The organism is Loktanella salsilacus (assembly GCF_900114485.1).
GTDB lineage: Bacteria > Pseudomonadota > Alphaproteobacteria > Rhodobacterales > Rhodobacteraceae > Loktanella > Loktanella salsilacus.
In genome coordinates this window covers 1-54,418 of record NZ_FOTF01000015.1, presented here as the reverse complement: position 1 = coordinate 54,418, position 54,418 = coordinate 1, and the positions used below count along the sequence as shown (strand labels likewise).

Sequence of the window (54,418 nt, the reverse complement as noted above, 5' to 3'; positions counted from 1 at the left end):
GTCGCCAGTTCCGTTTCAAAATCAAAAGACATATTACCCTTTTGAGAACCAAGAGGCACCTAACGGAATAGTTCGAGACAAACGGTCAGTAGCGCGCATACCTGAACTAGTAATTGTCGAGCTATCACTTGACGTCCAAAACTCATCAACACGCTTCTTTACATAAGCAACAGGATCTGGCCGTTCGGCGATACTAGCATAATTTCGTGCAACTCCAACCAAGACTACCTCTAAGCCCTGCATTGTTAAAACCCGCCTCGATGCGCTTGGTGATATTAAAGCGTTCTCCCCACAAGCATCCATTACAAGTTGAGCAGCAGCGGCTGCATCGCCTGCTATTGCATGTACGCTAAAATCATCAAGCGCCTGAAGGATGGCCCGGTCAAGGAATTCATTTAAATCCTCACGACCAGTCAAATCGTAATAGGTATGGCAGATTAGTCTTGTTGCGTACTCTACGTCCTTCTGCTTCTTTATATCATCATCTGAGAGCTGGCAAATAGCAAGAAATGCTGAACTAGCTGCTAGTTCGACAATTTTCTCAGCATGATCAGGGGACTTCATCACAACAGTACAAGTTCTAACCTCTTGATCATTTGCAACTGAACCGCCCCTATTCAACCTTTGAAAAAGGTCGAATTTTGTAGCAGGATCGCTAGGCTGCTTCAACACCTCTACATTTATACGACAACGCTTTAGAAACAATTGAAGAGTAGGGTCCATTTCATTTTGAGAATCAATATCTAAATTCTCCACATCGGCACTCTTCTTCCAGACCAATCCTTCTAGCCCGTCCAAATACTTCGTGCCTACCAGAGCTGATGGAGGCTGCATTCCACCAGTTACCGCGTCCTTTAATACGCCCAAAAACTTAAAAATTGTAGAAGACCGCTGCAATCCGTCTACCAACTCCCATATTCCATTCGGATTTTCAAAAACGAATATCGAAGGAAGCGGCACACCTATCAGTAGTGATTCTATCAAATTAGATTGTTGCTTCACGCCCCAACGAAACGTCCGCTGAAACGCTGGGTGGATATTTATCTCACCTGCCTCATACATCCCGACAAATTCATTAAGCGAAAAGGAAAGAGAATCTGTATTGACTGATCTTTTGGCCAATGCAACTTGATCTACAAGCGATTTTGTCATGATTAGCTATCCATCTTCAACGCCGAAATAAACGCTTCCTGCGGAATGTTCACGCTACCGAATTGGCGCATCTTCTTCTTACCCGCCTTCTGCTTGTCCAGCAGCTTGCGTTTGCGCGTGGCGTCGCCGCCGTAGCATTTGGCCGTCACGTCTTTGCGCAGGGCGGACAGGGTTTCGCGGGCGATGACTTTGCCGCCGATGGCCGCTTGGATCGGGATTTTGAACATGTGGCGGGGGATCAGCTCTTTTAGCTTTTCGACCATGGCGCGGCCGCGCATTTCGGCCCGGTCGCGGTGAACCATCATCGACAGCGCGTCGACGGGTTCATCGTTCACCAGCAGCGACATCTTGACCAAGTTATCCTCTTGGTAACCGGTCAGGTTGTAGTCAAAGGACGCATAGCCCTTGGTCACGGATTTCAGGCGGTCGTAGAAGTCGAACACCACCTCGTTCAGGGGCAGATCATAGACGACCATCGCGCGGCTGCCCGCATAGGTCAGGTCTAGCTGCACGCCGCGGCGGTCTTGGCACAGCTTCAGCACGTCGCCAAGGTATTCGTCGGGCACAAGGATCGTCGCCTTGATCCGCGGTTCTTCGATATGGTCGACAAAGGTCAGGTCGGGCATGTCGGCGGGGTTGTGCAGGTCCTGCTGCGTCCCGTCCTTCATAAAGATGTGGTAAACCACCGATGGCGCGGTGGTGATCAGGTCGATGTTGTATTCCCGCTCGATCCGGTCGCGGATGACTTCAAGGTGCAGCAGGCCAAGGAAACCGCAGCGGAAACCAAAGCCAAGCGCGGCGGAGGTTTCCATCTCGAAGCTGAAAGAGGCGTCGTTCAGCGCCAGTTTGTCGATGGCGTTGCGCAGATCCTCGAATTCGGACGAATCGACGGGGAACAGGCCACAGAACACGACGGGCTGGGCAGGCTTGAAGCCCGGCAGCGCCTGCGTCGCGCCTTTGCGTTCGCTGGTGATCGTGTCGCCGACGCGGGTGTCGCGGACCTCTTTGATCTGGGCGGTAAAGAAGCCGATTTCGCCGGGGCCAAGCTGGTCCATCGGCAGCATGCCGGGTTTGAACACGCCAAGGCGGTCAATCAGGTGGACGGTGTCGTTGGACATGAACCGCACGCGGTCCTTGAGTTTCAGCACACCGTCGATGATGCGCACCAGCACGACGACGCCCAGATAGCTGTCGTACCAAGAATCGACCAGCATCGCCTTGAGCGGCGCATCGCGGTCGCCCTTGGGCGCCGGCAGGCGGTGAACGACGGCCTCTAGCGTTTCCTTGATGCCGACGCCGGTTTTGGCGCTGACGCGGATCGCTTGGGATGCGTCGATGCCGATGACGTCTTCGATCTGGGCGGCGACGCGGTCACATTCGGACGCTGGCAGGTCGATCTTGTTCAGGACCGGCACGATTTCGTGGTCAGCGTCCAGCGCGTGATACACGTTGGCCAGCGTCTGCGCCTCGACCCCTTGGGTGCTGTCGACGACCAAAAGCGAGCCTTCGACCGCGCGCATGGAGCGGGAGACCTCGTAGGCAAAGTCGACGTGACCGGGGGTGTCGATCAGGTTCAGGACATACATCTCGCCGTTGTCGGCCTTGTAGTCGATCCGCACGGTCTGCGCTTTGATGGTGATACCGCGCTCACGCTCGATATCCATAGAGTCCAGCATCTGTGCCTTCATGTCCCGGTCGGCGACGGTGCCGGTGGACTGGATCAGGCGGTCAGCCAGCGTGGATTTCCCGTGGTCAATGTGTGCCACGATCGAGAAATTGCGGATGTGCGAAAGATCGGTCATGGCGCGGCCCCAAAAGGTCTGAAATTAGCCCCTGTCAATGGCGGGTCAGCCGCGATTTTGCAAGGGCTGTCGGGCACGATGACACGGGCGCGGACATTTGGCCGCGAATAGGGTGGCCGCCCTCTGCCAGCGGGCAAATATCCCGGTGGGCCGCGCCGCTTTTCAAGGGCGCGCGGTGCGTCTAGGGGGCCAGCGCGAAACCGTTCGGGTCCACAGCTTCGCCCCGGTTGGCAATGCCGGACAGGATGTCGCCCGCCGGGATTGTCACGGGTGCGTACAGCAAATCCTGAACCGCGGCCGTGCGTTCGTGCTGGCACAGGTTGTTTGATGTGACAGCCGCCTTAATCGCAGCCATGGGATAGGCCTCTGACATATCCTCGCAGGTGCCATAAAGGGCGTTGGCGCACACTGCTTCGAAGACGCGCGACAGCCGGATGACGGGGCAAAGCTGCGCCGCATCGCGGGTGATGGCGGGGGCGGCATCGCCGGTCGCACCCGATAGCCAATCCTCCGTTTGCAGCGCACGCAGTGTCATGATCATGACCTGTTGCAGAATGCCAGCATCGTGCTGGCTGTAGTAGATCGCATTTTCGAAATAGGGGACGAACGGCGCGTCGTCATCGCTGTCCACGAACATATACTGTCCGGTTTCAAACCAGACCGCGGCGTCAAACGGATGCGCCAGGGTCAGCCGTTTGCGCAAGATGCGCCGGGTGCCGTCCGTTAACACAGGATGACCCGCCTTGCCGGGACGGGTGGACCAGGCCTGATTGAGCAAAAAGTCGATAACGCCGGCGTTAAAGGGATCGTGCCGCAACCCATCGCGCCTTCGCGACAAGGCCAGCCAGTCGATTGTCCGTAGTGCGTTGTCGATATTTGGCGTCACGTCAAAGGACTGTGCAAACTGGCTCGCTGTCCACCAATCGTCATTCCCGCGCCGCAGCAAATAGGCCTCCAGCACGGCGCGGTCCGCAGGGCTTCGCCGTTCAAGCGCCAGTTGCCGCCGCAGGCCGCCAAGATTGACGTGACCCGTTGTCTCGGCCAACTTCCGGGCCGCCTCAATTTCCGGCCCTGTGCGGGCATTCCAACCGACGATCCGGGCGATACAAACGTCGGTGGTAAACCCCGGCTCTGTTGGAATCAGGTCAGCAAAGGCGTCGCAGTAGCGTTTGATCTCTGGCAGGCCCGCCCCACCCCACTTCTCCTCTGCGCTGCTCAGCGCACGTTGCAGCGTGCCCAAATTGGGCGCGAACTGCATCACATCAGCCGTCAAGGCAAACTTCGCAGCGTCATCCAGAGGGTGCGTCACATTTTGCAACGACAGCAAAGTGTCCGCTGCGGGAACATAGTCAGGCGCGATGTCATACGCTTGCAGCGCCATCTGCGTCGCCGCCTCGCCCAGATCGTGAAAAGCCTGCAGCGCGTCAGGGTGGGTCCGATTGCTAAATTCATGGCCGCGCGCCCTAAATGCCGCATCAAAATAGCCGTTTGCCCGCAAGGTCAGCGCATAGGGCGACGCAGGATAGGCTGTCAGCCACTGCGATTGAAAAGCGATCAAATCAGGATGGGTAGTGTTCAGAACGCTGACCAAGCTGCGCAGGTCATCCAGTGGCAGCACACCTGCGCTGTGATCCTTGTGCGCCTGTGCAAACGCGGCTTCGACCGCATCGACATCGCCTGCATAAGCATCGCGGCGCACCTGCTCGGCTGCCGGGTCCGCCTGCGCACCGCCCGCGACAAGACACAGCGCCAGAATGAACTTTGAAATCCGCAACATGTCCCACCTATGCCTTTTACGACTGAGTGAGCGGCGAATGCGGTATTTTCTTGGCGGCGTCATGGTCATTGCGAATTGCAATGCAGGCGTTTTTCCGCCAATATGGCGATACGGCAGTAAGGACGATGACACTGGGCAAACCGGGCGCGTCAGATAAGACAGGCACATTTCATGCGTATTATTTTTCTGGGCCTCGCCCTCGTGACACTTAACTCTTGCGGCGCTGGCGTGCGCGGCGAGATGGGCAAAGCTTGCATGGCCTCTGGCCGGTCTGCGGCGAATTCGGCCTTGTGTTCGTGCGTCCAAAAGACAGCAAACGGCACCCTGACCAACCGCGACCAGAAACTGGCTTCGACCTTTTTCGAAGACCCGCAAAAGGCGCAGGATATCCGCCAGTCGGACTCCAGCACGCACGAAGCCTTCTGGACCCGTTACCGCAAATTTACCGGCCAGGCCGAGCGTAGCTGCCGCTAACGCCCCCCTTCTTCTGGTCAAAAATACCTCGGAGGTGTGGAGGCAGAGCCTCCACCTTGACCCTGCAAGGGGCAAGCTGTCTGACCCTGGCCAGCCAAGACATATGCTGGACACAGACCGCAGGCCCGATATGTAGGGTGCATGCGGTTCGATATTCCCCTTCTGACTGAGCAAATCCGCGCCGGCGACCGGCGCGCCCTCGCCCGTGCGATCACTTTGGTCGAAAGCGGTCGGGACGATCATCGTAGCCTTGCCTTGGATCTGCTGGACCAGCTTGGCACGGACAGGCAGGCGCTGCGGATTGGTCTGTCGGGCACGCCGGGTGTTGGCAAATCGACGTTCATCGAAACCTTTGGCCTGATGCTGACGGCGCGGGGCTTGCGGGTTGCGGTGTTGGCGGTGGACCCCTCCTCTGCCCGCTCTGGCGGGTCAATCTTGGGTGACAAAACCCGGATGGAGCATCTGAGCCGCGATCCTGCGGCCTTTATCCGCCCGTCCCCCAGCCAGACGCAGCTTGGCGGCGTGGCCCGCCGGACCCGCGATGCCGTACGCCTGTGCGAGGCGGCTGGCTTTGACGTGGTGCTGATCGAAACCGTGGGCGTCGGGCAGTCGGAGACGGTCGTCGCCCAGATGGCGGATCTGTTCGTGCTGCTGCTTGCGCCTGCTGGCGGGGACGAGCTGCAGGGCGTCAAGCGCGGGATCATGGAAATGGCCGACATGATCCTTGTGAACAAAGCAGATGGAGAGCTAAAACCGCAAGCCATGCGCACCTGCGCCGATTACGCGGGCGCGCTGCGCCTGCTGCGCAAGCGGCCACAAGATATGGAAGGCTATCCGCTGGCTATGACCGTGTCGGCGCTGGACAGCACGGGGTTGCAGACCGCGTGGGACCGGATGGAAACGCTGGCGCACTGGCGGCAAGAGACAGGCATCTTTGCCAGCACCCGCGCCGATCAGGCCCGCCACTGGTTTACCGAAGACTTGCGGGCTGAAGTCATGGCGCTACTGACCCGTGACCCTGACCTGCGCGCGCGCATGACGACGCTAGAAGACGCCGTCGCCCGCGGCGAGATGACCCCCGCCGTCGCCGCCCGCGCGGCCCTTGCCCCCTTGCGCGGCGCATGACGGAGCCCGCTAAAATCACGCGCCTGCTGGACGGCGAGCATCTGCGCGCTGATCTGGTCCAGCGCGGCGCGGACCGATTGATGGTGACCTTTGATTATCGGCGGCTGGACCGGGATGGATTCGGTCCCGTGGTGCCGTCAGAGCAGTTTGCCAAGGCGGGATTTGACCAGCTGATGATCGCCACGCGCGACAATGACTGGTTTATAAATGCGGATACGGCGGCGCTCGAATCTGTCTGCCGCGATCTGCGCAAGAATTATACAGCTGCGCAGGCGATCGGCTATTCCATGGGCGGGTTTGGCGCGTTCCGCTTTTCACAGGTGCTGGGCCTGTCGCATGTCGTCGCCGTCTCGCCTCAGGTGTCGATCGCGCCGCAGTTGGTTCCGTTCGAGACCCGCTACCGCCGCGAGGCCCGCCGCTTTGATCCGGCGCTTGGCGATTTGACGGCCATCTTTGACGGCAGCTTGCGCGGCCACATCCTGCTTGATCCGTTCAACCTTGCTGATCTGACCCATGCGCGCATGCTGCAGGTGTTATTTCCCCGCGTGGCGCTGGTGCGCCTGCCTGGCGGCGGCCATCCCTGCACCCGAATCCTGCGCGGCGTGCAGCGGGCCGGCCTAATCCAGGCGCTGGCACTTGACCCCGCGCGCGGGGCGGGCCAAGTGCTATCCACGCACCGCAGCGCCCGCGCCAGCAACCCTGCCTATTGGCGCGGATTGCAGCACGCCAGCGCAGCCCGGCACCCGGTTTGGTCCAGCATTGCACGGCAAAGTGCCGCGAATATGGTGGATGCCGCACAGGACGGGGTTGACGAGGACAGGGATTCTGCGTAGGCGCTGCTAACTGAATTCACGGCCCCCAGTGCGGGGGTGTTTCAACCAATCGGACGGTCCATCAGGACCTGTCCCCTAAGACGGCCCGGACCATAATGGTCCCCGCCAAGCCACGAAGGATGATGCCCATGTCGCGCCGCTGCGATCTGACCGGAAAAGGCCCGATGTCGGGCAACAACGTGTCCCACGCCAAAAACCACACCCGCCGCCGGTTCCTGCCGAACCTGCAGGACGTCACACTGATGTCCGACCTGCTGGGTCGCTCGTTCAAGTTCCGCATCTCGAATGCGGCGCTGCGGACTGTCGATCACCGCGGTGGTCTGGACGCCTTCATGAAAAAAGCCAAGGACGCTGAACTGTCGCCCGACGCGCTGAAGGTCAAAAAAGATATCGCCAAGGCGACTGCTGCTGCCGCTACTGCGTAAGCACCTGCTTTGAAGAGTTGACGAAAGGCCCGGTCGCGCAAGCGCCGGGCCTTTTGCATTGCTGGATGATTTGGGCCTGCGGCGGGGTGTTTGTCATGCCTGCGGCATGAGGCCTCCGGCGGGAGTTTACCGGGCCAGATGAAAAGGGATGCCTGATGACGGACATGCTGCCGATTGACGACGTGCTAGGGGATGTCGTGTCCGCGTTGCGCGGTCATGGCCGTGTCGTGCTGCAGGCGCCGCCGGGGGCGGGCAAGACCAGCCGAGTACCGCTGGCGCTGCTAGAGGCGGGCTTTGCCGGGCAGATCATCATGCTAGAGCCGCGCCGTTTGGCGGTGCGGGCCGCGGCAGAGCGGCTTGCGCAGCAACTGGGCGAAGACGTCGGCGGCCGCGTGGGATACCGCATGCGCGGCGAATCGAGCGTTGGGCCAGACTGCCGTATTCTTGTGGTGACCGAGGGTATCTTGACCCGGATGGTGCAAACGGACCCAGAGCTGCGCGGTGTTGGCACTGTCATCTTTGACGAATTTCACGAACGGTCCTTGCATGCTGATCTGGGGCTTGCCCTTGTTTGGGAAGCACGCGGCGCGTTGCGCCCCGATCTGGCCTTGGTGGTCATGTCGGCAACGCTGGACGCTGCACCCGTTGCGGCAATGCTGGACGGCGCCCCCATCGTGACGTCCGAAGGCCGCGCCTTTCCGGTCGAGGTCCAATATCTGGACCGTGCCTTGCCGCCGCGTGCGCGCCTGGCCGAGGCGGTGGCAGATCATCTGATGCAGATCGTGCCGCAGACCTCTGGCGGTGTTCTCGTGTTTTTGCCCGGAGAGGGTGAAATCCGCGCGGTCGAAGGGGCCTTGAAGGGTCGTTTGCCTGATGGCTGCGCGGTCAGGCCGCTATACGGTGCGCTGCCCTTTGCCGCGCAGCGCGCTGCGATTGCGCCCGTGCAACAAGGGCGCAAGATCGTGCTGTCGACGGCGATCGCCGAAACGGCACTGACGATCCAAGACGTGCGGGTTGTTGTGGATGCGGGCCGGGCGCGGCGGGCGCGATTTGATCCGGGCAGCGGCATGGCGCGGCTTGTGACGGAACGGGTCAGCCGCGCCGAGGCCGACCAACGCGCCGGCCGCGCGGGCCGCGTCGCCCCCGGCACGGCCTATCGCATGTGGACCAAGGGCGAGGACGGGGCCCTGCCCGCCTTTGCACCGCCAGAGATCGTGAGAGCTGACCTGACCGCGCTCGCGCTGGAATTGGCGCTGTGGGGCAGCGATGATCTGGCGTTCTTGACGCCCCCGCCAGAGGTGGCGCTGGCCGAGGCCCGCGCCTTGCTCTGCGATCTTGGTGCCTTGGACGCGCGGGGTGGCATCACCACGCATGGACGCAAGCTGGCGTTGCTGCCTGTGCATCCCCGGCTGGGGCATATGCTCGCGCGGGCTGGCGCGCAGGCGGCCCCCTTAGCAGCGCTACTAGAGGCGCGTGATCCATTGCGCGGAGCGGGCAGTGATTTGGCGCTGCGGGTGGCGGCGATGCGCGGCGATGCAACGGCGGCCACAGTGCATGCCCCTGCCCTTGCGCAGATCCGGGCAGAGGCAAAGCGGCTGGCCAAAGGGTTGCCGCAGGGGCCCGCGCTGAGCCTTGGTCAGATGGCTGCGCTGGCCTATCCCGACCGCGTTGCGCTGCGCCGGGCGGGGGATGATCCGCGCTATTTGCTGTCGGGCGGCAAGGGGGCGATGCTGGATGCGGCTGATCCGCTGGCCGGGCAGCGCATGTTGGTCGTGACCGATACGGACGGCAACCCGCGCGAGGCCAAGATCAGGCAGGCCGCTGTGATCGGGCTGGCGGACCTGCGGGCCGTGCACGCGGATGCCATTGCATGGCATGACGTGTGCCGCTGGGATCGGCGCGACGCACGCGTTGTGACGGAACGGCAGGAACGCTTTGGCGCGCTGGTGCTGGACGCCCGGCGCTGGACTGATGCGCCGCAAGATGCCGTGGCGTTGGCGATGCTGGACGGCGTGCGCCAGCTTGGTCTGCGTCCGGGCAAGGCTGCGCAGCTGTTTCTGGCCCGCGTCGCCCTGGTGCCCGGCCTGCCGGATATGCGCGAAGAGGCGTTGTTGGACACGGTGCAGGACTGGCTGCCGCCACATCTGGGGGGCGTGCGCTCTGCCGCGGATTGGGGGCGGTTTGATCTGCTGGACGCGCTGCGCGGCGTGCTGGACTGGGACCAGATGCAGCGGCTGGACCGGGCGGCACCGGGGCATTTCACGACACCTTTGGGGCGGCGAATCGCGATTGATTACAGCGGGGATGCGCCGCAAATTACGCTGCGCATTCAGGAAATGTTCGGGCAAACCGCGCATCCAATGGTCGGCGACACCCCGCTGCGCGTCGTGCTGTTGTCGCCCGGGCAAAAGCCCGTGCAGGTCACGCAGGACATTCCCGGTTTTTGGGCCAGCAGCTATGCTGACGTGCGCCGCGACATGCGCGGGCGATATCCGCGCCACCCTTGGCCAGAGGATCCGACACAAGCTGATCCTACTTTGCGGGCAAAACCGCGCGGAACATGACAAAAATCACGCAATTGCAAGCGCAGTGACCCTGAAAATGCAGGATGTGTTGCGATTCCGCTGCATTGACCTATGTTATTCATAGATAAAAAACGATTTTCGTATTGAGTACCGAGTATGTCCATAACTGAAAAATTTGAAGACCACGTCATCGTCACGCCAGAACCACGGGTTCAAGTTGCCGCCCTTTGCCACCGCAAAGGGGCAAAAGGCCGCGAGGTATTGCTTGTCACCAGCTCTCGGGGGCGTTGGATTTTGCCCAAAGGTTGGCCGATTGACGGGCTAAGCGACGGCGATGCCGCGCTGCAAGAAGCATGGGAAGAGGCTGGCGTACGCGAGGGACGCGTGACGCCTAAGCCGATTGCCAAATTTGACGGCGTAAAGCGCTTTGACAGCGGCGAAGAAATCCCTGCCCGCGTCCGCGTTTACGGCGTGAAGGTGCGCCAGCTGGTGCGCAAGTTCCCCGAATACAAGCGGCGCGAGCGGCGTTGGGTCAGCTTGGCCAAGGCAGCAAAGCTGCTGACGGAAAAGGGTTATGTGAAGGCGCTGCGCGCCATCTGATCGCGCTGCGCGCGTGCCTTACGCCGCTGGCCAGACCACCGTATCAGCGGTGACAAGGCGCGCAAAATCCGCGCCGAGCGCGGCAAGCGTGACCGACAGCACAATGTCAGGGTCGTGCACAGCGCCGTCCGGGCCCGTGGCGGCAAAGCCGAACACCGCGTCTGTCACCAGATCAACAGCAAATCCCAGATCGGACGCCGCGCGCACGGTTGATGACACGCAATAGTCAATCGCGGCCCCTGCCACGATCAGCCGCGTGATGCCTATGTCCTGCAAAGCGGTGGATAACCCGGTACCGCTGAAACCTGATGATCCGGTTTTGAAAAACACCGGCTCGCCCGGCAAGGGCGCGGCGCAGGGCAGCGGCTGACCGCCCGGCTGGTCTGCGCGAAAAGCGGAGGCTGGATTAGGGTCGTCGTGATGGACATGCATGACCGCCACGCCCCGCGCGCGGGCCTGCGACACAAGGCGGGCGATCGCAGCCTCTGCCCCCGGATTGGACCGGGGCACACCGGCTGCGGTGCGCATGGCAAAGGCGTGTTGCAGGTCGATCAACAGCAGGGCCGTGGCGGTCATTGGGCTACGCCTCTGGCGCGGCCATGTAGTCGCGTTTGCCCAAGACCACACCGCTGTGGCGCAGGATCGCGTAGGCCATGCTCATGTGAAAATAGAACTGGGGCAGCGCGAAATGGGCGTAGTAGTCCTGGCCAGAGAGCGTCATCTCTGACGGGCCAGCCTTAAAGGTGATGGACCGGGTGGCGGCGTCTTTGAAGCCGTCCGGGGTCGCATTGGCCAGTTCGGCCTGCACGGTCGCGATGCGCGCTTTGAGCTGCGCAAAAGTGGTTTCCGTGTCGGGATGGTTTGGCACGGTGGCCCCGGTCAGGCGGGCGTTCATGCGGGTCGCAAAGTCGCAGGTCAGTTGCACTTGGCGCGACAGGGGCAGCATGTCGGGAAACAGCCGCGCGGCCAGCAGGACATCGGGTGCGATCTTGTGATCGGTGCAATGCGCCTCTGCCTTGGTCAGGATCCGCGCGAGGGCGGTGAGGCTGCGTTGCAGCGCAGGAATAACGATAGAATACATGGTGCTGTCCGATCCTGCAGTGCGGCCGGATCAGTCCGCGCCGCGCGCCACATTGGGCGCGGCGCGAACCGAAACGCAACGGTTATTTCAAGCAATACCGCATGACGGCCTTTTGGGCGTGCAGGCGGTTCTCTGCCTCGTCGAAAATGACGGAATGTGGGCCGTCCATCACAGCGCTGGTGACTTCGTCATCCCGGTGCGCCGGCAAGCAATGCATGAACAAGGCGTCCTTGTTTGCCTGCCCCATCAGCGTTTCCGTGACCTGATAACCGCGCAGCTGATTGTGACGCCGTTCACGCGCGGATTGGGGATCGTGCATGCTGACCCAAGTATCGGTGACCACAAGGTCCGCGCCTTGCACGGCCTTTTGCGGGTCACGTTCGATCGTATAGAGCCCATCGAGGGCGCGTTCGGGATCAAGCGGCGGCGGGCCGGAAAATACGAGGTCAAAGTCGAACTGCTTGGCCGCGTGGGCGAAGCTGGCAAAGACGTTGTTGCCATCGCCGGACCAGACGACTTTGCGTCCTTTGATCGGGCCGCGATGTTCCTCGAATGTCATGATATCGGCCATGATCTGGCAAGGGTGGGTGCGGTTGGTAAGCCCGTTGATGACTGGCACGGTGGCGTGTTCGGCCATCTCGTGCAGGGTTGCTTCCTCGAACGTGCGGATCATGATCATGTCGACATAGCGCGACAGCACGCGGGCCGTGTCGGCGATGGTCTCCCCATGGCCCAGCTGCATGTCAGCCCCCGACAGCACCATCGTCTGCCCGCCCATCTGACGCACACCGACGTCAAAGCTGACGCGGGTCCGGGTCGAGGGCTTCTCAAAAATCAACGCGACCATGTGGTTTGCCAAAGGCTGCTCTGTATCAGGGGTGCCTTTGGGCAGGCCGGCGCGGGCGTCTTTCATGCGGCGCGCATCGTCGATGATGGCGCGCAGATCGGCAGTGGGTGTGGTGTGGATGTCGAGGAAATGGGTCATAGTTTGGGCTTTCTTGCGGGCGTTGGACCGGTGGGCTTCACGCCCCCCGGACCCCCCGTGGAGTTTATTTGGCAAGGTGAAATCAGATCGTGGATGCCGCTTTGTCGAGAAGGTCTGCGGCGGCGGCGATGTCGTCGTCGGTCAGGTTAAGGGGGGGCAGCAGGCGGATCACGTTGTCGGCGGCCGGAACGGTCAGGATGCCGGCGTCATAGCCTGCCTTGACGATATCGGTGTTGGTGGCTTTGCACATCAAGCCCAGCATCAGGCCGGAGCCACGCACGCCGGTGAAGACACCCGGATGGGCCGCGGTGAGGCCTTCGAGTTTTTGGCGCAAGAGCGCGGCCTTGCGGTTCACTTCGGCCAGAAAGGCGGGGTCGGCGATGATGTCCATGACGGCATTTCCGACAGCGCAGCCCAGCGGGTTGCCGCCATAGGTCGAGCCGTGCGTGCCAGCGGTCATGCCGTTCGCGGCGCGTTCGGTGGCCAGCACAGCGCCAAGGGGGAAGCCGCCGCCGATGCCTTTTGCGACCATCATGATGTCGGGCGTGATGCCGGACCATTCGTGGGCGAAAAGCTTGCCGGTCCGGCCGACGCCGCACTGCACCTCGTCAAAGATCAGCAGGATGCCGTGTTCGTCCGCCAGATCGCGCAGACCTTTCAGGCATTGGTCGGGCACGGGGCGGATGCCGCCTTCGCCTTGCACAGGCTCGATCATGATCGCGGCGACTGTGGGGGACTTTACCGCCTCGCGCAGCGCGTCATGGTCGCCGAAGTCCAGATGCACGAAACCGGGCAGCAAGGGGCCGAAGCCTTTGGTCATCTTTTCCGACCCGGCGGCTGCGATACCGGCCGAGGAGCGGCCATGGAAGCTGCCGGAGAAGGTGATGATGTCGGTCCGGTCCGGCTGGCCTGCGTCATAGAAATGCTTGCGCGCCATTTTGACCGCAAGCTCGCACGCCTCTGTCCCTGAATTGGTGAAGAAGACTGTGTCGGCGAAGGTGTGTTCTACCAGTTTGTCGGCCAGCGCCTGCTGCGCAGGGATCTGATAAAGGTTGGACACGTGCCACACAGCGCCTGCCTGATCCGTCAGCGCCTTGATCAGGGCGGGGTTGGCGTGGCCGAGGCTGTTCACCGCGATGCCTGCGCCGAAGTCCAGAAAGCGGCGGCCGTCTGTTGTGGTGAGCCACGCGCCCGACCCTTTTTCGAAGGCAAGCGGTGCGCGGTTATAGGTCGGCAGAACGGTCGGGATCATGGGATCGGCCCTTATGACAAACGTGAAGCCCGATTGATGCCCGCAAGGGGACGCCGGGTCAACGATAATGGGGGGGAAGAATGGAACGTGCAAAGACGGACGCTGTTAGCGTCGGCGTCGAACGAAAAGGGGCGCACGGTTATCCATGCGCCCCTGTTAGCTGATGATGTGACTTTAGGGAAGTCTGTTTACGCCTTAAGGCGGTAGCCCTTATCCAGCCAGCGCCAGACGACCGACAGCACGACGACATTGGCGGCCAGCACAACGACCAGCCCGAGCCACGGCGAGCTGTCAGACACCCCGATCATGCCGCGGCGCACACCGTCGATGATGTAAAAGAACGGGTTGGCGTGGGACGCGATGCGCAGCGGCTCTGGCAAGGCGTCGATGCTGTAGAAGGTACCCGACAGGAACGACAGCGGCGTGACCAGGAAGTTCGAGATCGCGGACAACTGGTCGAATTTATTGGCAAAAATGCCTGCGATCATGCCAAGGCCACCCATGAACATGGACCCTAGCAGCACAAAGGTCAGCATCCAGCCGATGTTCTGTATCTGCACGCCAAGGAATATCCACGAACCGGCCGCGATGACCGTTGCCACGATCAGACCGCGCGCGACGGCGCCAAAAAGGTAGCCGAAAAGCAGCTCTGCTGCGGACAGCGGCGGCATCAGGGTGTCGACGATATTGCCGCCGACCTTGGCAGAGGCAAGGCTGGAGGAGGTATTGGCAAAGGCGTTCTGGATCACGGTCATGATCAAAATGCCGGGGGCAAGGAAGGTCATGAACGGCACGCCCATCACATCGCCGCGTTGCGGGCCGATGGCGATGGTAAAGATCATCAGCAGCAGGCCTGCGTTAATCAGGGGGGCCATGACGGTCTGCGACCAGACGTTCATAAAGCGGCGCACTTCGCGCAGGGCCAGCGTGCGGGTGCCTTCCCAGTTCACGCGGCCAAAGCGGCGCACGCCCATCGCTGACTTTGGCGCTGATTTAGCGCCTGACTGTGTGGCTGATTGGTCGGACATTGCGGCTTTCCTTATCTTTAGTGGGGCGGTCCTTCACTTCCGGCGCCCCAATGCTTAGAATAGGGGATCACGAGATTAGACAAGGCCTCATCTTTGAATGGGGTCAGAGCGAAGGAAGCCATATGTCCTGGACAGACGAACGTGTCGAGACCCTGAAGCGGATGTGGGGCGAAGGCCAGTCGGCGAGCCAGATCGCCAAGGAACTGGGCGGCGTTACCCGCAACGCTGTGATCGGCAAGGTCCATCGCTTGGGCCTGTCGAACCGCGCGGGTGCGGCGAGCGCAGAGCCTGCAACCGCAGTCGTCCCCGCCACCGAGGTCGCGCCTGCTGTGATCGATAAGCCGGTATCGGCTTTCGAAGACAAGCCGCACATGCGCACCGAGTCGGCGACCCCGGCCCGCAAGCCCAAGCCCGACCCCGATGCGGTCGAGGTGGAAGAGCTGGACGAGAATGGTATCCCGATTAGCGCAGCGCGCCGGGCGATCATTCCGGCTGGCCAGCCCCTGCCGCCGCAGCCCAGCGCGAACGAAATTTCGCCAGAGGCACTGGCAAAGGTCAACGAGGTGGAAAAAACCGCCAAACGGATCGGCCTGATGGAGCTGACTGAGAAGACTTGCAAATGGCCTGTGGGCGATCCCGCAACGCCTGATTTCTGGTTCTGCGGCCTGCCCAGCCAGCAAGGCAAACCCTACTGCGAGGCGCATGTTGGCGTGGCGTTCCAGCCCATGTCCTCGCGCCGTGACCGTCGCCGGTAAACGGACGATGACCCCGGTGCGCGCCTGATGGCGGCGCACCGGGCCCCTTCCCCCCCCCATATTTTAGGATGTGCCACGTATGACCAATCTGGCTTTGATCACAGGTGCGTCGTCTGGCATCGGCCGCGAATTTGCGCGCATTCATGCGCAGCGCGCCGGCGATATGATTATCGTCGCCCGCCGCAAGGACGAGCTGGATGCGCTAAAGGCAGAGCTGGAAACCGCACACGGCGTCAGCGTGCAGGTCATCGCCGCCGACCTGACCGATGCGGCGGCCGTGCAAGACCTATGTGACAGCCTGCGCGGGCAACCGATTGAGGTATTGATCAACAACGCAGGTTTTGGCGGCCAAGGCAGCCACGTTGACCGAGATCTGGGCAAAGAGCTGTCGATGATCGACCTGAACGTCAAAGCGCTGGTGACCCTGTGCCACGACATCGGCGGCCAGATGGCCAAACGCGGTGCGGGGCGCATCCTGAATGTCGGGTCCACCGCTGGCATGATGCCCGGACCGATGCAGAACGTTTATTTCGCCACCAAAGCCTTTGTCCGCAGCTATTCGCTGGCCTTGGCAGAAGAGCTGCGCGCCAGCGGCGTCACCGTGACCGTGCTGGCCCCCGGCTATGTCGAGACGGAGTTCGCCGATACCGCCGATCTGCGCGGCACGGCGCTGGTCAAAGGCGGCGGTAAGACGCCGCACAGCGTTGCAGCCTTTGGCTATGACAGCATGGTGGCGGGCAAGCTGCATGTGATCAACGAGGGCCTGCTGAGCTTTGCGCTCAATTGGATTATTCCGCTGATGCCGCATCGCCTTGTGCTCGGCATAGCGCGGCGGATGCAGACGAAGGCTTAATCCCAAGCCTTAGTCCTCGTCCTCCCAATCGCTCCCAATCGCCTCGCGGTCGTTTTTCTTTTCGCGGTCGATCATGTCTTCGACCTCGTCCAGCTCTTCTTCTGTCGCCTCTTCGGGGCGGGCTTCTGCGGCCTCAAGCGGGGTCAGCAAAAGCTTGAAATACATCGGAAAGTGGTCCGACCCGATATGCGCTTCGCGTCGCATATCCAGCAGGCGAAACTGGGCGTCGTGGAACAGGTGATCCAGCGGCCAGCGCATCCACGGCATCGTGGCGCTAAAGGTGTTGTAGAACCCGCGCCCAACACGCGGATCAAGCAGGCCAGACACCTCTTGAAAGCGGCGCGTCGTGATGGACCATGCCACGTCGTTCAAATCGCCTGACACAATGGCAGGCAACGGATCATCGCGCGCCTCGATCGCGGTCGAGGATAGCTCTGCGTCGCGCCCTTCGGTGTCTTGCTGCGGGATGGGCGGTTCGGGGTGCACGACGTAAAGCCGGAATGCCAAGCCGTTCGCCAGCGGCACCTTGGCCCGCAGCGATGGCACGCCGTCGACGATTTTCTCTCTGAACTCTGCTTCGTCAAACGGAATACGGCTATAGATCGCCATGCCGTAACCGGTATCCAGCGGATAGGCGTGGCGGTGCCGATAGATGTCGGTCAGGGCGTCCAGCGCGTCGATCCAGTCTTGATCAACCTCTAGCGTCATCAGAATATCAGGCTGCACGCGGCGCGCGACGTTAATCAGCTTGGCGTAGTCGCGGTTCGACTTTTTCACATTCGCCGCCAAAAAGCTGACACTGCGGTCGTCCGCGACGGGTTCATGCTTGCGCGGGCGCAGGGATTGCTTGTGCCAGACCGGCAGGTAGCGGCCGATGTAGAAGGCCTGCGCCAGCACGCAGGGAATCATCAGGCCGACAACCCAGCGCCACCCGGGCGGCGTGAACCACACAGCCACCACGATCAATACGACGGCGATGCCAAGCACCTGTTGGCGCGGGAAATCCGCACCCCGCACCATGCCGTGCGATACCTTGGAAAACGGGATCAGCGTTGCCGCGACGACCACGGCCACCACCAGCCACATTGCGATGAGTAGGAAAGTTGTCATGCAGCGGCGCGCCTTTTAATCCGTGTTGCGACGTATGAACGCACGGAACGGCGTTTCGGTCCATCTTGGGCATCTTTTAAGTGATCCGCGCCCCCTTTCCGCGCGGCGCGCCCCGCGCTAGAAGGGCGGATGACCCAGAACCCGCCAGAACTTCGCCCCGACCTTGCCCGCGCCCGCGTTGTGGACGCCCCTCGCCCCGGCCAGCCGACCATCGGCATGGTGTCCCTTGGCTGCCCAAAGGCGCTGGTGGATAGCGAACGCATCCTGACGCGCCTGCGCGCCGAAGGCTACGCGATCAGCGCCGATTACCACGGCGCAGAGGCGGTGATCGTGAACACCTGCGGCTTCTTGGATAGCGCGAAGGCCGAAAGCCTTGATGCGATCGGCGAGGCGTTGAAGGAAAACGGCAAGGTCATCGTGACCGGCTGTCTGGGCGCAGAGCCGGATTATATCCGCGAACATCACCCCAAGATTTTGGCCGTCACCGGCCCGCAGCAGTACGAACAGGTACTAGACGCCGTGCATCTGGCGGTGCCGCCTAGCCCCGATCCGTTCATCGACCTGCTGCCCGCCCGCGGCGTCAGCCTGACACCGCGGCATTACAGCTACGTTAAGATTTCCGAAGGCTGCAACCACAAGTGCAAGTTCTGCATCATCCCCGACATGCGCGGCAAACTGGCGTCGCGCCCGGCCCATGCGGTGCTGCGCGAGGCGGAAAAGCTGGTGCAGGCAGGGGTCAAGGAACTGCTTGTGATCTCTCAGGACACCAGCGCTTATGGCCTTGATCGCAAGTATGACCTGAACCCGTGGAAAGATGGCGAGGTGCGTAGCCATATCCTTGATCTGACACGGGAACTTGGCAACCTGGGCGCTTGGGTGCGGCTGCACTACGTCTATCCCTACCCCCATGTGCGCGACCTGATCCCGCTGATGGCGGACCCGTCGAACGGCGTGCTGCCCTATCTGGATATCCCGTTCCAGCATTCGCACCCCGACGTGCTGCGCCGCATGGCGCGCCCTGCCGCCGGATCGAAAACGCTGGAAGAGATCGCCGCGTGGCGCGCGATCTGCCCCGACATCACCCTGCGGTCGACCTTTATCGTTGGCTATCCGGGAGAGACAGAGGCTGAGTTCCAACACCTGCTGGACTGGCTGGACGAGGCGCAATTGGACCGCGTCGGCTGTTTCCAATATGAAAACGTTGCAGGCGCGCGGTCAAACGCCCTGCCCGATCACGTCGCGCCCGAAGTCAAACAGGACCGCTGGGACCGCTTTATGGAAAAGGCCCAAGCCATTTCCGCCGCCAAGCTAGAGGCCAAGGTCGGCCGCACGCTGGAAGTCCTTGTCGACGACATCGACGAAGACGGCATCGCCACCTGCCGCACCTGGGCTGACGCGCCAGAGATCGACGGCAACCTGTTCATCGACGAAGGCACCGAAGGGTTGTCTGTTGGCGATGTGGTGAAGGTGACTGTGGATGAGGCTGGGGATTATGATTTGTGGGGGGCTTTGCAAGCCTAGAACCGCTTGCAAGGCACTTGCGCAGGTACCAGCCCGGCTTTGCCGGGCAGCGCCCAGACCTCCCCCATGGGGAGGGCGCTTCTGACGCGCCTGCCGGGAACGATCAGCCGTCCCCCATCTCACCCAAATAAATCCACACCGCGTCCTGAACCCGCCTAAACCGATCTCCGCCCAAGTGGACCCCGCCGAACCAGCGGGTGACGACGATGATGTGGCCCTGCAGCCCTTCGCGTTCCAGCATGCGCAGGATGACGAGGCCGGCACCGGCCTCTCCGTCGTCGTTTTTGACGGGGCCGCCCGGCAATAGGACCGCCCATGTGTTATGGGTGGCTTTGGCGAATTTCTTATTGCGGCACAGGGTTTTGACGAAGGCTTTCGCCTCTTCCACGGACGCCACTGGCCCGCCGGAGACGGCGTATTTCGACCCGCGGTCGGTCAGGGCGTTGGGGATAATCTTCATGCGCCCTTGATGCGGCAGACCGGGGCCTGCCGCAAGTCGCGTCCGGGCTTAGTGGCTGTAGGTGACGCCGGTGGCGACGGCGCTGGCCAGCGATGCCTCTGCCCAGGTGCCGCGTCCGCCGCGCATGCGGATTTCGGTCAGCTGCGCGAGGGCCAGTTCGACGTCGCCCTGTTCCACTAGCGCTTGGCCCATGTAGGACCGCGTCAGCAGGTTGTCCGGGTTCACCGCAAGTGCGGTTTCATAGAACGCCATGCCGCCCGCCATATCGCCAGCTTTGCGCGTGGCAAAGCCGCGGTAGGTGATCGCCATGTCGCTGGACTGGTCCTGCATCGTGTCCAGCACGCGCAAAGCATCGGCGTAGCGGCCATCATAAGCCAGCTCGCGCACGTCGTTCATGCGGGCGCTGTCGTCGTTAGTGGACTGCTCGGGCGTCATGCAGGTCTTGGTGGCCAGATCATAGACCAGCCCTTCGGAGCATTGCTGCGTCGTGGCGGTGGGCTTGGGCGGGGCGGTGTCGGCCGATCCGGCGGCAAAGGCAAAGGTGGGGGCAAGGGTCAGGGCAAGGACGGCAAGGCGCATGGGAGAACTCCGATCAAGGTCTGTCGTTCAGGATGAACTGCGAACGTAGTTTGAACCACGGCGCGGACACGGGAAAAGTTTCACGCCAATGTGACCGCAGGTTATTGATGCGTTGGGCAGCGGGGCGGGTATGGTGCGCGCATGAGCAGATCGAAAACCGCATACCCCGTTTACGCACGGTCCGAACGGATCGCCGATGGCACCATGCATACGCTTGGCGTCGCCTTTGCCCTCTTGGGCGCTATTGCTTTGATCGTCTGGGCTATGATGCGCGGCGCGGGGGATATTCCCGCGCTGGCGGTCTACGGCGCGGCCATGATCGCAACCTTTACCGCATCGGCGTTCTATCACCTGACCCCGTGGGAGGCGCTGCGCCCCGTCCTGCGCCGGATTGATCACGCGGCGATTTATCTGAAAATCGCGGGCACCTTTACGCCGCTGGCAGCGATGATCGCCACGCCATTTGCCTATGCCATCCTTGGCCTGGTCTGGGCGTTGGCGGTCTGGGGCATCGCGCGCAAGCTATTTTTCTGGCAAGAGCCGGGGCGGTTTGGTCCGGCGCTGTATCTGGTGATGGGCTGGCTGGCGGTCTTGCTGATCCCGGCGATGATCCGCACCTTTCCCGTGCCCGCGCTCGCGCTGCTGGCCAGCGGCGGGCTGCTCTATACGGTCGGCGTTGTGTTCTACACGTGGGACGGTTTGAAGTACTCTACCGCGATCTGGCACGGTTTTGTGCTGGCCGCGGCGGTGTGTTTCTTTAGCGGCATCTGGCTGAGCGTCGCAGCGCTGGCCTAAGAATTCGTAAACCCCAGCCGCGCAGCCGTGCGCGTCACGACGCGCAGGCGGTCGGCATTGGCGGGGTGCGTGCCAAGGAATGTATTGCCCGGATCGGGTATGCGGAAAAAGAAATCCGCGCCGCGCAACGGGTTATAGCCCGCTTGCGCCGCGATGATGGTGCCAAGCGTGTCGGCCTCAAGCTCGAAGTCTTTGGAATAGGTCCGCGCGCCGATGGCCGCGCCGAACTCTGCCGCTTTGCGCCCCACGGCCGGGTCGTCGGACAGGCCGACAAGCTGTCCCATGATGGCTGCCCCGATGGTGGCATTGCGGCGCTGGCGGTCCAGGTGACCTTCGATATGGTGGGCGGCCTCATGGGACAGGATAAAGGCGATTTCGTCCGCGTTCCGCGTCTCGGCCAGCAAGGCGACGGTCATGGCGATCAGCGGGCGGCCTGATTTATCAAGCGTTTGGAACGCGTTCGGCTGGGCATTCGGATTCATATCGATCGCGAATTCGAAATCACAGTTCAGCGTGGGCGAGCGGTCACGGCACATCGCCTCTGCCACCGGCTCTATCGCGTCCACTGCTGCAATCAGACTACGGACTGACGCGCGGGCGTCCGGCTCTGCCGCGGCGACAGCGGCGGGCATGGTGTCGGGCATCACGTCTGGAACCACGGGTGCAGGGCTAGCCGTGGTCTGCTGCGGCGCGCGGGCGTCTGGTGACACGGCGCATCCGGCAAGGCTGGCCGCAACAATGATACCGAAAGTCAGGCGAAACATAGGTAGCCTTGCATACGAATGGGTTGCGCCCTGTCTATCAGCCCCGCGCGCCCGCGCCAGCCCCGCCCGGGTGCCGCCGCGCACGATTACGAGAGACGAGCCCCTTTTCGCGCCTGATCTGCCGCGCTAGGCTGGCCCTATGTTTACCATTGAACACGAATTCGACGCGACGGTCGTCACCTTGATCGACGATGCGGCTGCGCACCGGCAAGAGGACGTGACGATCAACGCGTTCGAGGATTGCGTGACCGTGTCCCAATTCGATCCGCGCCTGAATGCGGTGCACACGATTACACTGTCGCTGGCGCAATTGCGTGACCTTGGGGCTGCGCTGGATCTGCCAGAGGGGGCCTATCAGTTGGGGCCAGCCAAGGCGTGATGCGGCAGGGAACGTTAGCGAATGCATGATCACTTGGATGACATGGCGGGATCCGACATGACCCACTCTGGCGGCTGCAACTGCGGCGCGGTGCGCTTTACCGTAGCAGGCCCCCTGCCCGCGCCCAATGCGTGCCACTGCACCCAGTGCCGCAAGCAATCGGGGCACTACTGGGCCTCTGTCGACGTGGATCGCAGCGCGCTACACGTGAGCGGCGCGCCGCACTGGTATGCGTCATCGGAAAAAGTGCGCCGCGGTTTCTGCGGCACCTGCGGGGCGTATCTGTTTTGGGACCCGCTGCAGGGCGACAAGACTGCCGTCGCGATGGGGGCTTTTGATCAACCGACCCAGACCCAGCTAGGCCTACATATTTTTGTTGCGGACAAAGGCGATTATTATGAAATCGCCGACGGCCTGCCGCAGAACCAGCGCTGACGCGTTGCCCTGCGGGGCGCGCGCGCTTATCTGCTGATCAACCGCTGCACAAAGGACCTGCCATGTCTCAGACTAATCAAGCCGCCCTCGATTTCATGCTGACCCGCCGGTCCTATCCAGCGCAGGCGCTGAACGCGCCAGTGCCGGACCGCGATCAGCTGCGCACGATCCTGACCGCTGCATCCCGCAGCCCCGACCATGGCAAGCTAGAGCCGTGGCGCTTTATCGTGCTGGGCCGGGACGCGCTGCAAGCGGTTGCTGACGCGCTGCCCGCTGAGGGGAAGCGGATCGGCATTCCGCAGGACAAGATCGACAAACCGGTGATGACCTATAGCGGGGCGCAATTGGCGGTCGTTGTCGTATGCTCGCCCAAGGACTCCGAAAAGGTACCCCAGACAGAGCAGGTTTATGCCGTCGGCGGCGTCTGCCTTGGCCTTGTGAATGCGGCGCTGGCCAGCGGCTTTGGTGCAACCTGGTTGTCGGGCTGGTTCAGCCACAACCGCGACTTTATCCGCGATCATTTCAAGCTGGCGGACCATGAAACAGTCGCAGGCATCGTGCATATCGGCACCTGCGCCAACACCCCGTCCGACCGCCCGCGCCCTGACATCGACGCTATCACGGATTGGTCTGCCTTGTGATACTAACGGACTTTGCCAAGGCGCTGGGTCAGATGCCTGATCCGCGCTTTCGCCGCGTGCTTTGGCTCGGCATCGGCCTGACCATCGCGCTGCTTGTGGCGATCTATGCGGGGGTGCTGCTGCTGATTGACGTCGCCGCGTCGGGGCCCCTGACCCTGCCATGGATTGGCGAAGTCACGTGGATCGGCGATCTGCTGGGCTGGGGCTCGCTTGGCCTGATGCTGGTACTCTCGGTGTTTTTGATGATCCCCGTCGCCTCGGCCATCACGTCGTTCTTTTTGGACGACGTGGCCGACGCGGTCGAGGCAAAGCACTACCCCGCCCTGCCGCCTGCCCCGCGCACGTCGCTGGCCGATGCGCTGCGCGATACCTTCAGCTTTTTAGGGCTGATGCTGATTGCAAACTTGCTGGCCTTTGTCGCCTACGCGATGTTCCCGCCCTTCGCGCCGCTGATCTTTTACGCGATGAACGGGTTTTTATTGGGCCGAGAGTACTTTCAAGTCGCCGCCATGCGCCGCGAAGGCCGCGCCGGGGCCAAGGCGCTGCGCCGCAAGCATAGCACTACAATCTGGATCGCAGGTGTGCTGATGGCGCTGCCCTTGTCGATCCCGCTGCTGAACCTATTCGTGCCGATCTTGGGTGCGGCGACCTTCACGCACCTCTACCACCGGCTTAATTCCCGACCAGGGGCTGCTGCGCGGACGGCATCCGGTTGAACCAATCCAGATCGCGCACGCTGATCACGCCAGACAGGATGATCGTCGCAAAGATGATCCAAATCCCAATCGCCCAAACCGTCGTGATCTTGGCCTTGCGCTTCAGCTGAGGGTTGGCGGGCGCGGATTTATGCGTGCCCGGCACGACATTGCCGTCCTCGCCCTGCGTGACCATGCGCAGGGGCAGCACGATAAAGAAAATCATCCACCAGATCACGGCGAACATCACAATGGCTGACGTGATACCCATAGTCTTCTACCTTTCGCAGGACGCGCCTGCCTTCTTCTGGTTCTAAATACCTCCGCCGGAGGCATCGGCTTTTCTTGAAAAGCCGAAAAATCAGACTTCTTCGAGTTCGACCAGCGTGCCGTTGAAATCCTTTGGGTGCAGGAACAGGACCGGCTTGCCGTGGGCGCCGATCTTGGGCGTGCCGTCCCCCAGCACCCGCGCGCCGCTGGCGGTCAGGCGGTCTCGCGCGGCCGGCAGATCGTCGACTTCGTAGCAGATGTGGTGAATGCCGCCTGCGGGGTTCTTTTCCAAAAACTTCGCAATGGGGGATGCATCCCCCAGCGGATACAGCAGCTCAATCTTGGTATTGGGCAGCGTGATAAAGATCACGGTGACCCCGTGGTCCGGCTGATCCAGCGCGGGGCCAACGTCAGCCCCCAGCGCACCGCGATATTGCGCAGCCGCGGCCTCTAGGTCCGGCACGGCAATGGCGACATGGTTCAAGCGTCCGATCATGGTGATCCCTCCCTTGGATTTGGCCAACTTATGACCCGCCAGCAAACGAATGCCAATAAAGGCACTTGGTCGCAGGGGTATTAACCCGGTCTTTACGTTGCGGTGGTGTTCTAGGGGTGACTGAAACACGAATGGGGGCCGCAGACCGATGGATAATATTGACGACTTTATGACCACGCGCGCGCCGACTGCGCAACGGCCCCTGCTGGGCCTGACCGTGCTGGTTGTCGAAGACAGCCGTTTTGCCTGCGAAGCGGTCCGTATGCTGTGTTTGCGGTCAGGTGCACGCATCAGGCGGGCCGATACGCTGGCCAGCGCCCGCAAACACCTGTCAATTTACCGCCCTACGGTCGTTATCGTCGATCTGGGTCTGCCGGACGGGTCAGGCCTGGCGCTGATTGAAACGCTGTCACAAGCCCAGCCGCGCATTGATGTGATTCTTGGCACCTCTGGTGACCAAGTGAACGAAGAAGATGTCATCGCTGCCGGGGCCGATGGTTTTATTGCCAAACCCATCGCCAGTTTGGCGCAGTTTCAGGCCGCAATCCTGATTCACATGCCGCCGGATCGTCAGCCTCCGGGTCCGCGCCTGCTGAATGGGGATCAAGTGGAACCGGATATGCTGGCCTACCGTGATGACCTGTCGCATGTGGCGGATGTTTTGCAACACGACGAAAGCCCGCAAACGCTGGACTATGTGACGCAATTTCTGTCGGGTGTCGCCAACAGCGCCCGTGACCGCGATATGCTAGAGGTTGTTCGCCGCCTGATCGCGGAACGTCAGGCCGGGACTGGTGCCCGGCATGAACTGCACGATCTGAACGAAATGGTGCAGACGCGGCTCTCCGCAGCCTCTGGTTTCTAACGCTTCGGAATAGGGCGATGGGCGGCCAAGGCTAAGGGATCATCGCCCAAGGCACATCGCAATTACAAAGCTGGATCGCGGGACGCCAGATGCGGGGCGGTCAAAGCGCCAAGGCTTTGTTTTTGCTGGCCCCTTGGATCGAAATTCGACTTAGCAAGCCAAGCCTGATGCGCGGGCCCGATCCCGCGCCAATCGGCATCCGTCATTGCGAACCAAGCCGTATCGCGGTTGCGACCCTTCACGATCAGGTGGTTGCGAAACAGCCCCTCATAGCTAAAGCCAAGCCGCTGCGCCGCCCGGCGGGATGGCATGTTCAGCGCATTGCATTTCCATACGACACGGCGATAGCCGACATCAAAGCTCCACCCCAGCAGCAGCGAAAACGCCTCTGTCGCGAGGGCGGTGCGTTGCAAGGCCGGGGACAAGTTGACGTTGCCAATCTCGATATCGCCAGCCGCCGCGTTCACGCTCATCAAGCAGGCATAGCCAAGCGGTGCCTTAGAACCGGACGCCCCGATCGCAAAAAGCTCGCAATCGGAACGCGCAGCCCAAACGGCCAGAATGTGCTGCAGACCTTCTGCGGTATCGGGTGCCGCCTCTCCGAGATAGTCAAAGACCCACGGGCTGTCCGCGATTTGGGCAAACAAGGGGGCCGCGTCCTCTGCGCATCGCAAGGGGCGCAGCCAGCCGAATTGCCCCGCAAGGGTGACACCGCGCGGATGGGGCGGCGGCGTGAAATCGGGCAAGGCTATGCCAAGGGGTCGCGCGTCTTTCGTCACAGCAGAAATCCCGGTGCATTGCCAAGGTCCAGCCCCGGGAACACGATTTGCTGCACCTGCGTCGCCGTTAGCCCGAACAGATTCTGCATCACCCACCCCGCCGCGGCCCGCACGTCGCCGGTCGGCATCAGGTCACGCCGTTCGAACAAATCCGCCTCGGCCAAGCCCGGCCAGCGGCCAACCACCTGCCCCCCGCGCAGCGCGCCGCCTGCGTAAATCATCGCGCCGCCCGTGCCGTGGTCGGTGCCGCGGGTGCCGTTTTCCCGCGCGGTACGGCCAAATTCAGTCATGCAGAGCACGGCGGTTTTATCCCAGACCGGGCCTAACCCGTCGCGCAGGGTCAGGATCGTTTGCGACAAACGTTGCAGCGTCTTTGGCAGACTATTGGCCTGCGCCTGGTGCGTGTCCCACCCATTGACCGAGAAGCTGGCGATTCGTGTGTCTTCACGCAGGCGGGCGGCGGCGAATTGCGCCAGATTCGCCTCTGACCCTGGCTTGGCGGGTGCCATCATCATATCAAGGTCGTCGCCTTCGGCGGCCATCGCTTCTGTAGCCAGCGAATCCGCAATCGATACGGCCTGCAAAGCGGCGTCCCGGAACATCGCATCATCATGCAGCGTCAGTTCAAGCAAGCGGCGCATTTGCGGCGACAGATCGAACTTTGCCTCTGGGGCCCAGCGTAGATGCGGTGCCGGACCTTGCAGGATCGCCATGTTTTCCTGCCCCAGCGCATAGGCGGTTTCGGCCGTCATCCCCGGCACGACAGACATCATCCGGTTCAGCCAACCACCAGCACCGCCATTGATTTGCAGGCTTCCCGCCTCGAGGATGTCTTGTCCGTCAAAGTGGCTGCGCCCGTCGCGGTAAGGGGTCGACACCGCGTGCATCACGCCCATTTGCCCCGCCTGCCACAGCGGCATCAGGTCTGACAGGCCCGGATGCAGCCCCCAAAAATCACCAAGTGCCAAGGCCTTGCCGTCGTTCAGCGTGGGCCGCAGCGCGGCATAGTCGGGATCGCCCAGCGGACGCACCGCGTCGAGCCCGTCCATCGCGCCGCGCAGCACGATGATCACAAGCCGGTTGTCCCACGGCCCAGACGCCAGCGCCACCGGCGTCATAAACGGGCTGGCCGCAAGCGAGCAGCCCAAAGCGGCACCGCCAAAAAGGAAACCACGACGATCCATGCTCATATCCTTTGAAACGCAGGAGAGGTCAGCACAAGGGCGACCCCGTCGGCCAGACTTTCGGCAGCGTCGGCTGCAAAAATCAACTCTGGCGGCGCGGTGGGACCGACCGCCGTTTGTACGAATTTACGCGGATCGGGCAGCGTATCGACAAACTCCGCCGGGCTTGCCACCGCCCAACTGATCCGGCCGGCAAGGCCCTGCGGGGTGATCCAAGCCGCCGGCTCTTCGGCCCAGCCGTCCGGGCCGACGGGCTGCTCGAACGGTTGCCCCATCAGGCGCAAAGGGTCAGTCAGGTGACGTTTGAACTGCCCATTACCAAGCGGCATGATGCGGTCCGCCCGCACCCCAAGCGCCCGCAACCCGGCTGCAATAAAGATAAACGGCTGCCGCACCTTCGCGCGCACCGGCGACCACGCGGCCGGGTGCTGCAACATCGCCCCGGTCACCGCCAACAGATCGCCGCCGCTGTCCACAAAGGCCCGCGACATGCCTGCGATCAGATCCGGGTCCGGCGTATCCGACACGAAATGCACCGCAAGCTTGCGCGAGATATGCGCCGCTGTCTCTGGCCGGATCGCGATATCCTCAAGCGCGCTGGTGATCGTCGCAAGCGCCGAATCGGCGCTATAGCGGCGGCCCATGACAACCTCTGCCCCCGGTTCGGCCTGCTGCGCACGGTAGGTGACGCCATGCACAGCATTATAACTAAGCCCTGTCAGCAATTCAGCCATCTGGGTCACGTCAGTCTGATCGTAGCCGCCGCCCACGCCAATCAGGTGCAGTTCCAGCAATTCCCGCGCTAGATTTTCATTCAATCCGCGCCCGCTTTTCAGCCCCTGAGGAGAGCTTGGTCCAAGAGAGCGGGTTTGTTCCAAATAGAGCAGCATCATCGGATGCATGACCACGGCCTTCACCATATCGGCAAAGCGCCCAGCCACATGGGGGCGAATGGCATCGGCGATATAGGGTGTCACCAGATGGCGTTGGTTAAAGCCGCGCCCGATCACGGTGAAATGGTCGGCCCAGAATAGGGTCAGACGCTCGCGCAGCCCATCTTGCGCGGTGACGCAGCGGGCAAGGGTCGACAGGGTGTTATGGCGCGACACGTCTGACAACTCTCGGTTTTTTTGGCGGATCGCTTCTTTTGCGGCGGCCTCTCCGTCCGTGCCCCGGGCCTCTCGGTCTGCTTTGTTCAGTGCGCCGATAAAGGCCAGCGTCGGGGTCGTCGCCTCGAACCCGGCGATCGGCATCAGGGCCGCAGCCTGATCTGGCCCGCCCAGCTTGCCCAGCATGCTTTCCGTGTCCCATGGCGGTTCAATGACCGGCGATAGGCCAGTGCCGAACCGGGTTGCGGCGATGATCGGATCAAAGGTCATAAAGGCGGTCCTGCTTGCGTCGATACGTCCTATCACGTGCAACCCGCGCTGGCCCATCCCCTGCGGCATCACAACCACGGGGGCCTGCACGCCGCGCGAACCTTAAGCCATTGGAACTTTGGACGGCTTTAGCACGTTGATGGCTGAACACTGGCTAAAGGGGCCGGAATTTAACGCAAACGCCACGGATTGTCGCCAAAAGCTGCACATCGTTACGTTTTGCAACATCCAAGCGCGCAGATGTGACGCTGTAGTGCTTGCAAGACAGGCCCCTGATCGCCATTTTACACGCAATGATACGACCGACTGGAGTATGCCATGATTGACCGCCGCCGATTTCTAACCACCTCGCTTTTGGGGGCTGGCGGCTTTGCGCTTCCCACTTTGTTGTCCGCGCAAGACGTTGCCAACCCTGACGCCCCGATCGAGGACGTGCCACCGCCGTTCGATTTTACGCCTAAGCTGGTGCGTCTGGATAATCCGATGCCGCCGGGCGAAATCCACGTCGTGCCTGACGTCTATTCGCTGTACTGGACCCTGCCGAACGGCGAGGCGCTGCGCTATTACGTCGGCGTTGGCCGCGACGCGCTGTATATTTCCGGCACCTTTAACATCGGGGCCAAGAAAGAATGGCCTAGCTGGACGCCGACCAAAGATATGATCGAGCGTGAGCCAGACCATTATGCGAAATACGCCGATGGTATGCCCGGCGGCCCCAACAACCCCCTTGGGGCTCGCGCGCTGTATCTGTTCCAGCCAGAGGTTGGTGATACGTTCCTGCGTATTCATGGCACGAACAAGCCCGACACGATCCGCACCGACGTCTCTAACGGCTGCGCCCGGTTGGTGAACGATCAGGCGATTGACCTGTATGACCGCGTGCCGATTGGCACCACGGTGTATCTGTACGAAAAAGGTCTGCTGCCACGCGCAACCTAAGCAGCTGGCTTAGAACGAAAAAAGACCGCGCCAGAGTGATCCGGCGCGGTCTTTTTATGTCTGCGGCATCGCTAAGCCCGAAGGCTTAGCAATTGCGTTTCAGCTTTCCGGCGGCAACACGCGCAGGCGCAATTCGCGCAGCTGCTCGTTCATTGGCTCGCTGGGCGCACCCATCATCAGGTCTTCGGCGCGCTGGTTCATCGGGAACATGATGACTTCGCGGATGTTCGCCTCATCCGCCAGCAGCATTACGATCCGGTCGATACCAGCGGCGCAACCACCGTGCGGCGGGGCACCGTATTGGAACGCGTTGACCATACCGCCAAAGCGCTTTTCGACCTCATCCGCGCCGTAGCCCGCGATTTCGAACGCCTTGAACATGATCTCTGGGCGGTGGTTCCGGATCGCGCCCGACACCAGTTCGTAACCGTTGCAGGCCAGGTCATACTGAAAGCCCAGCACGTCCAGAGGATCGCCAGACAACGCGTCCATGCCGCCCTGCGGCATCGAAAACGGGTTGTGTTCAAAGTCGATTTTGCCGGTCTCTTCGTCGCGGGCATAGATCGGGAAGTCGACGATCCACGCGAATGCGAAGCGGTCCTTGTCCACCAAGCCCAGCTCTTCGCCGATCACGGTGCGGGCGCGGCCTGCGACGCTTTCAAACGCCTCTGGCTTGCCGCCAAGGAAGAACGCCGCATCGCCAACGCCAAGGCCCAGCTGCTGGCGGATCGCCTCGGTCCGCTCTGGGCCGATGTTCTTGGCCAGCGGACCTGCGGCTTCCATGCCCTCGCCCTGATCGCGCCAGAAAATGTAACCCATACCCGGCAGACCTTGCTGCTGGGCAAAGGCGTTCATGCGGTCACAGAACTTGCGGCTGCCACCCGTTGGCGCAGGGATTGCGCGGATCTGGGTGCCGTCTTGTTCCAGCAGCTTGGCGAAGATGGCAAAGCCAGAGCCTGCGAAATGATCGCTGACAACCTGCATCTTGATCGGGTTGCGCAGGTCAGGCTTGTCGGTGCCGTACCACAGGGCCGCATCGCGGTAGCTGATCTGCTCCCACGTCTGGTCGACCTTACGGCCGCCGCCGAATTCTTCGAACACGCCACCGATGACAGGCTGGATCGTGTCAAACACGTCCTGCTGCTCCACAAAGCTCATCTCTAGGTCAAGCTGATAGAAGTCGGTGGGCGAGCGGTCAGCGCGCGGGTCTTCGTCGCGGAAACACGGCGCGATCTGGAAATACTTGTCGTAGCCCGACACCATGATCAGCTGCTTGAACTGCTGGGGGGCCTGCGGCAGTGCATAGAACTTGCCCGGGTGCAGACGCGACGGCACGAGGAAGTCGCGCGCGCCTTCGGGGCTGGACGCTGTGATGATCGGCGTCTGGAATTCGCGGAAACCCTTGTCCCACATACGCTGACGCATCGACTTTACGACGTTGGACCGCAGCGTCATATTCTTCTGCATCACTTCGCGGCGCAGATCGAGGTAGCGATACTTCAACCGCGTCTCTTCTGGGTATTCCTGATCGCCAAACACTTGCAGCGGCAGCTCTTTTGACGCGCCAAGCACTTCGATCTCGCGGATAAAGACTTCGACTTCGCCAGTGGGCAGCTTGGCGTTCACCAGCTCTGGGCTGCGCGCCTTCACTTCGCCGTCGATGCGAATGCAGTATTCGGCCCGCACCTTTTCAACATCGGCAAAGGCTGCAGAATCGGGGTCGCACAGCACCTGCGTTACGCCGTAAGTGTCGCGCAGGTCGATAAAAAGAATGCCGCCGTGGTCGCGGATACGATGGACCCAGCCGGACAGACGCACAGTTTTGCCAACGTCGGCGGCGGTCAAATCAGCGCAAGTCTGTGTGCGATAGGCGTGCATGGGCGGTTCCTTCGGTCCAAAACGGGTCGCCCCGATACACCCCTTTGCCCTAGATAAGTCAAGCGTAGCACGCCCTTTGTTTATCTGGCCCTGTTCATCTGGCCCAGTAAACTCCCGCCGGAGGCGCCTGCTTTCGCAACAAAGCCGCACTCGCCCCTTGCACCCCGTCCCAGCGCTTCTATAAGGCGGAGAATTTGCTGAAATATGGGGGCCTGCCATGCCAAAACGTGATGATATTAAGTCGATCATGATTATCGGTGCGGGGCCTATCGTCATTGGACAGGCCTGCGAGTTTGATTACTCGGGCGCACAAGCCTGTAAGGCGCTGCGCGAAGAAGGTTACCGGGTCATTCTGGTCAACTCTAACCCCGCGACGATCATGACCGATCCCGGTCTGGCTGACGCGACCTACATCGAACCCATCACCCCCGAAATCGTCGCCAAGATCATCGAGAAAGAGCGCCCCGACGCGCTGCTGCCAACGATGGGCGGCCAGACGGGTCTGAACACGTCACTGGCGCTGGCCGACATGGGCGTGCTGGAAAAATTCGGCGTCGAGATGATCGGCGCAAAGCGCGAAGCCATTGAAATGGCAGAAGACCGTGGACTTTTCCGCGAAGCGATGGACCGCCTTGGGATCGAAAACCCCAAAGCGACGATCATCACCGCCCCCAAGAAAGAGAACGGCAAGTTCGACATCAAGGCCGGTCTGCAGCTGGCGATTGAAGCGATCGAATATGTCGGCCTGCCCGCCATCATCCGCCCTGCCTTTACCCTTGGCGGCACCGGCGGCGGCGTGGCGTATAACCGCGAACAGTACGAACACTACTGCCGCACCGGCATGGAAGCGTCCCCCATGGCGCAGATCCTTGTCGACGAATCCCTGCTCGGCTGGAAAGAGTTCGAGATGGAAGTCGTGCGCGACAAGGCTGACAACGCGATCATCGTTTGCGCGATTGAAAACGTCGATCCCATGGGCGTGCACACGGGCGATTCGATCACCGTCGCCCCTGCCCTGACGCTGACCGACAAAGAATACCAAGTCATGCGCAACCAATCCATCGCGGTCCTGCGCGAGATTGGCGTCGAAACTGGCGGCTCTAACGTGCAGTGGGCGATTAACCCCGCTGACGGCCGGATGGTTGTGATAGAAATGAACCCCCGCGTGTCGCGTTCTTCTGCGCTGGCGTCCAAGGCGACGGGTTTCCCGATTGCCAAGATCGCGGCGAAACTGGCAGTCGGCTATACGCTGGACGAGCTGGACAACGACATCACCGGCGTGACCCCTGCGTCCTTCGAGCCGACAATAGACTATGTCGTCACCAAGATCCCGCGCTTTGCGTTCGAGAAATTCGCAGGCTCTGAGCCGCACCTGACCACGGCGATGAAGTCGGTCGGTGAAGCAATGGCGATTGGCCGCACGATCCACGAATCGATGCAAAAGGCGCTGGCGTCGCTGGAAACCGGCCTGACCGGCTTTGACGAAATCGCGATCCCCGGCGCACCCGACGCCGCCGCGATCACCAAAGCGCTGGCCAAGCAAACCCCCGACCGTATCCGCGTCATTGCGCAGGCGATGCGTCACGGTCTGCCTGACGAAGATATCCACGCTGTCACCATGTACGATCCGTGGTTCCTGGCCCGCATCCGCGAGATCATCGAGGCCGAGGCCGTGGTCCGCGCTGATGGCCTGCCGACCAATGAGTCGGGCCTGCGCAAGCTAAAGATGATGGGCTTTACCGATGCCCGTTTGGCGACCCTGACGGGCATGGCCGAAGCCGATGTGCGCAGCGCGCGGATCAAGCAAGGCGTTGTCGCTGTATTCAAGCGGATCGACACCTGCGGTGCCGAGTTCGAAGCGCAGACGCCTTACATGTATTCCACCTATGAGACCCCCGTTATGGGCGATGTGGAATGCGAGGCGCGTCCCTCTGATCGCAAAAAGGTCGTGATTTTGGGCGGCGGTCCGAACCGGATCGGTCAAGGCATCGAGTTTGATTATTGCTGCTGCCACGCCTGCTATGCCCTGTCCGATCAGGGCTATGAAACCATTATGATCAACTGCAACCCAGAGACGGTTTCGACCGACTATGACACCTCGGACCGGCTGTACTTTGAGCCGCTGACATTCGAGCACGTCATGGAAATCATGCGCGTGGAACAAGACAACGGCACGCTGCACGGCGTCATCGTTCAGTTCGGCGGTCAGACGCCGCTCAAGCTGGCGAACGCACTGCAAGAAGCGGGCATCCCGATCCTTGGCACCACGCCCGACGCCATCGACTTGGCCGAAGACCGCGAACGTTTTCAGGACCTTGTGAACCGTCTGGGGCTAAAGCAGCCGATCAACGGCATTGCGTCCACCGACCAGCAGGCGTTCGATATTGCCGCTGACATCGGCTTCCCCCTTGTGATCCGCCCGTCCTACGTCCTTGGCGGCCGCGCGATGGAAATCGTGCGCGATCAGGCGCAGCTAGAGCGCTATATCTCTGAGGCCGTGGTCGTGTCGGGCAAGAGCCCGGTATTGCTGGACAGCTACCTGTCCGGCGCGGTCGAGGTGGACGTGGACTGTCTGTGCGACGGCACCAACACCCATGTTGCGGGCATCATGCAGCATATCGAAGAGGCTGGCGTGCACTCTGGCGATAGCGCCTGTTCGCTGCCGCCCTATTCGCTGTCCGACGCGATGATCGCCGAAATCCGCAGCCAGACCGAAAAGCTGGCGCTGGCGCTGCATGTTGTTGGCCTGATGAACGTGCAGTTCGCGGTCAAGAACGAGGAGGTCTACCTGATCGAGGTGAACCCCCGCGCATCCCGCACCGTGCCTTTCGTCGCAAAAGCAACGGACTCGGCCATTGCCTCTATCGCTGCGCGTCTGATGGCGGGCGAGCCGCTGTCGAACTTCCCGCTGCGTCCGCCCTACCCGCATTCGGAAAACCCGATGGATGTGCTGCCACTGGGCGACGCGTTCACGCTGGCTGACCCGAAAACACCATGGTTCAGCGTGAAAGAGGCGGTTCTGCCCTTCGCCCGCTTCCCCGGTGTCGACACGATCCTTGGGCCAGAAATGCGGTCCACCGGTGAAGTCATGGGCTGGGATCGCAACTTTGCCCGCGCCTTCCTGAAGGCGCAGATGGGCGCAGGCACGATCCTGCCGGAAGAAGGCTGTGTGTTTGTGTCGATCCGCGATGACGACAAAACGGACGCCATGGCGACCGCGTCCCGCGGCCTGATCGAACTGGGCCTGACCATCGCTGCCACACGCGGCACCGCTGGCTGGCTGAAAGCGAACGACATCCCCTGCGAGATCGTGAACAAGATCTATGAGGGTGGGTTGACCATCGTGGACCGTCTGAAGGACGGCCATATCGCGCTGGTGCTGAACACGACCGAAGGGTCGCAAGCCGTTGAAGATAGCCGCGAAATTCGTGCCGTCGCCTTGAACGACAAGATCCCCTACTTCACCACCGCAGCCGCCGCACAGGCCGCTGTGATGGCGATGCAGGAACGCGCGAGCGGCGCAATCGACGTCCGCTCGCTACAGGGTTAAGGCCTAGCCAAACCGGTTCGGGTGGGTATCCGGCTGTCTGCAATACCAGACCAGCAGGATGATCCACCCGATGATCGGGATCAGGCTTAGCAGGATCCACCAGCCCGATTTGTCGATATCATGCAGCCTGCGCGCGCTTAGCGCGAAGGACGGGATGATGGTCGCCAGCGCCCACAATCCGCCAAGGATGCCTGCGCTGGACGTGCCAAAGATGATCGCATCCAGAACGCCAAGGGCGAGGCTGACCAGAATGTTGTCCAGCTGCCAGAACCAGAACTCACCCCGGTTGCTGCGGCCGCTGAATTGCGTGTAGCGATTAAAGAACTGCTTGAACGCATCGCTTAGGCCCGATTGGCGACGATAATCGCGCGCGCCCATGGCGGCTTGTCCGGCATGCGTTCCGGCGAGCGCAGGATGCACCGGCACGGCGGGGCGCGGCGGGGTTACGCCCTCAATATGGCGGTGCGCGGGTTCCCAGTTTTCCAACGTATTGGTCCAGACCAGCGTATCAGGACCGACAGTGCCATCCCGCACCAGAGCGACGAATTCATCTTTTTCGATCGGCCCTGCCTCGGTCCCATCGTTTGCGTAATACCACTGTGCCATTGGCGAAATCCCTCATTTTATTATGCCTGCAAGCTGCCTTAAATCGCGCCGTGCTGTAAAGTGACGTAAAGGCGCAAAGCACGGCAAAGATGGACTTCTGCGTGCCCAACCGTCACAATCTGCCGGATCAAACGGGGGCCTTTTCATGTATCGCGCAGCTATTACCGGAACCGGGGTTTTCACCCCGTCCGAGGTTATCACCAACGCAGAACTTGTCACGGCGTTCAACGCCTATGCGGACAAGTATAACGCCGCCCATGCAGGCCAGATCGCGGCGGGCGATCTGCCAGCCAAGGCGCATTCGTCCGTTGATTTCATCGTCGCCGCGTCCGGAATCGAGCAGCGCCACGTGATCGACAAAACCGGCGTGCTGGACCCAGACCGCATGTATCCCCACCTGCGCGCCCGCACGGATGAAGAGCCGAGCCTGATGGCCGAAATCGGCGTTGATGCAATTAATACCGCGCTGGCGCAGGCTGGCATCAGCGCCGATCAAGTCGATCTGGTGATCTGCGCCGCATCGAACATCGAACGTGCCTACCCTGCCGTTGCTGTAGAGATTCAGCAGCTGATCGGTGCTGGCGGCTTTGCCTTTGACATGAACGTCGCCTGTTCGTCCGCGACCTTTGGCATCCAGACCGCCGCCGACATGATCCGCACCGGCTCTGTGCGCACCGCCGTTGTCGTGAACCCAGAGATCACCAGCGCCCACCTAGAATGGCGCGACCGGGATTGTCATTTCATCTTTGGCGACGTGGCCACGGCGACGGTTCTGCAACGCAGTGAGGATGCAAAAGGCGAACATTTCATCATCCGCTCTACCCGCTGTGCGACAGTGTTCAGCAATAACATCCGCAATAACGCTGGCTTTATGCGGATGGCGCGCGACCAGATGGAAGACCGCCGGGACATGCAGTTCATGCAAAACGGGCGCAAAGTGTTCAAAGAAGTGCTGCCGCTGGTCAGCCAGCATATGGCCGATCACATGGCGGACGAAGGCATCACCGCGGACGATCTAAAGCGCCTTTGGCTGCATCAGGCCAACAAGGCGATGAACGACTATATCGGCAAAAAGGTGCTTGGCCGCGAACCTGCGCCGGGCGAGCAGCCCAACATCCTGCAGGATTACGCGAACACGTCTTCTGCCGGGTCGATCATCGCATTCGCGCAGAATTCGGATGATCTAAAGCCGGGCGATTTAGGCATCATCTGCTCTTTTGGCGCGGGCTATTCCGTCGGCTCTGTGGTCGTCGAAAAAGCGTAAAGCGCGCCTTGGGCGGCGTCAGTAGGTGACGTCGCCTTCAAGGTGCAACTTCATACGCAGCAATACTTTTTGCAGCTGAGTCGTCTCAGCCAACAGACGCCGCGCCTCGTTCGCGCTGATCGTGCCGTCCTGAATGCTTTCGTGATATTCCGCCATCAGCTGCGCGAACCGCTGGCTAAGCTGCACGACGTCGGAATTGACGTTGCCAGACCCACTGCCTTCATCCTGCCCCAGCGAAAACGTCGCGCCGCGCAGTTCTGCGAGCGCGGCTGTGACATGAGGATGGCTTGCAGCCGCCTCTAACGCGGCCACGGCATCGACGGGCATGAAACGGCCGCTATGCTCGGCGTCCTCTGAATAATAACGGCCCAGCGTCGCCTTCGACTTGCCCGTCAGTTCGCACGCCGCAGTGATGCCCACATCCTTGACCAAAGCTTCGGTGTGCCGCTTAAGGTAGGTGTGAAAACGGGTCATCTGAGATCCTTCAAGGTCCGCCGCCGCGTTACGGCGTTGCTGCAATTGCATAAGGCTAAGTTTGCGCAATGTCATGACCTTTTGATAGGCAAGATCGTCTTGCGTCCGAATGTGATGCCCGCGTATCAGGGCACCCATGGCAAAGCTCTATTTCAATTACTCCACCATGAACGCGGGCAAATCGACCGTGCTTCTTCAGGCCAGTCACAACTATGTCGAACGCGGGATGCAGACGTTTTTGCTGACAGCGCAATTGGACACGCGTGCTGGGCAAGGCCGCATCGCCAGCCGCATCGGCATTGGCCAAGCTGCTGAAACCTTTGCGCCGGGCGATAATCTGTTCGACATGCTGCAGCGCCGGATGGCGCAGGGCCCCTGCGCTTGCGTGTTCATTGACGAGGCGCAGTTTCTGGAACCGGCCCAAGTCTGGCAGCTGGCCCGCGCAGTAGACGATCTGAACGTGCCGATCATGTGCTTTGGTCTGCGCGTCGATTTCCAAGGAGAGCTGTTTCCCGGCTCTGCCACGTTGCTCGCGCTGGCGGACGACATGCGCGAAGTGCGCACGATCTGCCATTGCGGCCGAAAGGCGACGATGGTGGTGCGCAAAGATGCGGCGGGCAACGTCGTGCGCGCGGGTGATCAAGTGCAGGTTGGCGGCAATGACCGCTATGTTTCGCTGTGCCGCCGCCATTGGCGCGCGGCGATGGAAGACGTGGAACCCGACCTACTGCTTTGACGTTGAACCATTTGAAACGGCGCGTATTTGCGGCGTCAGAGGGTTCTATGTCCGACACCAAATACACCGCCCCCCATATGATGCTGCATTGGCTGATCGCAGTTCTGGTTGCGATACAAATCGCCTTTGCCGGGGGGATGGAGGCAGCCTTTGATGCGAAATTCGAAGGCATCGAAATCGGCCTCGGTTGGAGCAGCGGCGCGATCTTTCACGCGATCCTTGGTGCCAGCATCGGTATCTTGATGGTCTGGCGACTTGGTTTGCGCCTAACGACCCAGATCCCGCCCCCGCCAGAGGCACCGCGCCTGATCCAAACCGTCAGCCGTATGACGCATTGGCTATTCTACGGCCTATTGATCGCGATGCCGTTTGCCGGGGCCGCAGCATGGTTCATCCCGTCCCAGATCGTCGGGACCGCCCATGCTATAGCCAGCAAGCTATTGATCGCATTGATCATCCTGCACATCGCAGGCGCGGCCTATCACCAGTTTATCGCCGGTGACAGGTCCGTGCTACGCCGCATGCTTGCCCGCTAGGCCGTCCAAAGCGCCTGCGGCAGCGGCTGCCCTTCGGCCCATGCGATGATGTTATCCAGCGCCATCTGCCCCATCGCCTCGCGCACCTCGAGCGCGGCAGTCCCAAGGTGCGGCAGCAGCACAGCGTTTTCCAGCGCCATCAGGCTGGCAGGCACCGCAGGTTCGCCATCATAGACGTCAAGCCCGGCGCGGATGCGGCCTGACTGCAGTTCAGCGATCAGGGCGCTTTGGTCCACCACATCGCCCCGCGCTACGTTGACGAAAACCGCGCCGTCATTCAGTTGCGCCAGCGCTTCGGCGTCAATCAGATGCGCATTGCTGCCGCCCCCAGGCACCGTCACGACAACGATGTCCGCTTGGCTCATCAGGCTGTGCAAATCCTCGACTTGGCGCGCCGGGACGTCGACCTCTTTGGGCGAGCGGTTGAAATAAATGACTGGCATATCAAAGCCGTAGTGGCCCCGGCGCGCAACGGCTTGCCCGATCCGGCCCATACCGATGATGCCAAGCCGCTTGCCCGTTACATGTGCGCCCAGCATCTGCGTCGGATGCCAGCCGGTCCATGCGCCGGCCCGGACCAACCGCTCGCCCTCGCCCGCGCGGCGGCTCGCCATCAGAATCAGCGTCAGCGCGATATCCGCCGTCGCGTCGGTGACAACATCGGGGGTGTTCGACACATGGATGCCAGCGGCCTGCGCCGCCGCAATGTCGATATGGTTAAAGCCCACGCCAAAGCTGCCGATCATGCCGCAGCGCTTGTGCGGCACAGCAAAGGCCATGTCGCTAAAGCTATCGCCAAGCGTGCACAGGATCGCGTCATAATCTTGCAGCGCGGCACCAGCCTCTGCCACGTTTAGCCCGTCGGTGCGGTCCAGCACGGTGACGTCAAACCGGGCCTGCGCCGCGGCGATTGTGGCGGCGGGAAAGGCCCGCGTCAGCAGAAGTTTCTTCAATGTAGCCGTCCTCCTAAAGGTACGTCTTTGTCAGGGGCAATCAGCACAACCGCGCCGTCTGCATCAGGCATGCCAAGCACCAGCACCTCTGACATGAACTTACCGATCTGGCGCGGTGGAAAGTTCACGACTGCGCAGACCATGCGCCCGATCAGCGCCTCTGGCGTGTAATGAACGGTCAGCTGCGCGCTGGTTTTGCGGGTGCCGATGTCCGGGCCAAAATCGATCCACAGCTTGATCGCAGGCTTGCGCGCCTCGGGATAAGCCTCTGCCTGTGTGACACGGCCAACGCGGATATCGACGGCGGCGAAATCGTCAAAGGTAATGTCAGCCACGCGACAATTCCTCGCTCCGCGCTGCTGCCGCCGCAACCGCCCGCGCCATCAACTTTGGCAAGCCGATTTCGCCGTCCATCAACACCTCTAGCGCAGCTTGCGTCGTGCCATTCGGGCTGGTCACATTGCGCCGCAGCTGCGCCGGATCCTCAGCGCTGTCTTCGGCCAGCTGCCCAGCACCGCCGACTGTCGCCTTGGCCAGCGCCATGGCAAGATCGGGCGCAAGGCCCTGCGCCACCCCAGCCGCAGCCAGTGTTTCGATCAGGTGAAAGACATAGGCCGGACCCGACCCGCTGACGGCGGTGACGGCGTCCATCTGCGTTTCATGATCAAGACGCACGGTCTGCCCTACGGCCCCCATCAGCGCCTCAGCCAAGGCGATATGATCTGCGCTTGCTGCGGCGTTACCAATCAAAGCCGAAATGCCGCGCCCGATGGCTGCCGGTGTATTCGGCATGGTGCGCACGATCGGCGTGGCCGCGCCAAAAGCGGCCTCGAACCGGGCCAGCGGTGTGCCGGCCGCGGCGGACACGAACAACGTCCCGCCCCCGCCCAGCGCCTGCATCGACGGCAGCGCATCGCCCATCATCTGCGGCTTGACCGCAACCAAGGCGACCGCAGGATCATCTGGCAGGCCCGCATTGATATGAACGCCGGTCTTTTGCAGCCAGTCGCTTGGCGCCGGATCAAGCACCCAGACCGATGCCGCGGGCAAACCGCCCTTCAGCCAGCCGTCCAGCAAGGCAGAGCCCATCTTACCGCAGCCCAGCAGCACCAGCCCGCGGCGCGCCACATCATCCATGTTCATCGCAAATCCCCTCGACTTTTCGCAAGACTAGGCAGCCGGATAAGCGGGCACAACATCTTGTGCCACGCAGCCGTCGCCTTCGCGCCGAAAATATTAAGGCCGCGGCCCGCGTCAAAGCCCGGCCCTACCTTCTTCTGGTTGAAAATACCTCGGGGGTGCGGGGGCTGGCCCCCGCTTATGCCGCGTCAGGCGCGACCGTAAGCCTCGCCAATGGCAATGCGAATGGCCTCGGCCGGTGTGCGCTCTGCCCAAGTGACCAGCTGCAGCGCGGGGTAATAGCGCTCGCAGCTGCTGACGGCCGTGTGGATCATGGTGTCAATTTGCTCTGGGCTTGCGACCTGCTCGCCTGCCAGCACAAGGCCGTAGCGGTAGACCATCATCTTTTGCTCTGGCCACCAAGTAAAAGTGCCCGCCCAGCTGTCGTCGTTGATCGTGTTCAGCGCTTCATACAGTGCCTGCGTGCGGTGGGCTGGCGGCTCCATCTCGAAGGTGCAGATCAGGCGCAGCGTCTCGTCGCGGTCGGACCAAGACAGGGTGATCGCATAGGTGCGCCACTGTCCTTCGACTTGCATCGCGATCTGGTTATCTGCAATGCGGTCAAATTCCCACGCATGGTGCTCTGCCAGCGACTCCACCAGATCGATAGGGTGCAGATCTTCGGTCTCGAAATAATGCTCAGTCAGTGCCATCGTCTCTGCCTCACTCTCATGTGCCAGGATCAAAGCGTGTCCCCAGCACTATGTCACTGCTCTAGTGACGGTATGGTTCTTGTTTGTCCCCTACGACATATGGTGCGGCCAAGGCGCAGCCCTGTAAAGACGGTTTATGGGGATAACTACCTGTTTCGCGCTTTTTCGCGCTTTTATGCACAAGATATCGCGATTTCAGCGCCAAATCCACTGGTCATCATGCGCTTCACCGCAATGTGCGAGCCAACCGGCAAGGGTCCGCCCATAGGCGGGAAGTGACGCACAAACGAAAGCCCCCCGCGCACGGGGCACGGGGGGCTTCGTATTCAATCTGCTCAATTGCAGATCTAAGCAGCTTACTCAGCTGGCAGCATCACGGTGTCGATGACGTGGACGACGCCGTTCGACTGGAACACGTCGGCTTGGGTCACGGTCGCAACTTGGCCGCGCTCGTCGGTCAGTGTGATCATCGTGTTGTCGCCTTCGCCGGACTTTTCGACGTTCAGGACACAGCCGCCAACGGTGGTGACAGGGTGCATGCCGCCATCATTTTCGATCATACCCATGATCGCGGTCGAGTTCGCGTCAGCCGCAACGACGTGGCAGGCCAGAATTTCGGCCAGCGCAGCTTGGTTTTCAGGCTTCAGCAACTCTGCAACCTGGTCTTGGTCCAGCTTTGCGAATGCGTCGTTGGTTGGTGCGAAAACGGTGAACGGGCCTTCGCCGGACAGCGTGTCAACCAGACCAGCGGCCTGCACGGCTGCGACCAGCGTGGTCAGGTTTTCGGCGTTGGACGCGTTCTGAACGATTGTCATGTCGGGCAGCATCTCTGCGCCGCCAACCATTGGGTTGCCGTCAGCGCTCATGTGGGATTCTGCGACTGCAGCGCCCGTGGTCAGGGCAAACACAGCAGCGGCGGTCATCATTTTGGACTTCATCGACATGAGTTACTCTTTCTAAACAATGCAGCCCGTTGTGGCCTGCGATGTCTAAGAAACGATTGCCCGTTCAAATTAGTTTCGCGCGATCACAAACTTTATTCACAAGCGCCGGGATGCCAGCCAATCAGGCAGATCAGCGATGCTGTTCAGCACAACGTCCGCCTGCGGCGTCAGATCATCAAAGGACGCAGGCCCGGTCAACACGCCGATACACACCATCCCCGCCGCCTGCCCCGCTTCAAGGTCATGGGTGCTATCACCAATCATGGCGCAATGCGCAGGGTCCAGCCCCGTTGCCTTGCAAAAGGCCAGCAATTGCCCCGGCGCGGGCTTGGCCCCGAAGCCGCTGTCATAGCCCGCAACAAAAGCCATTTCGTCCACGATCAGTGCGTCTTCTAGATGACGCATCGCAGGAGACTCTGCATCATTGGTCACGACGCCAAGCGTATGCCCCTGCGCGCGCAGCTGCGCCATCAGCACTTGTAAATCAGCCGCAGGCACTTGTGGCACCCCGGCCGATATTTCGTTCATCCGGTCCGTCAACGCCTGCAGGTCAGTTTGCGCAGTCAGGCCAGCGATGACTTCAGCCACGACATAGGTCGGCTCTGCAATCACCACGCTGCCGGGGTGGAACCTGTTGTGTGTCAAATCATAGCCCAAGGCCTGCGCAAGGCTGGTAATAAGAGCCGGATCACCGCCCGCCTCTGCCACCAAAAGCGTGCGCACAACAGCACCCCAGGTTGCGTTGAAATCAAACAGCGTGCCGTCTTTGTCGAAAATCAGCCCCTTGATCGGGCCTTTAGGCTGCACGCTTATGTCCAATGGATTTGCTCTGCGCCCGGCAGGGCATAGCGCGCCTGCAATGGGGCGTCATAGGGCAACGCACGCGCATCGCAAAAGGCCATGACCCAATCATCACGCTGCGTCAAAAAATCCAGAACAGACGCCAGAAACGATGGGTCCGTTGCGCCGCGGCGCATGTCGTCAGGTGACAAACCGCTGGCCCCCATAAAGGCACCTGACAATTCTTCGTCGGCCGCCACATGGCCCAGCGCCTGAAGCGCGAGGACCTCTGCATATTCGGGAGTCATCCGTGATCCTTTACGAAGGTGAACACTTTTTTAATCAATCAGCGTCAAAGTGGTGGGGCGATGGTGAAACCGTCAGATAAGGATTGCAAGATGTCCGGCAAAATATTGATCGTCGACAGTGTCTCGACCAACCGCATTGTCCTACGGGTCAAGATGCTTGCCGCGAAGTATGATGTAGAAGCCGTTGCAACCTGCGCCGAAGCTATGGTGCGAATCGCATCGGCTCCGCCTGATCTGGTGCTGATTAACCTGACAGATCCGACAGACGACGGACATGACTTTTGCCGCACCCTACGCGGCGATCCAGCGACCTGCCATATCGCGATTATTTCGGTCGGGGCCACGGATACCAGTACAGCGCGCTTTGGGGCGCTTGACGCAGGGGCCGACGACGTCCTGCCCCGCCCCATTAGCGATACCTTACTTCTGGCCCGGGTTCGCAGCCTGATGCGCCGCCGCAACCTATCAAGAGAGTTGCAAATGCGCGACGGCACCAATCGCAACTTTGGGCTAGAGGAAACGCGCGCCCCCCGGATTGCCCCCGCGCGCATTACCCTTCTGTCCGACTGCACTAACGCGGCAAAAAGTATGCAAGCGCAGCTTCAAGCCGGACTGAACCAGCGCATTCGGGTCACAAACTCTGACTGCGCCCTGATCGACGATGACAGCGTCGGCAAAACCGACTTGTTCGTGATCGATGGCAGCACGGCCCAGCTGTCTGCGGGGCAGCTATTCCGCCTTGTCGCGGACCTGCGCGCACGCGAATCCACGCGCTTATCGGCCCAGCTGATTCTATTGCCGCGCAAACATACGGAAACCGCGGCGATGTTGCTTGATCTGGGTGCCGACGATCTGATCTTGGGGGATGTGACAGCCGACGAATTGACGCTTCGGGTGCGATCCTTGCTGCGGCACAAGTTTAATCAGGATCGGTTGCGCGAAACGCTGCGCGACGGATTTAATGCGGCCATGACCGACCCGCTGACGGGACTGTATAACCGCCGATATGCCGAAACCCATTTGCGCCACATCGCGGAAAAGGCGCATGCGACGGGGTGCCAATACGGATTGATGATGATCGATATCGATCACTTCAAACGGATCAATGATGGCTTTGGCCATGCCGCTGGTGACCGGGTGCTTTGCGGTCTGGCTGATCGCCTGCGCCAGAACTTCCGCCCAGAAGACCTTGTCGCGCGCATCGGCGGAGAAGAGTTCCTGATCGCCATGCCACGCACCACCTTGGAAGAGGTGAAAGCCGCAGCGCAGCGTTTGCGGCGTCTGGTAAACATCCGGCCCTTTCCCATTGGCGACGGCAAAAGCGATCTGCATGTCACGATTTCGGTTGGGGTCGCGATTGATTCGCAAAACCCAGACGAGATGACGAGCCTTGGTGATCTGTTCCAAAGGGCCGATGCCGCGCTTTATGTCGCCAAAGCAAATGGGCGGGACGCCATTTCGGTGAGCCAGACAGCTGCTTAGCGGCGCGTTCGGATGCGGCAAGCCATCTTACCGCCCTGTTGGAAAATGGCGCACCGTTCATCAACGGTGCGCCATTATCGTGTCAAAATCCGGTGAAACTCACCCGAACGCAATATCAAGCCAATCAGCTAAGTGATAACTCACTTTTCGGGCCGTCGGCCCTCGCCCTGCTGCAAACGGCCCGCAAGCCCAAGGCGGTCTGCGGGGGACATGGCGTCGATACGGTCGGCCAGCACACTGGCAGCGATATCCTGCACTTTCGCGGCACGGCCGATAGGTTGCGCCAAAGTTGCACGTAATGCGTCAGGATCATACGGATCGGCGGACAGGGCAGTGACCAGATCAGCCAGATCATCCGCCCGCGCCCGGCGCGGCGGCATTTCGGGGCGCTGTTTTAGCGCATCACGGATCGCAAGCCGGTCTTCTGGCAGCAGCGCGCGGGCAACAGGGCCAAGGCTCATGTCAAAATCGCGCGGCGGCTTTCCATCGTGGCCCCGCACGGTAAATCCAAGCGCCAGCCCGGCGACGGCCAAGTTGACCGCTAAGGACAATGCCAGTGCGATCCGCATGATACGCGTGCGGCGCGAGGGGGGGAACGGATCAGCCATCGGTAGGGTCCTCGAACAACATAAGGTCGGTTTCAGGCAGGAAAGTCACAGATTGGGTCGTGCCAATCATCGTGGCGGCAAAGCTTTCGACCCCGGCGGGCGGCGCAACACCGACCCATAGGCCGGTCAGACCCGCAGCCAGGACACCGCTCCACGCAGGCCAGCCGCCAATCAGATCCCGCAGCCAGCCGATGCGCGACGCGCGCTGCTGCGGCTTGATCGTGCCGGGGGCTGGCTGCAGTGCAGCGGCATCCGCCAGCACTCGCGCCATCAGATCGTCCGAGGCAGGCACCGCCGTGCGCTGCGCCGCGTTCAGCAATTGGTCCAGATCGTTCATGTCCCGTTCAGTCATCATCATACCCCAAAGCTTCGCGTTGATCTGCCAAGGCCGCTGACAGCGCTCTTTTCCCTCGCGCCGTCAAGCTTTCAACAGCCCGCGGCGAAATATCCATAATCGCGGCAATTTCAGGGTTTGATAGCCCCTCTAGGTGCCGCAGTGCGACCGCTTGCGCCTGTCGGTCTGGCAATTGCGCCAAAGCATCCGACAAAGCGCGCAGACGTGTTTCGTCCTGAATGACCGCCGCTGCGCCCGGCGCTGTATCAGCCGGCTCTGCGATCTGGTCCAGACCGACACCGCCGCGTTTTCGCCGCCGAAGCCGATCTGTGCATAGGTTTGCGACCACGCGGTACAGCCATGTGCTGACCTGCGCTTCGCCTTGACGCCAGTCCGGCGCGATCTTCCACAGGCGCATCATCGCCTCTTGGGCGACGTCTTCTGCCTCGGCCCGGTCTTGCAACATCCGCACAGCCTGCCCCATGACGCGAGGTAATAGGCGCGCAGACAGATCACGCGCCGCCGCAGGATCGCCGTTGGCATAGGCCACCAGAAGGGCAGAGTCCGGGATTTGGTCCGCGTCTGATGACAAGTCGATCATATCCCGCATAACTTACGCCGTTCGCAAAGGGGTCGCAACGGCCGGGGGCGATGCACCACCCCGGCCGTTGCCGTTCAGTTTAGCCGCGCTGCTTGCGGCCTTTACCGTCACGCTCGCCATGGCCTTCGCGGTCACCATGACCGCGGCCCATATGGTCAGCGGCAGCGGCGAATTCGTCTGCGTCCACGGTGCCGTCGTCATTGGCATCCATGCGATCGAACATCTTCTCCATCCGGTCGCCTTTTGGGCCCATCTCTTCGGCTTGCAGCAGACCGTCACCGTTTTCGTCGTGCTGTTCGATCATCTTGGCCGTGCGTTCTGCCCGGCGTTGATCGGCTTGCGCGGTCAGCTCTTCTGCGGACAGGCCGCCGTCGCCGTTCGTGTCAGCAGCGGCGAAACGTGCCGCGCCTTGCGCTTGCAGTTCTTCCAGTGTCAGCGCGCCGTTGCCGTCCGCATCCAGCGTGGCAAAGTCAGGGCGCTCTGGCCGGTCGGGGCGATCTGCAGGTGCAGTTGTTTCGGTCCCGGTCGCGTCAGCGGTTTGCGCCCCGGCAACACCAGACAGCGTCAAGCCAGCCAACAGAGCCGTCATCATCAAAGTCGTTTTCATTTTGCATCGTCCTTGTGTTTTCTACGTCGCGGCGACCTTGTCTGGCCGTCGATGCAGGTAATACGCAGCCCGCGATAACTTCCGTCGCACAGCACGCACTTTTTCTGCAGACCCCGCGACCATTGGACACAAAGGGGCCTGCGCCCCTTTCAATTTACACGCATTCGGTGCAACCAAGGCAGCGAAGGAGCCACCATGTCCAACACCGATCCAGTGCAGAGCGCGCCAGAGCAGACCGTGACAGAGCGGGATACAAAGAACGCCATGTGGCGCGGCTTTTGCCGGCGCTGCCCGAACTGCGGCGAAGGCCATATGTTCACTGGGTTCCTAAAGGTCGTGGATCGCTGCCCTGTGTGTCACGAAAACCTGTCGGGTCACCGCGCGGATGATGGCCCAGCCTATCTGACAATCCTGATCGTCGGGCATCTGCTTGCGCCGATCCTGATCTACAGCTTTGTTGAATTCCGCCCTGACCCCCTGCTGCTGGCGACGATCTTTACCGTTGGCACAGTGGCGCTGTCCTTGTTCCTGCTGCCGCGCCTAAAGGGGCTGGTTGTCGGGATCCAATGGGCTAACCGGATGCATGGCTTTGGCAACGCAAACTGATAAATCCGCCCTGCGCGACGCCGCCACGATCATCGTGTTGCGGCGCGGCGATACGCCGTCAGTCCTGATGGGCCAACGCGGCGCTTCGGCTGCTTTTATGCCCAGCAAGTTCGTGTTTCCGGGCGGCGCTGTGGATTTGGTTGACCATGACGTGCCTGTGCAGGGTTTGCCTGCGGGCCAAGCCGCATCACTGCAAGCCGACAGCCAGCTGCCCCCCGCCGCACTGGCCGCCGCCGCAATCAGAGAGTTGTGGGAAGAGACAGGCCATATCATCGGCGCGCCCGGCGACTGGCCCGATGCACCGCAGGGCTGGCGCGGTTATGCTGCGACAGGCCATGTGCCCGATGCCACCAACCTGCGCTATTTCTTTCGCGCGATCACACCGCAGGGCCGGCCCCGCCGCTTTGACGCGCGCTTCTTTCTGGCCGACGCGAGCGATCTGATCACCGACCCCGATGATTTCACCCGGGCCGAGGATGAGCTGTCATTGCTGCAATGGGTGCCGCTGGCGCAGGCCCGGACCTTTGATCTGCCCTTCATCACCGAAGTCGTCTTGGCCGAATTGGTCGCCCATCTTGCCGATCCGGACGCGCCCCTGTCTGTTCCGTTCTTTCGCAACGATGACGAGGCGCATCTGGTCACCCGGCTGGCGGGTGCACGGCTGATCTAACGCAGGGTCAGTTGACCGCGTCGAGGTCCTGCTGTTCCAGCGCTGCGTTCAGGTCCGTATCCGTCAGCGGATCGTCCAGCGCCTCTTGCGGCACGGGGTTACGGCGGACGGTTGGATCGCAGGCGGTCATCGGGCTGTTCACATCGCGGATGATGAAACCACCGCGCGCGCGGCATTCCTCGAACGGCATCGACGATCCGATGACCATAAATTCGCGAAACGCGGTATTCGTGCCGACGGTATCGCCGCCGCCTGGAAGCGCGCCCGTGCCAGCGCAGCCTGCCAAAAGGGCCAATGCCCCCAGTCCCAGAACCATCTTCATTGCGGCACCTCCACCAATTTGGCCAGATCGTAGCCATTGAACTCTAGCACATCCCGCGCGGCGCGCAGCCGGTCAGCGGGGATTTTTGGATCGCGGTTCAAAATCCAACCTGCCCGTCCGTTCGGTGTGCCGACGACTGCGGTGCGATAGCCTTCGTCGATCCACAGCACCCAATAGTCGGATGGAAAGGGGATCGTGTCAAAGCTGACCTTAAGCCGCCCCGGCCCGGTCACATCGGCGCGGCCCTTGATCGTGCTGCGCACAGTGCCGTCCACTTCCCGGCAGGTGTTCAACACCGACAACCCGCCATCGGGCAAGGCCGCGTATTCAGCCGTGACCCCTGCGCAACCTGTCTCGAATGGGACGGGAAAGCGGGCGATTTCATACCATTTACCCGCATAGCGTTCGGCGCTGAAGTTCAGGGCAGAACCGATGGGCACGCTGCGATCGCGGTAGACCTCGAACAACTGGCCGACCGGCTCATCCGGCAGCGGTTTGGCGCAAGCGGCCAGCAGCAACAATAAGGCAAGGCGTTTCATGATGGTGGCTGTCCCAGTGGTGGCGCTGCGGCATAGGCGTTGGCGGTCATAGCAGGCGGCAAGCGCCCTTAATGCGGTGATCGCGACGTTGTGCGATTCCCGCATTAAGGGCAAGGTCCGCTTGCTGGGCGGCTGGTTGTTGCCGATCAGTACGGGGCCGCATGCGCCCTATGCGCGGCCGAGATATCCTCGAGCACGGCATCAGACAGCACGACATCGCGGCCGGACAGGATCTGCGCCAACTGGTCCGCCGTGGTCGCGCCAAAGATCGCGCTGACCGCAAAGGGCCGCGTCGACTGCCACGCCATCGCCATATGGATCGGGTCAAGCCCGTGCTTGGCTGCAATATCCAGATAGGCCTGCGTCGCGGCAAAGGCTTGGTCGGTCTTGCGCCCGCCCAGATCGCCGTTCAGCGACATGCGGCTTGCGTCTGGCACGGCACCGTTCTGGTATTTGCCCGTCAGCAGACCCGCCGCGAGGGGAGAGTAGGACAGCAGCGTCACATCTTCATTCACCATGGCTTCCGACAGGTCGGTGTCGATGTGGCGGCACAGCAGCGAATATTCATTCTGGATTGCGGCCATGCGCGGCAGGCCGTGCTGCTCTGCCAGATCGCACCATTTGGTCGTGCCCCATGCCGTTTCATTCGACAGGCCAACGGCGCGAATTTTGCCTGCCTTGACGGCGCGGTCCAGCGCGGACAGCACGTCATGCATGTGGTCCAGCGTCTTGGCGCGGTCCTGACCTGATGGATCATAGGCCCAGTTCTGGCGGAACGACCACGTGCCCCGGTCCGGCCAGTGCAGCTGATACAGGTCAATCACGTCGGTTTTCAGCCGCGCCAGTGACGCATCAATCGTGCCTTCAATATTCGTGCCGTCAAAGCCTGCGCCATCGCGCGTCCAACCGGGGTTCGGGCCAGCGACTTTGGTCGCCAGCACCCAGTCATTGCGGCGGCCCGACTTTTCAAACCACGCGCCCAAGAATTCCTCTGACCGGCCGACGGTTTCTTTGGACACCGGGTTCACGGGATACATTTCCGCGCAATCCATAAAATTCAGCCCCGCATCCAGCGCCATATCGATCTGGCGGTGGGCGTCATCCATCGGGGTTTGGTTGCCGAAGGTCATCGTGCCAAGGCACCAATCGGTGACAGAAATATCGGTGCGGCCAAGGGTCAGGGTTTTCATCAAAGGCGTCCTTTTGCTGTTGCGCCCGACCTAGCCCGATGCAGCGCCAAAGGCAAAGCGCCAATGGTAAAATGCCCGGTTCTTCCCATAACCCTGCCCTTCCCATACCGTAGCCCCGGCGCTAGAAGGGCGGCTAAGCAACAGAAAGTCCCACACACATGGCCCGTCACCTGATCACCTCTGCCATTCCCTACATTAACGGGATCAAGCATTTGGGAAACCTTGTCGGGTCCCAGCTGCCAGCTGACCTGTTCGCCCGCTACCTGCGCGGACGCGGTCACGAGGTGCTGTTTCTATGTGCCACGGACGAACACGGCACCCCGGCTGAACTGGCTGCGGCCAAAGCAGGCAAGCCCGTCGCGGATTACTGCGCCGAGATGCACGATGTGCAGGCCAAAATCGCCGACGGCTTTGGGCTGTCGTTTGACCACTTTGGCCGGTCTTCCAGTGCGCAGAACCGCAAGCTGACGCAGGCCTTTGCTGGCCGGTTGCACGATCAGGGCCTGATCCGCGAAGTGACCGAAGAGCAGGTCTATTCCGTCACCGACGGCCGTTTTCTGCCCGACCGTTATATCGAGGGCACCTGCCCCAACTGCGGCTTCGAGGATGCACGCGGCGACCAGTGTGACAACTGCACAAAGCAGCTGGATCCGACCGACCTGATCAACCCCCGTTCCACCATTTCCGGCGCGACGGATCTAGAGGTGCGCACGACCAAGCACCTGTATCTGGAACAGTCCAAGCTGAAGGGCCAGCTGGCCGACTGGATCGACAGCAAGGGCGATTGGCCGATCCTGACGACCTCGATTGCGAAAAAGTGGCTGACCGACGGCGACGGCCTGCAAGACCGTGGCATCACGCGCGATCTGGATTGGGGCATCCCCGTCAAGGATGGCGACAAGGACTGGCCCGGGATGGAAGGCAAAGTCTTTTACGTCTGGTTTGACGCGCCAATCGAATACATCGCCTGCGCGCAGGAATGGGTCGATGCGGGCAAAGGCAGCGATTGGGAGAGCTGGTGGCGCACCGACAAAGGCGCGGCCGACGTGCGCTATACCCAGTTCATGGGCAAGGATAACGTGCCCTTCCACACCCTGTCGTTCCCGGCGACCATCATGGGCGCGGACGACAACTGGAAGCTGGTCGATTACATCAAGTCGTTCAACTACCTGAACTATGACGGCGGCCAGTTCAGCACCTCGCGCGGGCGCGGTGTGTTCATGGACCAAGCGCTGGAAATTCTGCCCGCCGACTACTGGCGCTGGTGGCTGCTGTCCCACGCCCCGGAATCGTCGGACGCCGAATTCACATGGGACACGTTCACGCAGGACGTGAACAAGGACCTTTCCGACGTGCTGGGTAACTTCGTTAGCCGGATCACGAAATTCTGCCGTTCCAAGTTTGGCGACGCGGTGCCAACGGGCGGCACGGAAGGTCCGGCAGAGGCCGCGCTGATCGAGGAATTGACCCGCCGCCTGAAAGCCTATGAAGGGCACATGGACGCGATCGAGGTCCGCAAAGCCGCAGCAGAGCTGCGCGCGATCTGGGTCGCGGGCAACGAATACCTGCAGGCCACCGCACCCTGGACCACGTTCAAGACCGATCCGGAACAGGCCGCGTGCCAAGTCCGCATGGGTCTGAACCTGATCCGCCTTTACGCGATCCTGTCCGCGCCCTTTATCCCTGACGCGGCTAAGACGATGCTGGCAGCTGTCCGCTCTGACGACGCGGATTGGCCCACCGATATCGCCGCAGCCCTGCACGCCCTGCCCGCTGGTCACGCCTTTGACGTGCCTGAAAATCTGTTCCGCAAGATCACAGAGGCAGAGCGTGACGACTGGGCCGAACGCTTTGCCGGGGTGCGGACCTAACCGGCAGTTAACCCCCGTCAAAGGGCGCTATCAGGGCTGTGATATTGGATAACGGTGCATTCGTGCTATGTAGCGGCCAAATCATTCCCAGCTGGAAAGTCTGATATGCGCCCCTTTGCCATCGCCGCCGCCTTGATCGCCGTCGCCTCTACCGCCGGAGCTGCCACCTGCGGCAATGACTCTGGCGGGTTCAATGCCTGGAAGCAGCAATTCGCCACCGAAGCCGCCGCCCAAGGCGTCGGTGATCGCGGATTGTCCGCGCTGGCGGCCACGCAATATGCAACCCGCACGATCAGCGCCGACCGCAACCAGAAGTCGTTCAAATACAGCCTTGATGAATTCCTGCGCATTCGCGGCGCGGACACAATCGTATCGCAAGGCCGTAAAAAGATCGCCAACAACCCCAACTTCTTTTCGGGGCTCGAGGATCGCTACGGCGTGCCCGCATCCATCATTGTGACGATCTGGGGCATGGAGACGGGTTTCGGTAACTTTATGGGCGACAGCAACGTGCTCTCCGCCATCTCGACCCTTGCCTATGACTGCCGCCGCAGCGATTTCTTTACCCCGCACGCACTGGCCGCATTGCAACTGGTTGACCGTGGCAGCCTGTCGTCCGGCACCATCGGCGCAATGCACGGCGAAGTCGGCCACACGCAGTTCCTGCCCGGCAACGTGTCGCGCTACGGTGTTGACGCAGACGGCAACGGCGTCGTCGACCTGACGAACCAGTCCGATTCCCTCGCGTCCACCGCGAACTTTCTGGCGCAAAAGGGCTGGCAGCGCGGCGCAGGCTTTCAAGAAGGCCAGCCGAACTTTGCAATCATTCAGCAGTGGAACGCTGCTGGCGTCTATCAAAAAGCCATCGCCCGGATGGCCGGCCAGATTGACGGCTAAGCGCAGTATTTAGGTGATAAAAAGGGGCGCAGGATCAAACCTGCGCCCCTTTGTCTGTGGTGCAACTAAAAGGAGAAACTTCGAACCGAATTTTTGATGAGCTTCAGAGGTGGGAGACACTGCTTAGTGTGTTGGTTTCCGAATAGAAATGATTGGGTGGATGCCCATTTCGAAGGCATCGAGATGTTCCAAAGCAACATTAGTCTAGCTTACATCAGGGCGTAAGCATCTATGGAAGAAGTTATCATTGTTGGACTGAATCTGGCAAAACGCGTTTCCAATTTTATGGCGCTAAAGCAGACGGCGAAGTTGCTTTTCGTCTCTCAAGCAGCGACAGGGCGCATCGTTCCCGTCGTGGCCATAATCGCATTTGCCGCCAACACCGAAGACCGCAGGCAGATCATCGACTTGGGGATTGGCCGATCCGAGGCAGAGACGTTCTGGACAGACTTCTTGCGTTACCTGAAGGTCCATTGGACCTGTCGCGGTTTGATGCCGCTCCTTTGATAGCATTTATGCATGTATGGATGCCCCCGTTGGTGCAAGTGATTTTTGAACGGTGCGAGCGTGTGATCGGGTGCTGTCATGTATCAGGCCTCTGTGTGCGGCGTTGATGTGACCGCGGGCCGGTATGGCGATGCGCGGACCAGAAGCAAATCAACAAACCGAGCTCTTTGGCTCCTGCGCAAATGCTGCTTTCTCTGACCCGGATCTGATCGATCCTTTGCCCTTACTGTTCAGTGACCTCCTCACACCCCCAACTTACCGGGACGTCGTGACGCGCAATCTTCGCTACGCCATCGTCGCCACCGGATTCCGGTAATCCTGTTGTTTCGTCATCATGGCCCAGAGGCCACGCGCCATCTTATTGG

At 61.3% G+C, this 54,418-nt stretch carries 60 protein-coding genes and 1 pseudogene (1 of these 61 cut by a window edge); 26 read left to right on the top strand and 35 right to left on the bottom strand.

The window, feature by feature from the left end; translation table 11 throughout:
• The 4 genes from BM131_RS19990 to BM131_RS13700 form a co-directional block, all read right to left on the bottom strand.
• Positions 1-32 carry the 5' portion of an MAE_28990/MAE_18760 family HEPN-like nuclease gene (locus BM131_RS19990; RefSeq protein ID WP_139222631.1) on the bottom strand. It extends 628 nt beyond the left edge of the window, so only the first 32 of its 660 coding nucleotides appear in the window; the start codon lies at positions 30-32; its stop codon lies beyond the left edge, outside the window.
• A gap of 1 nt (position 33) precedes the next feature.
• Positions 34-1,152, bottom strand: coding sequence for a DUF262 domain-containing protein (locus tag BM131_RS13710; RefSeq protein ID WP_090190379.1), 1,119 nt, complete (start codon positions 1,150-1,152; stop codon positions 34-36).
• A gap of 2 nt (positions 1,153-1,154) precedes the next feature.
• On the bottom strand, positions 1,155-2,954 hold the full coding sequence (gene lepA / locus BM131_RS13705; RefSeq protein WP_090190378.1) for a translation elongation factor 4: 1,800 nt from the start codon (positions 2,952-2,954) through the stop codon (positions 1,155-1,157).
• 181 nt (positions 2,955-3,135) lie between these two features.
• Complete coding sequence (locus BM131_RS13700) at positions 3,136-4,731, bottom strand: DUF4034 domain-containing protein (RefSeq protein WP_175499342.1); 1,596 nt, start codon at positions 4,729-4,731, stop codon at positions 3,136-3,138.
• A gap of 171 nt (positions 4,732-4,902) precedes the next feature.
• Between BM131_RS13700 and BM131_RS13695 the strand changes: the two genes are divergently transcribed.
• The 6 genes from BM131_RS13695 to BM131_RS13670 all read left to right on the top strand — a co-directional run bounded on the left by BM131_RS13695 (position 4,903) and on the right by BM131_RS13670 (position 10,713).
• On the top strand, positions 4,903-5,205 hold the full coding sequence (locus BM131_RS13695) for an arginine transporter (protein WP_090190376.1): 303 nt from the start codon (positions 4,903-4,905) through the stop codon (positions 5,203-5,205).
• Positions 5,206-5,346: 141 nt separating this feature from the next.
• Complete coding sequence (meaB, locus tag BM131_RS13690; RefSeq protein WP_090190375.1) at positions 5,347-6,330, top strand: methylmalonyl Co-A mutase-associated GTPase MeaB; 984 nt, start codon at positions 5,347-5,349, stop codon at positions 6,328-6,330.
• Positions 6,327-7,163: a hypothetical protein gene (locus BM131_RS13685; protein WP_090190374.1), complete on the top strand. Its 837-nt coding sequence runs from the start codon at positions 6,327-6,329 to the stop codon at positions 7,161-7,163. The genes meaB and BM131_RS13685 overlap by 4 nt, the downstream gene beginning before the upstream one ends.
• A gap of 128 nt (positions 7,164-7,291) precedes the next feature.
• Positions 7,292-7,588, top strand: a complete 297-nt coding sequence (gene rpmB / locus BM131_RS13680; protein ID WP_090190373.1) for a 50S ribosomal protein L28 — start codon at positions 7,292-7,294, stop codon at positions 7,586-7,588.
• Between the two features lie 155 nt (positions 7,589-7,743).
• The gene (gene hrpB, locus BM131_RS13675; protein ID WP_090190372.1) at positions 7,744-10,152 is read left to right on the top strand and encodes an ATP-dependent helicase HrpB; all 2,409 of its coding nucleotides are present in this window, start codon (positions 7,744-7,746) and stop codon (positions 10,150-10,152) included.
• Between the two features lie 117 nt (positions 10,153-10,269).
• Positions 10,270-10,713, top strand: a complete 444-nt coding sequence (locus BM131_RS13670; protein WP_090190371.1) for an NUDIX hydrolase — start codon at positions 10,270-10,272, stop codon at positions 10,711-10,713.
• An 18-nt stretch (positions 10,714-10,731) separates the two neighbouring features.
• Here the strand turns inward: BM131_RS13670 and BM131_RS13665 are convergent, their stop codons facing one another.
• The 5 genes from BM131_RS13665 to BM131_RS13645 form a co-directional block, all read right to left on the bottom strand.
• Positions 10,732-11,289 (bottom strand): isochorismatase family protein, encoded by a 558-nt coding sequence (locus tag BM131_RS13665; RefSeq protein WP_090190370.1) that lies wholly within the window; start codon positions 11,287-11,289, stop codon positions 10,732-10,734.
• A 4-nt stretch (positions 11,290-11,293) separates the two neighbouring features.
• A complete protein-coding gene (locus BM131_RS13660; protein ID WP_090190369.1) occupies positions 11,294-11,794 on the bottom strand; it encodes a DUF1993 domain-containing protein in 501 nt (166 codons plus the stop codon).
• An 82-nt stretch (positions 11,795-11,876) separates the two neighbouring features.
• On the bottom strand, positions 11,877-12,779 hold the full coding sequence (argF, locus tag BM131_RS13655) for an ornithine carbamoyltransferase (protein WP_090190368.1): 903 nt from the start codon (positions 12,777-12,779) through the stop codon (positions 11,877-11,879).
• Positions 12,780-12,861: 82 nt separating this feature from the next.
• The gene (locus BM131_RS13650; protein WP_090190367.1) at positions 12,862-14,031 is read right to left on the bottom strand and encodes an aspartate aminotransferase family protein; all 1,170 of its coding nucleotides are present in this window, start codon (positions 14,029-14,031) and stop codon (positions 12,862-12,864) included.
• A gap of 188 nt (positions 14,032-14,219) precedes the next feature.
• Entirely contained in the window at positions 14,220-15,059 is an 840-nt protein-coding gene (locus tag BM131_RS13645) for an ABC transporter permease (RefSeq protein ID WP_245754251.1), read from the bottom strand.
• Positions 15,060-15,181: 122 nt separating this feature from the next.
• Here BM131_RS13645 and BM131_RS13640 point away from each other — a divergent pair, with 122 nt between their 5' ends.
• The gene (locus BM131_RS13640; protein ID WP_090190366.1) at positions 15,182-15,814 is read left to right on the top strand and encodes a GcrA family cell cycle regulator; all 633 of its coding nucleotides are present in this window, start codon (positions 15,182-15,184) and stop codon (positions 15,812-15,814) included.
• A 79-nt stretch (positions 15,815-15,893) separates the two neighbouring features.
• On the top strand, positions 15,894-16,667 hold the full coding sequence (locus BM131_RS13635) for an SDR family NAD(P)-dependent oxidoreductase (RefSeq protein WP_090190365.1): 774 nt from the start codon (positions 15,894-15,896) through the stop codon (positions 16,665-16,667).
• Positions 16,668-16,676: 9 nt separating this feature from the next.
• Here BM131_RS13635 and BM131_RS13630 read toward each other — a convergent pair whose 3' ends face one another.
• Positions 16,677-17,777 carry an endonuclease/exonuclease/phosphatase family protein gene (locus BM131_RS13630; RefSeq protein ID WP_090190364.1) on the bottom strand — a complete coding sequence of 367 codons (1,101 nt, stop codon included), beginning with the start codon at positions 17,775-17,777 and terminating at the stop codon, positions 16,677-16,679.
• A gap of 129 nt (positions 17,778-17,906) precedes the next feature.
• On the opposite strand from BM131_RS13630, the gene rimO reads away from it, so the two are divergent.
• Positions 17,907-19,298: a 30S ribosomal protein S12 methylthiotransferase RimO gene (gene rimO / locus BM131_RS13625; RefSeq protein ID WP_090190363.1), complete on the top strand. Its 1,392-nt coding sequence runs from the start codon at positions 17,907-17,909 to the stop codon at positions 19,296-19,298.
• Positions 19,299-19,401: 103 nt separating this feature from the next.
• Here rimO and BM131_RS13620 read toward each other — a convergent pair whose 3' ends face one another.
• On the bottom strand, positions 19,402-19,758 hold the full coding sequence (locus tag BM131_RS13620) for a YigZ family protein (protein WP_090190354.1): 357 nt from the start codon (positions 19,756-19,758) through the stop codon (positions 19,402-19,404).
• A gap of 48 nt (positions 19,759-19,806) precedes the next feature.
• A complete protein-coding gene (locus BM131_RS13615; protein ID WP_090190352.1) occupies positions 19,807-20,337 on the bottom strand; it encodes a tetratricopeptide repeat protein in 531 nt (176 codons plus the stop codon).
• Positions 20,338-20,478: 141 nt separating this feature from the next.
• Between BM131_RS13615 and trhA the strand changes: the two genes are divergently transcribed.
• Positions 20,479-21,132, top strand: coding sequence for a PAQR family membrane homeostasis protein TrhA (gene trhA, locus BM131_RS13610; RefSeq protein ID WP_090190350.1), 654 nt, complete (start codon positions 20,479-20,481; stop codon positions 21,130-21,132).
• Here trhA and BM131_RS13605 read toward each other — a convergent pair.
• Positions 21,129-21,896: a M48 family metalloprotease gene (locus BM131_RS13605; RefSeq protein WP_090190348.1), complete on the bottom strand. Its 768-nt coding sequence runs from the start codon at positions 21,894-21,896 to the stop codon at positions 21,129-21,131. The genes trhA and BM131_RS13605 overlap by 4 nt on opposite strands.
• Positions 21,897-22,035: 139 nt before the next feature.
• On the opposite strand from BM131_RS13605, the gene BM131_RS13600 reads away from it, so the two are divergent.
• The 4 genes from BM131_RS13600 to BM131_RS13585 all read left to right on the top strand — a co-directional run bounded on the left by BM131_RS13600 (position 22,036) and on the right by BM131_RS13585 (position 24,067).
• The gene (locus tag BM131_RS13600; RefSeq protein ID WP_090190346.1) at positions 22,036-22,275 is read left to right on the top strand and encodes a hypothetical protein; all 240 of its coding nucleotides are present in this window, start codon (positions 22,036-22,038) and stop codon (positions 22,273-22,275) included.
• A gap of 21 nt (positions 22,276-22,296) precedes the next feature.
• Positions 22,297-22,710: a GFA family protein gene (locus tag BM131_RS13595; protein WP_245754250.1), complete on the top strand. Its 414-nt coding sequence runs from the start codon at positions 22,297-22,299 to the stop codon at positions 22,708-22,710.
• A gap of 62 nt (positions 22,711-22,772) precedes the next feature.
• Positions 22,773-23,351 (top strand): nitroreductase family protein, encoded by a 579-nt coding sequence (locus tag BM131_RS13590; protein WP_090190344.1) that lies wholly within the window; start codon positions 22,773-22,775, stop codon positions 23,349-23,351.
• Positions 23,348-24,067 carry an EI24 domain-containing protein gene (locus BM131_RS13585; protein WP_090190342.1) on the top strand — a complete coding sequence of 240 codons (720 nt, stop codon included), beginning with the start codon at positions 23,348-23,350 and terminating at the stop codon, positions 24,065-24,067. Before BM131_RS13590 ends, BM131_RS13585 begins: the two co-directional genes overlap by 4 nt.
• Here the strand turns inward: BM131_RS13585 and BM131_RS13580 are convergent.
• A complete protein-coding gene (locus BM131_RS13580) occupies positions 24,024-24,317 on the bottom strand; it encodes a DUF1467 family protein (protein WP_090190341.1) in 294 nt (97 codons plus the stop codon). The two genes, BM131_RS13585 and BM131_RS13580, sit on opposite strands and share 44 nt — an antisense overlap.
• Before the next feature lie 90 nt (positions 24,318-24,407).
• Positions 24,408-24,812 carry a methylmalonyl-CoA epimerase gene (gene mce / locus BM131_RS13575; RefSeq protein WP_090190340.1) on the bottom strand — a complete coding sequence of 135 codons (405 nt, stop codon included), beginning with the start codon at positions 24,810-24,812 and terminating at the stop codon, positions 24,408-24,410.
• Between the two features lie 148 nt (positions 24,813-24,960).
• Here mce and BM131_RS13570 point away from each other — a divergent pair, with 148 nt between their 5' ends.
• Positions 24,961-25,677 (top strand): response regulator, encoded by a 717-nt coding sequence (locus BM131_RS13570; protein WP_090190338.1) that lies wholly within the window; start codon positions 24,961-24,963, stop codon positions 25,675-25,677.
• A 62-nt stretch (positions 25,678-25,739) separates the two neighbouring features.
• Here the strand turns inward: BM131_RS13570 and BM131_RS13565 are convergent, their stop codons facing one another.
• Genes BM131_RS13565 through BM131_RS13555 form a run of 3 tightly spaced genes read right to left on the bottom strand, consistent with a single transcriptional unit; the run spans position 25,740 to position 29,019 of the window.
• Positions 25,740-26,456, bottom strand: a complete 717-nt coding sequence (locus tag BM131_RS13565) for a GNAT family N-acetyltransferase (protein ID WP_245754249.1) — start codon at positions 26,454-26,456, stop codon at positions 25,740-25,742.
• Positions 26,453-27,640 (bottom strand): DUF1501 domain-containing protein, encoded by a 1,188-nt coding sequence (locus tag BM131_RS13560; protein ID WP_090190336.1) that lies wholly within the window; start codon positions 27,638-27,640, stop codon positions 26,453-26,455. The genes BM131_RS13565 and BM131_RS13560 overlap by 4 nt, the downstream gene beginning before the upstream one ends.
• Before the next feature lie 2 nt (positions 27,641-27,642).
• Positions 27,643-29,019 (bottom strand): DUF1800 domain-containing protein, encoded by a 1,377-nt coding sequence (locus BM131_RS13555; RefSeq protein WP_090190334.1) that lies wholly within the window; start codon positions 29,017-29,019, stop codon positions 27,643-27,645.
• Between the two features lie 318 nt (positions 29,020-29,337).
• Here BM131_RS13555 and BM131_RS13550 point away from each other — a divergent pair, with 318 nt between their 5' ends.
• Positions 29,338-29,958: a L,D-transpeptidase gene (locus BM131_RS13550; protein WP_090190333.1), complete on the top strand. Its 621-nt coding sequence runs from the start codon at positions 29,338-29,340 to the stop codon at positions 29,956-29,958.
• Between the two features lie 99 nt (positions 29,959-30,057).
• Here the strand turns inward: BM131_RS13550 and aspS are convergent, their stop codons facing one another.
• Positions 30,058-31,836, bottom strand: a complete 1,779-nt coding sequence (gene aspS, locus BM131_RS13545; RefSeq protein WP_090190331.1) for an aspartate--tRNA ligase — start codon at positions 31,834-31,836, stop codon at positions 30,058-30,060.
• Positions 31,837-32,053: 217 nt separating this feature from the next.
• Here aspS and carB point away from each other — a divergent pair, with 217 nt between their 5' ends.
• On the top strand, positions 32,054-35,386 hold the full coding sequence (gene carB / locus BM131_RS13540) for a carbamoyl-phosphate synthase large subunit (protein WP_090190329.1): 3,333 nt from the start codon (positions 32,054-32,056) through the stop codon (positions 35,384-35,386).
• Positions 35,387-35,389: 3 nt separating this feature from the next.
• Here carB and BM131_RS13535 read toward each other — a convergent pair whose 3' ends face one another.
• The gene (locus BM131_RS13535; protein ID WP_090190327.1) at positions 35,390-35,992 is read right to left on the bottom strand and encodes a DUF805 domain-containing protein; all 603 of its coding nucleotides are present in this window, start codon (positions 35,990-35,992) and stop codon (positions 35,390-35,392) included.
• A gap of 145 nt (positions 35,993-36,137) precedes the next feature.
• On the opposite strand from BM131_RS13535, the gene BM131_RS13530 reads away from it, so the two are divergent.
• Positions 36,138-37,256, top strand: a complete 1,119-nt coding sequence (locus BM131_RS13530) for a beta-ketoacyl-ACP synthase III (RefSeq protein ID WP_090190326.1) — start codon at positions 36,138-36,140, stop codon at positions 37,254-37,256.
• Between the two features lie 18 nt (positions 37,257-37,274).
• On the opposite strand, the gene BM131_RS13525 is transcribed toward BM131_RS13530, so the two are convergent.
• Positions 37,275-37,730: a phage regulatory CII family protein gene (locus BM131_RS13525; RefSeq protein WP_090190424.1), complete on the bottom strand. Its 456-nt coding sequence runs from the start codon at positions 37,728-37,730 to the stop codon at positions 37,275-37,277.
• Positions 37,731-37,866: 136 nt separating this feature from the next.
• Between BM131_RS13525 and BM131_RS13520 the strand changes: the two genes are divergently transcribed.
• Both BM131_RS13520 and BM131_RS13515 read left to right on the top strand, forming a co-directional pair.
• Complete coding sequence (locus BM131_RS13520; protein WP_090190324.1) at positions 37,867-38,466, top strand: thymidine kinase; 600 nt, start codon at positions 37,867-37,869, stop codon at positions 38,464-38,466.
• A gap of 47 nt (positions 38,467-38,513) precedes the next feature.
• Positions 38,514-39,002, top strand: a complete 489-nt coding sequence (locus BM131_RS13515) for a cytochrome b (RefSeq protein WP_090190323.1) — start codon at positions 38,514-38,516, stop codon at positions 39,000-39,002.
• Here the strand turns inward: BM131_RS13515 and BM131_RS13510 are convergent.
• The 7 genes from BM131_RS13510 to BM131_RS13480 all read right to left on the bottom strand — a co-directional run bounded on the left by BM131_RS13510 (position 38,999) and on the right by BM131_RS13480 (position 43,819).
• A complete protein-coding gene (locus tag BM131_RS13510) occupies positions 38,999-39,955 on the bottom strand; it encodes a 2-hydroxyacid dehydrogenase (RefSeq protein WP_090190321.1) in 957 nt (318 codons plus the stop codon). The genes BM131_RS13515 and BM131_RS13510 overlap by 4 nt on opposite strands.
• Complete coding sequence (locus tag BM131_RS13505) at positions 39,952-40,290, bottom strand: tRNA-binding protein (RefSeq protein WP_090190320.1); 339 nt, start codon at positions 40,288-40,290, stop codon at positions 39,952-39,954. The genes BM131_RS13510 and BM131_RS13505 overlap by 4 nt, the downstream gene beginning before the upstream one ends.
• Positions 40,283-41,098: a pyrroline-5-carboxylate reductase gene (gene proC, locus BM131_RS13500; protein WP_090190318.1), complete on the bottom strand. Its 816-nt coding sequence runs from the start codon at positions 41,096-41,098 to the stop codon at positions 40,283-40,285. Before proC ends, BM131_RS13505 begins: the two co-directional genes overlap by 8 nt.
• A 185-nt stretch (positions 41,099-41,283) precedes the next feature.
• Positions 41,284-41,787: a type III secretion system chaperone family protein gene (locus tag BM131_RS13495; RefSeq protein ID WP_090190316.1), complete on the bottom strand. Its 504-nt coding sequence runs from the start codon at positions 41,785-41,787 to the stop codon at positions 41,284-41,286.
• Between the two features lie 356 nt (positions 41,788-42,143).
• Positions 42,144-42,731 (bottom strand): fasciclin domain-containing protein, encoded by a 588-nt coding sequence (locus tag BM131_RS13490; protein WP_372805027.1) that lies wholly within the window; start codon positions 42,729-42,731, stop codon positions 42,144-42,146.
• 96 nt (positions 42,732-42,827) lie between these two features.
• Complete coding sequence (locus BM131_RS13485) at positions 42,828-43,538, bottom strand: HAD family hydrolase (RefSeq protein ID WP_245754248.1); 711 nt, start codon at positions 43,536-43,538, stop codon at positions 42,828-42,830.
• A 2-nt stretch (positions 43,539-43,540) separates the two neighbouring features.
• Positions 43,541-43,819 carry a DUF3572 domain-containing protein gene (locus BM131_RS13480; RefSeq protein ID WP_090190312.1) on the bottom strand — a complete coding sequence of 93 codons (279 nt, stop codon included), beginning with the start codon at positions 43,817-43,819 and terminating at the stop codon, positions 43,541-43,543.
• Positions 43,820-43,909: 90 nt separating this feature from the next.
• Between BM131_RS13480 and BM131_RS13475 the strand changes: the two genes are divergently transcribed.
• Complete coding sequence (locus BM131_RS13475; RefSeq protein WP_090190310.1) at positions 43,910-45,301, top strand: diguanylate cyclase; 1,392 nt, start codon at positions 43,910-43,912, stop codon at positions 45,299-45,301.
• Between the two features lie 140 nt (positions 45,302-45,441).
• Here BM131_RS13475 and BM131_RS13470 read toward each other — a convergent pair whose 3' ends face one another.
• The 4 genes from BM131_RS13470 to BM131_RS13455 all read right to left on the bottom strand — a co-directional run bounded on the left by BM131_RS13470 (position 45,442) and on the right by BM131_RS13455 (position 47,451).
• Positions 45,442-45,909, bottom strand: coding sequence for a periplasmic heavy metal sensor (locus BM131_RS13470; RefSeq protein ID WP_090190308.1), 468 nt, complete (start codon positions 45,907-45,909; stop codon positions 45,442-45,444).
• Positions 45,902-46,267, bottom strand: coding sequence for a hypothetical protein (locus BM131_RS13465; protein ID WP_090190306.1), 366 nt, complete (start codon positions 46,265-46,267; stop codon positions 45,902-45,904). Before BM131_RS13465 ends, BM131_RS13470 begins: the two co-directional genes overlap by 8 nt.
• Positions 46,254-46,853, bottom strand: a complete 600-nt coding sequence (locus tag BM131_RS13460; RefSeq protein WP_245754247.1) for an RNA polymerase sigma factor — start codon at positions 46,851-46,853, stop codon at positions 46,254-46,256. The genes BM131_RS13465 and BM131_RS13460 overlap by 14 nt, the downstream gene beginning before the upstream one ends.
• Before the next feature lie 70 nt (positions 46,854-46,923).
• Positions 46,924-47,451, bottom strand: a complete 528-nt coding sequence (locus tag BM131_RS13455) for an EF-hand domain-containing protein (RefSeq protein WP_090190305.1) — start codon at positions 47,449-47,451, stop codon at positions 46,924-46,926.
• 195 nt (positions 47,452-47,646) lie between these two features.
• Between BM131_RS13455 and BM131_RS13450 the strand changes: the two genes are divergently transcribed.
• A complete protein-coding gene (locus BM131_RS13450; protein WP_090190303.1) occupies positions 47,647-48,057 on the top strand; it encodes a DUF983 domain-containing protein in 411 nt (136 codons plus the stop codon).
• On the top strand, positions 48,041-48,727 hold the full coding sequence (locus tag BM131_RS13445; RefSeq protein WP_245754246.1) for an NUDIX hydrolase: 687 nt from the start codon (positions 48,041-48,043) through the stop codon (positions 48,725-48,727). Before BM131_RS13450 ends, BM131_RS13445 begins: the two co-directional genes overlap by 17 nt.
• Before the next feature lie 7 nt (positions 48,728-48,734).
• On the opposite strand, the gene BM131_RS13440 is transcribed toward BM131_RS13445, so the two are convergent.
• From BM131_RS13440 to BM131_RS13430, 3 genes are read right to left on the bottom strand one after another with little or no spacing between them, the layout of a single operon-like run.
• Positions 48,735-49,049 carry a hypothetical protein gene (locus BM131_RS13440; RefSeq protein WP_090190300.1) on the bottom strand — a complete coding sequence of 105 codons (315 nt, stop codon included), beginning with the start codon at positions 49,047-49,049 and terminating at the stop codon, positions 48,735-48,737.
• Positions 49,046-49,693, bottom strand: coding sequence for a lipocalin family protein (locus BM131_RS13435; protein WP_245754245.1), 648 nt, complete (start codon positions 49,691-49,693; stop codon positions 49,046-49,048). The genes BM131_RS13440 and BM131_RS13435 overlap by 4 nt, the downstream gene beginning before the upstream one ends.
• Before the next feature lie 41 nt (positions 49,694-49,734).
• Positions 49,735-50,778, bottom strand: a complete 1,044-nt coding sequence (locus BM131_RS13430) for an aldo/keto reductase (protein WP_090190298.1) — start codon at positions 50,776-50,778, stop codon at positions 49,735-49,737.
• Between the two features lie 158 nt (positions 50,779-50,936).
• On the opposite strand from BM131_RS13430, the gene metG reads away from it, so the two are divergent.
• The 3 genes and pseudogenes from metG to BM131_RS19985 all read left to right on the top strand — a co-directional run.
• A complete protein-coding gene (metG, locus tag BM131_RS13425; protein WP_090190296.1) occupies positions 50,937-52,649 on the top strand; it encodes a methionine--tRNA ligase in 1,713 nt (570 codons plus the stop codon).
• Positions 52,650-52,754: 105 nt separating this feature from the next.
• Positions 52,755-53,546, top strand: a complete 792-nt coding sequence (locus BM131_RS13420; RefSeq protein WP_090190294.1) for a lytic murein transglycosylase — start codon at positions 52,755-52,757, stop codon at positions 53,544-53,546.
• Between the two features lie 336 nt (positions 53,547-53,882).
• Positions 53,883-54,011: pseudogene (locus BM131_RS19985) on the top strand (transposase); the annotation flags it as partial.
• Positions 54,012-54,418: the final 407 nt, after the last annotated feature.

Excerpts from the sequence above, each read along its gene's own strand:
- BM131_RS13515 (WP_090190323.1), top strand. The coding sequence starts at position 38,514 with ATGTCCGACACCAAATACACCGCCCCCCATATGATGCTGCATTGGCTG.
- BM131_RS13635 (WP_090190365.1), top strand. The coding sequence starts at position 15,894 with ATGACCAATCTGGCTTTGATCACAGGTGCGTCGTCTGGCATCGGCCGC.
- BM131_RS13630 (WP_090190364.1), bottom strand. The coding sequence starts at position 17,777 with ATGACAACTTTCCTACTCATCGCAATGTGGCTGGTGGTGGCCGTGGTC.
- BM131_RS13670 (WP_090190371.1), top strand. The coding sequence starts at position 10,270 with ATGTCCATAACTGAAAAATTTGAAGACCACGTCATCGTCACGCCAGAA.
- BM131_RS13660 (WP_090190369.1), bottom strand. The coding sequence starts at position 11,794 with ATGTATTCTATCGTTATTCCTGCGCTGCAACGCAGCCTCACCGCCCTC.
- proC (WP_090190318.1), bottom strand. The coding sequence starts at position 41,098 with ATGAACATGGATGATGTGGCGCGCCGCGGGCTGGTGCTGCTGGGCTGC.
- BM131_RS13570 (WP_090190338.1), top strand. The coding sequence starts at position 24,961 with ATGGATAATATTGACGACTTTATGACCACGCGCGCGCCGACTGCGCAA.
- BM131_RS13560 (WP_090190336.1), bottom strand. The coding sequence starts at position 27,640 with ATGGATCGTCGTGGTTTCCTTTTTGGCGGTGCCGCTTTGGGCTGCTCG.
- BM131_RS13695 (WP_090190376.1), top strand. The coding sequence starts at position 4,903 with ATGCGTATTATTTTTCTGGGCCTCGCCCTCGTGACACTTAACTCTTGC.
- BM131_RS13710 (WP_090190379.1), bottom strand. The coding sequence starts at position 1,152 with ATGACAAAATCGCTTGTAGATCAAGTTGCATTGGCCAAAAGATCAGTC.
- BM131_RS13580 (WP_090190341.1), bottom strand. The coding sequence starts at position 24,317 with ATGGGTATCACGTCAGCCATTGTGATGTTCGCCGTGATCTGGTGGATG.
- rpmB (WP_090190373.1), top strand. The coding sequence starts at position 7,292 with ATGTCGCGCCGCTGCGATCTGACCGGAAAAGGCCCGATGTCGGGCAAC.
- BM131_RS13620 (WP_090190354.1), bottom strand. The coding sequence starts at position 19,758 with ATGAAGATTATCCCCAACGCCCTGACCGACCGCGGGTCGAAATACGCC.
- BM131_RS13465 (WP_090190306.1), bottom strand. The coding sequence starts at position 46,267 with ATGATGATGACTGAACGGGACATGAACGATCTGGACCAATTGCTGAAC.
- BM131_RS13665 (WP_090190370.1), bottom strand. The coding sequence starts at position 11,289 with ATGACCGCCACGGCCCTGCTGTTGATCGACCTGCAACACGCCTTTGCC.
- BM131_RS13555 (WP_090190334.1), bottom strand. The coding sequence starts at position 29,019 with ATGACCTTTGATCCGATCATCGCCGCAACCCGGTTCGGCACTGGCCTA.
- argF (WP_090190368.1), bottom strand. The coding sequence starts at position 12,779 with ATGACCCATTTCCTCGACATCCACACCACACCCACTGCCGATCTGCGC.
- BM131_RS13430 (WP_090190298.1), bottom strand. The coding sequence starts at position 50,778 with ATGAAAACCCTGACCCTTGGCCGCACCGATATTTCTGTCACCGATTGG.
- rimO (WP_090190363.1), top strand. The coding sequence starts at position 17,907 with ATGACCCAGAACCCGCCAGAACTTCGCCCCGACCTTGCCCGCGCCCGC.
- BM131_RS13455 (WP_090190305.1), bottom strand. The coding sequence starts at position 47,451 with ATGAAAACGACTTTGATGATGACGGCTCTGTTGGCTGGCTTGACGCTG.
- meaB (WP_090190375.1), top strand. The coding sequence starts at position 5,347 with ATGCGGTTCGATATTCCCCTTCTGACTGAGCAAATCCGCGCCGGCGAC.
- BM131_RS13440 (WP_090190300.1), bottom strand. The coding sequence starts at position 49,049 with ATGAAGATGGTTCTGGGACTGGGGGCATTGGCCCTTTTGGCAGGCTGC.
- BM131_RS13530 (WP_090190326.1), top strand. The coding sequence starts at position 36,138 with ATGTATCGCGCAGCTATTACCGGAACCGGGGTTTTCACCCCGTCCGAG.
- BM131_RS13605 (WP_090190348.1), bottom strand. The coding sequence starts at position 21,896 with ATGTTTCGCCTGACTTTCGGTATCATTGTTGCGGCCAGCCTTGCCGGA.
- BM131_RS13460 (WP_245754247.1), bottom strand. The coding sequence starts at position 46,853 with ATGCGGGATATGATCGACTTGTCATCAGACGCGGACCAAATCCCGGAC.
- BM131_RS13435 (WP_245754245.1), bottom strand. The coding sequence starts at position 49,693 with ATGCGGGAATCGCACAACGTCGCGATCACCGCATTAAGGGCGCTTGCC.
- BM131_RS13645 (WP_245754251.1), bottom strand. The coding sequence starts at position 15,059 with ATGTCCGACCAATCAGCCACACAGTCAGGCGCTAAATCAGCGCCAAAG.
- BM131_RS13550 (WP_090190333.1), top strand. The coding sequence starts at position 29,338 with ATGATTGACCGCCGCCGATTTCTAACCACCTCGCTTTTGGGGGCTGGC.
- BM131_RS13490 (WP_372805027.1), bottom strand. The coding sequence starts at position 42,731 with ATGTCGATGAAGTCCAAAATGATGACCGCCGCTGCTGTGTTTGCCCTG.
- BM131_RS13495 (WP_090190316.1), bottom strand. The coding sequence starts at position 41,787 with ATGGCACTGACTGAGCATTATTTCGAGACCGAAGATCTGCACCCTATC.
- trhA (WP_090190350.1), top strand. The coding sequence starts at position 20,479 with ATGAGCAGATCGAAAACCGCATACCCCGTTTACGCACGGTCCGAACGG.
- BM131_RS13590 (WP_090190344.1), top strand. The coding sequence starts at position 22,773 with ATGTCTCAGACTAATCAAGCCGCCCTCGATTTCATGCTGACCCGCCGG.
- BM131_RS13525 (WP_090190424.1), bottom strand. The coding sequence starts at position 37,730 with ATGACCCGTTTTCACACCTACCTTAAGCGGCACACCGAAGCTTTGGTC.
- BM131_RS13450 (WP_090190303.1), top strand. The coding sequence starts at position 47,647 with ATGTCCAACACCGATCCAGTGCAGAGCGCGCCAGAGCAGACCGTGACA.
- BM131_RS13600 (WP_090190346.1), top strand. The coding sequence starts at position 22,036 with ATGTTTACCATTGAACACGAATTCGACGCGACGGTCGTCACCTTGATC.
- BM131_RS13535 (WP_090190327.1), bottom strand. The coding sequence starts at position 35,992 with ATGGCACAGTGGTATTACGCAAACGATGGGACCGAGGCAGGGCCGATC.
- hrpB (WP_090190372.1), top strand. The coding sequence starts at position 7,744 with ATGACGGACATGCTGCCGATTGACGACGTGCTAGGGGATGTCGTGTCC.
- mce (WP_090190340.1), bottom strand. The coding sequence starts at position 24,812 with ATGATCGGACGCTTGAACCATGTCGCCATTGCCGTGCCGGACCTAGAG.
- BM131_RS13685 (WP_090190374.1), top strand. The coding sequence starts at position 6,327 with ATGACGGAGCCCGCTAAAATCACGCGCCTGCTGGACGGCGAGCATCTG.
- lepA (WP_090190378.1), bottom strand. The coding sequence starts at position 2,954 with ATGACCGATCTTTCGCACATCCGCAATTTCTCGATCGTGGCACACATT.
- BM131_RS13420 (WP_090190294.1), top strand. The coding sequence starts at position 52,755 with ATGCGCCCCTTTGCCATCGCCGCCGCCTTGATCGCCGTCGCCTCTACC.
- BM131_RS13700 (WP_175499342.1), bottom strand. The coding sequence starts at position 4,731 with ATGTTGCGGATTTCAAAGTTCATTCTGGCGCTGTGTCTTGTCGCGGGC.
- carB (WP_090190329.1), top strand. The coding sequence starts at position 32,054 with ATGCCAAAACGTGATGATATTAAGTCGATCATGATTATCGGTGCGGGG.
- BM131_RS13650 (WP_090190367.1), bottom strand. The coding sequence starts at position 14,031 with ATGATCCCGACCGTTCTGCCGACCTATAACCGCGCACCGCTTGCCTTC.
- BM131_RS13470 (WP_090190308.1), bottom strand. The coding sequence starts at position 45,909 with ATGGCTGATCCGTTCCCCCCCTCGCGCCGCACGCGTATCATGCGGATC.
- aspS (WP_090190331.1), bottom strand. The coding sequence starts at position 31,836 with ATGCACGCCTATCGCACACAGACTTGCGCTGATTTGACCGCCGCCGAC.
- metG (WP_090190296.1), top strand. The coding sequence starts at position 50,937 with ATGGCCCGTCACCTGATCACCTCTGCCATTCCCTACATTAACGGGATC.
- BM131_RS13615 (WP_090190352.1), bottom strand. The coding sequence starts at position 20,337 with ATGCGCCTTGCCGTCCTTGCCCTGACCCTTGCCCCCACCTTTGCCTTT.
- BM131_RS13640 (WP_090190366.1), top strand. The coding sequence starts at position 15,182 with ATGTCCTGGACAGACGAACGTGTCGAGACCCTGAAGCGGATGTGGGGC.
- BM131_RS13595 (WP_245754250.1), top strand. The coding sequence starts at position 22,297 with ATGCATGATCACTTGGATGACATGGCGGGATCCGACATGACCCACTCT.
- BM131_RS13475 (WP_090190310.1), top strand. The coding sequence starts at position 43,910 with ATGTCCGGCAAAATATTGATCGTCGACAGTGTCTCGACCAACCGCATT.
- BM131_RS13480 (WP_090190312.1), bottom strand. The coding sequence starts at position 43,819 with ATGACTCCCGAATATGCAGAGGTCCTCGCGCTTCAGGCGCTGGGCCAT.
- BM131_RS13520 (WP_090190324.1), top strand. The coding sequence starts at position 37,867 with ATGGCAAAGCTCTATTTCAATTACTCCACCATGAACGCGGGCAAATCG.